This window comes from Streptomyces sp. NPDC102441 (assembly GCF_044765585.1).
Lineage (GTDB): Bacteria > Actinomycetota > Actinomycetes > Streptomycetales > Streptomycetaceae > Streptomyces.
Genome location: NZ_JBIWKH010000002.1, coordinates 401,976 through 459,100, shown reverse-complemented (window position 1 = coordinate 459,100; position 57,125 = coordinate 401,976). Strand labels below are relative to the sequence as shown.

Genomic DNA, 57,125 nt, shown 5'->3' with positions numbered 1-57,125 from the left:
GCGGCCCGCGCTCGACAAGTACCTGGAGCTCGGTTACGTACCGGCGGACGGCTGCCACTGCTGGGGCGGCGCCGCCGAGACGCTGGAGGACGCGGCGGCCGACTACGGTCTGTCCGAGCTGTCCCGGCAGACCGGGAAGACCGCCGACGCGAAGAAGTTCCTGGAGCGCTCGGGCAACTGGTCGAACGTCTTCGACGCCAACGCCACCGCCGACGGCGGGTACATCCGCGACCGCAAGGCCGACGGCACCTGGGCCGGGACCTTCACGCCGGGCACCGGTACCGGTTTCGTCGAGGGCTCCAGCGCGCGCTACACCTGGATGGTCTACTCGGACGTCGCCGGGCTCGCCGGCGCGATGGGCGGGAAGGAGCCGGCGGTGAAGCGGCTGGACGCCTTCTTCCGCACCCCGGACGGGAAGTTCGACTTCACGGCGAAGGACGCCACCCGCTACGACCCGACCAACGAACCCGACATCAACGCTCCTTACCTGTACAGCTACCTCGGCGCCCCGTACAGGACGCAGGAGACGGTCCGCGCCGAGGTGGACCAGCTGTGGACCGACACCCCGGGCGGCATTCCCGGCAACGACGACGCCGGCACCATGTCGTCCTGGTACGTCTTCTCCGCGCTGGGCATGTACCCGCAGAACCCCAGCCGCGCCGACCTGGTCCTCACCGCTCCGCTGTTCCCGCACGCGGTGGTGCACACCGGCCACGGGAAGACCATCACGATCGAGGCGCCGGCCGCCTCGTCGGCCAACAGCTACATCCACGGCCTGAAGGTCGACGGCCGCAAGTCCGACAAGCCGTGGGTCCCGGCCTCGTTCGTCACCCGTGGCGGCACGCTGGACTACACGCTCGGCGCGACGGCCGATACCTCCTGGGGCAGCGCGGCGGGCGACGCCCCGCCGTCCTTCCCCGGCGGCGGCGTGAAGTACTTCACCGGCGCCGCCCCCGAGCAGGTGAAGACCGAGCCCGGCTCGGGCAGCGCGGAGACCACCGTCAAGGTGCAGAGCCTTCAGACCGAGTCCACCTCGGTGCACTGGACGGCGACGGCTCCGGCCGGTGTCACCGTCACGCCGGCGGAGGGCGATTTCACCGTCCCGGCCGGTGGCTCGGTGAGTGCGAAGCTCGCCGTGTCGGCCGCGGCGGACACCGCCGAGGGCCACTACACGGTCCCGGTGGCACTGAAGTCCTCCGACGGGACCGAACTCCCGAAGACGTCGTTCGCGGTGACCGTCGCCGAGAAGAACGGTCTGCTGTGGAACCGCAACAGCACCGGCATCTCCACCGACGACACGGAACCGCAGGCCAACTTCGACGGTGAGGGCTGGAGTTACTCGGCTGCCGCGCTCGCCGCGGTGGGCACGACGCCGGGCGGCACGGTCTCGTCCGACGGATTCGACTTCACCTGGCCCGAGGCGGGCGCCGGCGACCCCGACAACATCGAGGTGACCGGCACCACCCCGCAGGTGCTGAACGTCCGCCCCGCCGAGGGCGACACGAAGCTGAGCCTGCTGGGCAGCGCCGCCGAGGGTGCGGCCAGCGGCAAGCTGACGCTGACGTACACCGACGGCACCACACAACAGGCCGACATCGGCTTCAGCGACTGGACGCTGGACGGTGGCTCCCAGCAGCCGTCGTACGGCAACACGGTGGCGGTCCACACCACGTACCGCGACGTCCAGGGCGGCGGCAAGGACCCGGTGGGCACCGAGGTCTTCTCCTCCGCGCCGATCACCCTCCAGGCGGGCAAGCAGCTGGCGGACGTGACGCTTCCCTCCACGACGAGTGGCGGAATCATCCACGTCTTCGCGGTGGCCACCGCCTGATCAGCGGCTCCGTCCGTCGTGAACGGGCCGTCGTTCCCGGGAGACCCCCCGGCTCGACGGCCCTTTCGCCACGCCTCCAGCGTAGTGAGCGCGCTGGCGACGACAGCGATGTCCAGGCGCGGAGCCGCCTTCACCAAGGCCGTCATCCGACGGTCACCTGGACCGTCTTCGACAGCGCTTGGGAGTCGAGGACGAAGGCGCGCCGACGCGCAGAGGGAACACCGGCGCGCTTCGAACGGCTCACGCTGCGGCGCCGGGTGAGCGGTGCTCGTCATGCCAGTCGTCGATGGCCGCGATGCGCTGCAGTGCCGCTCGCTCCTCCTCGGCCGATACAGGACCGGCAGCGGCGTGGCCAAGCGGACTCTTTACCGGTGGTGGCCGACGAAGTCCGCTCTGGTCGCCGACGCGATACTCGGTGGATTCCTTGACGTTCCGCACAATCCGGTGCAGCACACGGCCGACATCTGGGCCGACCTGCGTGCCTGGCTCGGCGAGGTATCCACAGCCATGCATGGCCCCTACGGGGAGGTGCTGCGCGCGTCCACGGCGATCAGCGCAACAGAACCCGCCCTCGCCGCCGGACTCGCGCAGGCTTTCCGCCGCCCCGCCGTCACCGAGATGCGCGCCCGCTTCGCCGAAGCCGTCCGCGACGGACAGATCTCGCCGGACGCGGACATCGACGCGACCATCGACCTGCTGATGGGGATCATCGTGTTCGTGGGCGCTGGCCACGAAGACGTTGCCCGTATTCCTGCAGTCCTCGGGGTATTAAAGCTTGGCATCTCAGGCGAAGCGGCGAGGCACTCTCATTGCCCGCCAAGGGAAAACCCCACCGTGCCGCGGTGACGGCGGCTGCCATAAATGCCTGCCGAGTTCCCGGGTGACTGCGGTGACCGTCTTGCCCGAGGAGTCGACGAGGGCAATGCCGTCCCGCCTGAACTCCTTGGTATACCGCTTCGTGTATTTGCTTCTCACCTGGTGCTTCTTCCTGGAACCTCTAGATTCCAGGAAGCCAGGTGTCCACGATCAAGGGGAAGGTTCAGGTTTCGCTCCACCCGAGCCAATGGATGCCACCGAGGTTGAGGGCCTCTTCTACTGCTCTGGATGTCAGGCCGGTCAGTCTGAAGAGTTTTCGACGTGTTCTGAACCCGATCGGCCACAGGGACGGTGCTCATCTTTTTCGGCCTGGACCTCGCTCTGTCCGGACGATCAGGGACCGAGACCGGAGGAGCATCAACCTCAACGCGGCAATCTCCCGTGGTGTGGTTATCCCCACCGCCGAGGGGTGGCTCACCGGATGGCGATGACGCCGGTGCTCGGCGATCGTGTTTCCCGGAATACGACTTGAGTCAAAGGGGTCACAGTGGATCGTCCCGTAGAGCACGCTCTCCTTCGCCGCACGTTACTGGCCAGCACAGCGGCAGCCGGTGCGGGAATGGTGTGGGGAGGCATGGGAAAGGCCGTCGCGGGTGGGTGGACAGGGCCGGTGAAACAGACGGCGGTGGCCGCCGAGGCGGCGCTTTTGGACCGCGTACTGATTCAGCTGCGGCGGGACATCCACCGGCACCCTGAAGCCCCGGGGCAGGAACAGCGCACGGCCGCTCTGGTGGCCCGGGAGCTGCGGGCGGCGGGGCTGGACGTCACGACCGGAGTGGGCGGCCATGGTGTCGTCGGGGTCCTGCGGGGCTCGCGTCCAGGCCGGACCGTTGCCTACCGGGCGGACATGGACGCCGTTCCGCCCAAAGACATCGTCGGAGGAGGCCCCGCGCCGGCCCATGTCTGCGGACACGACATCCACACCACGGTGAGTATCGGCGTCGCGCGGGTTCTGGCGCGGCTGCGGCGGCAATTGAGTGGAACGGTGGTCTTCCTTTTCCAGCCTGCCGAGGAGACGCTGTCCGGCGCCCGCGCACTGATCGACTCGGGTGTGCTGGAGCGCGAGTACGTCGAGGAGATCCATGCGCTGCACTGCGGGCCGTTTGCGGTCGGCCAGTTCGCCGTGACTCCGGGCTATGGGATGCCGGGCCAGGACAAGGCGGAAATTACCCTCTCCGGGCCGGACGCACTCGATGCCGCGCGGCGCTTGGCAGTCGATATCGGCGCGCTCGCAACCGTGGCTCTGCCACAGACGTCAGCGGACCTGGAGCAGATCATCGCTGACGCCCAGACGCCCGACGGGCCGCTGGCCCGGTTCGTAGCCGTCCGGGCGGCAGCGCAGGACGCCAAGGTGAGTGTGTCCTATCGCTGCTGGCCGCAGGAGCGCTACGTGGAGGTGCGCGAAAACATCCGTCGAGCGGCCATGCCATATGCGGGGGCCGGGGTGCGCTTCCCCGCCGAGCCATTCCCGGCCATGGTTTGTTCCGAACGCGACGCCCGTCCGCTCGCCCGCCACCTGCGCCGCAGCGTCGGCCAGGACATGGTCACGGAGCTCTGTGCCGCCTTCCCGCCCTTCAGCGGTGAGGACTTCGCCCTCTACCTGGACCGGATCCCCGGCACGTACACCTTCCTCGGTGTTCATACCCCTGGCACCCCCATCACAACGAGCTATCCGCATTACCCCGACTTCTCCCCGGATGAGCGCGCCATCGGCGTCGGCGTGCGGGCGATGGCGGGCTGGATCGCGGAGCGCACACACAGAAGCGCAGGACCTACCAGGCGGGCCCGGCCGGCGCAGACTGGCTGACCTACTGCCGTTGCCGCACTCCCGTCCTGCGCGTGCTGGAGGCTCAGCCGGTGCAGGCGCCAGCTACCTCACACATGCGGTTGTGGCTGGTCGTCTCCGACAGCATCGGGCAGGAGCACGCGGGTCTGCTGCAGCTCCGTGCGTGCCTGGTCATAGGACTCGCCGGTGTACGTGCCACGTCGGACGGCGAGACAGCTGAGGCGGTCGGTGCGCACTTCGGGATCCCGTCACGTGCTGCTCGGCCCGGGCGGCACGGTGGGGTAGGACGCGAACCGTGGCGTGTGACGTACTGCGACGATTCGATGGAGCTGAGCTCCTTCGCTTCTGCCCTCGGCTGCCGAATGGGCCGAGACATCCAGAAGAAGCACAACCCCGTCGTGGCCGCACTGCAGACGGTAGGGCACCCAGCGGACTCATCCCACACCTCGTCGGCCATGGCATGTCAGCCACGACCACGGCTGGTGCGCGCCGACCGGCGTGCCGCGCAGTGGGTGCCGGCCTTCGAGCAGGAGTGGGCGGCCGCCCTGGAGGAATCCCGCCGGACGTTCTCCCTCGGCGAGCTGTACGAGGTCCTCCAGGGTGGCAGGGCCGACTCGCCCACGCCCCGGCCGTCGACGCGTTCGTCGTCTCCGGCTACGACGACAGCGAGGCCACCGACATGGCGGAGCTGCGGGGAAGACGAAAGCGCCGGTGAGCGGACAGCCGTACGCGGTCCGCTTTTCCGCACCGGCCGCGAAGGTCCTCGACACGCTGCCCGAGCAGGTCGAAGACACCGTGTGGGACGTCCTGGGCGCAGCCGACGCCGACCCGTGGGGTTTCCGGCAGTGGAACGCGGAGGACCTCGATGGCGAGGACGTGCGCTACGCGTCCGTCGGCTGGCTCTCCCTCACCTACTGGGTGAACCGGCCGCTGCGCCGGACCGTACCGCCGCCGAGTACCCCGCCTGTGTCCAGCACGAGGCGCTGATCAACGCCGTCTTCCGCAGCCGTGATGTCACCATTGTCTGCCCCTACGACGCCGCCCGGCTCGACGCCGCCCGGCTCGATGCCGCGGTACTCGCCGAGGCGTACGCCACGTATCCCCTGGTGGTCGACGAGGGCGTGAGAGCTGTAGCAGCGGCTACGACCCCGATCTGGTCGTCGCCCCCTACAACCAGCCCCTGGCCTGTCGGCACGCGCAGCGGCCCTCGTGTTCGATGCCGAGCGGCTGCCCGCCGCGCGCGAATTCGCGGTCGCACGGGCCGGGCGTCTGGGGCTCGCGGGTGAGCGCCTGGACGACTTCACGCTGGCCGTCGCCGAGCTGACCAGCAACAGCGTGGTCCACGGTGGCGGTCGGGCACCGTTCGGGTCTGGTCGCAGAACCGTCAGGTGTTGTGCGAGGTGACGGACTCGGGGCAGCTCAGCGACCCTCTGGCCGGCCGGCGTCCGGCCATGCGGGACCAGCCCGGCGGCCGTGGTCTGCTCATGGTTCACCACCTCACCGACCTGGTCCGCGTCCACACCGGCACCGAAAGAACCGCAATCCGCTTCCATCTCGCCAGCTGACCGACGACGACAGTTAGCCGTGGCAAACAGTTGACATGAGACAACTGACGCGCATCTACTGATCATCCGCGACGACCACCGATGAGTGGTCTTCCTCCCTGTATCCGTACGGGGTGGGTCCCCGGAGCGCGTGTCCGCCTAGTGATCTAGGGTGGGCGGGCCTTCGAACTCCCGCTCCCCCCACCGACGCTCGCGGCTTCGCTCGCCTCACGCGGGCGGTGCACGCGTGTGAAACCATCCGATTGTGATCTGCCCTTGATAAGACACAACGGCCTCCGGCCAGGCCGATGAAGATTCCCCGGCCGACGTTCCGCACGCCGCCCTCCCCCAGACGCCCGGAATACGGGCACACCGACGGTGGCGCCCCGGCCCCGGAACATGAGCCCGTTGCACCACCCGGACCGGACGGCCCCGCCTACATGGCAGCCCCTCCGGAGATCCTGACCTCCGACGAGATCAAGCTGGTCCGCGCCAGTATCGAGGTCGTCGAGCCGGTGGCAGGCGAGGTGACGGTGTACTTCTACGCCATCCTGTTCGCCCGCTATCCGCAGGTCAGAGACCTGTTCCCGGCCAACATGGACATGCAGAGGGACCGGTTGCTGCGCGGCCTCTTGCGCATCGTGGATCTGGTCGACGATCCGGGGAACCTGGTGAGCTTCTGTACGCGGCTCGGCCGTGACCACCGCAAATTCGGGGCGCTGCGTGACCACTACCCAGCGGTCGGCGCCTGCCTGCTCGATGCCTTGGCCCGCTACGCCGGCCCCGCGTGGAGCCCGGAGACGGCGGACGCCTGGAGCCGTGCCTACACCGCGGCCGCGGATGTGATGGCCCAGGCCGCCGAGAACGACGCGCAGCTGCGACCGGCGGTCTGGCCTGCCGAGATCATCCACCACGTGCCACTGGGTCACGGCATCGCCGAGATCACCGTTCGCCCGCAGGGCCCGTACCCCTACACCGCCGGGCAGTACGTGAGCATGGAGACGCCCTGGCAGCCCAGGGCGTGGCGCTACTACTCGCCCAGCCACGCCCCGCGCCCCGACTCCACCCTCAGCTTCCACGTCCGGGCCGTGAACGGCGGACAGGTCAGTACCGCTCTGGTCCACCGGGCCCGAACCGGCGACTTCGTACGCCTGGGGCCCCCTCAGGGTGACATGGTCCTGGATCCCCGGGGGACCCACGACCTGGTATGCGTGGCCGGCGGAACCGGCCTCGCACCCATCCGCGCCCTGGTGGAACAGGCAGCCCGCAACGGTTTCCAGCGCAACGTGAACGTGTTCATCGGAGCCCGTACGGGCGAGGAACTCTACGGCCTCGACGACATGCTCAGAAGCGCCCAGCGCCACCACTGGCTCACGGTACGGGCGGCCGTGTCCCACCAGCGCATCCCCGGACGCGAGGGCATGCTCCCCGACGTGCTGCGCGAGTTCGGCCCCTGGTACCAGCACGAAGCCTTCCTGTCCGGCCCCGTCCCCATGGTGACGGCCGCCACCCAGATCCTGCTGGACCACGGAGTGACCCGGGCCCGCATCCACCACGACCCGCTGGAGGGTGTTCCGGCACTGGAACCATCCTCGACACCCGTACGACCCGACGAGAGGCGCCAGGCACTGTGAACACCCCCCACCAGGACGGCACACCCTCACTCGGGGAACGGCTTCTGCAGCAGCAGCTGGGCACCACCGAACGCGCCGACGACTTCTACGCCCGCCAGGTCCACAGGGGACTCACGCCGAGCATGCGCGAGTTCATCTCGCGCCAGCCCATGGTGTTCCTGTCCACAGCCGACGCCCGCGGCAACTGCGACACCAGCTTCCGTGCCGGCCCGCCGGGTTTCGTGCAGGTGCTGGACGAACACACTCTGACCTACCCCGAGTACCGCGGGAACGGTGTCCTGGCCAGCGCGGGGAACATCACCGAGAATCCCCACATCGGCCTGCTGTTCATGGACTTCAGCGAGCACCACATCGGACTCCACGTCAATGGCGCCGCCCATCTGCGCGCTGCCACCGAACAGCAGGCCCACGACCGGATACCCACCCCCACCGGGGCGGGACGGACACCGCAGATGTGGATCCACATCACCGTCCACGAGGCGTACATCCACTGCTCCAAGCACATACCTCACCTTCAGGCTGCCCCCCGCGAACGCGACGCCGCCCGCAACCGCCCCAAGGACGCGGTCTACTTCACCGCCCCGCAACCCGACCAGGCCCCGGCGAGCGAGGCACCCTACCCGGGGACCCACAGGGCGCCGTCCCGCTGGTAGTGCGCACGGCCGAGCGAGGGTCCGAGGGGTGAGCGCGGGCCTGTACTCGTCATTGATCACCACGTGGCGGTAGCAGCGGGAGAAGGGTGTCCAGGCGGCGCTCACCGCGCCGTCCGGACGGCCGAAGGCGGACCAGCGGGGCAGGGAGATCGCAATGCTGAAGGCGGAGAAGGCCTGCCTGGAGGCCGACCTCGCCAAGGCCCGCACGGTCATCGAGGTCGACACCGCGGCCGTGTTCGACGCTGCCCGCGATCAGGCCCTCGACGAGCTCGCCGGGCTGGTCGAACGCGTCCAGGCGTGCACCGCGCTCGGCGTGAGCCGGGCCACCTACTACCGCCACCACCGCCAGAGCCTCGCCCCGGCCGGCCCGCGGCACGGCGCCGGCACCCCCGCGCGCTCACTCCGGAGGCCCGCGCGCTCACCCCGGAGGCCCGCGCGCTCACCCCGGAGGAGGGGATACGGGCCCTTGACGGGAGATCAGGTCGACTCGCGCACGACGAGTTCGTTCGGCATGATCACCGGCCCTGTGGGGCCGCCGTCGATCAGGCCGAGGAGCAGGTGGACGGCGGCGGTCGCCTGGTCGGCCATCGGGCTGCGCACCGAGGTGAGCGCGGGACTGGTGTAGGACGCGGCTTCTATGTCGTCGAAGCCGATGACCGCCACGTCTTCGGGGACGCGTCGGCCCGCTTGATGGAGGGTGCGCAGGGCTCCGATCGCCATCAGGTCGTTGGCTGCGAACACCGCATCGAGGTCGGGATCGTCCTCCAGGAGCTGCCGCATGGCTTCGGCGCCGGAGGCTCTGGTGAAGTCGCCCAGTGCCACGATGGAGCGACGGCCGGTGTCACGCAGCGTCTGACGGTAGCCATCGAGGCGCTCACGCGCCTCGTACAGTTCGAGCGGCCCGGTGATGGTGGCGATCCGGCGCCGACCGCGTTCCAGGAGATGACGCACGGCCAGCGCCGCTCCGCCGGCGTTGTCCAGCGCGACGTACGGGACGTCCTGTGCGGAGGTGCGGTTGAAGGACACGACAGGCAGGCCCTGCCGGGCCAGTGCGGCCGGCAGCGGATCCGTACCGTGTAAGGCGACCAGGAGCACGCCGTCCACATGCCCGCCGGCGATGTACTGCACGACTCTGGTCCGGCTCCGGTCCGATTCCGCGAGCATGAGCACGAGCCGTTTGCCCGCCGTCTCAAGCTCTCTGCTGACGGCGCGGACCACGGCGGAGAAGAGGGGGTCGTCGGAGACGACTCCTTGGGGCGGGTCGGATACCACCACGGCGAGGGTGTCTGTGCGGCGGGTGACGAGATTGCGTGCCGCGCCGTTGGGCACGTAGCCCAGTTCGTTCACGGCGCGCATGACGACGTCTCGGATCTGCGGGGCGACCGTCGTCTCGCCGTTGATGACCCGGGAGACGCTCGATTTGGACACGCCCGCTCGGGCGGCTACCACATCGAGGGTGGGGCGTTTCATACCTGTCCGTCCCCTGTGCCGCCGCCCGGGCTCGTGCGCGGGGCGGGTTTTCTCATCAGGTCAACCTCCGGCTCTGCGTCATGGCGATGCGAGCAGCGTATCCGCAGGCCGGGGCCACACGAGCATGCCCGGAAAGGCGTCTTCCCCAGCGCCACCCCCCGTGTCTGTCGGCGCGCCGCATCGGCCATGAGAGACCGCTCCCTCAATGCGTCATGGGTGTTACGTCGCTGTTTTTTCGAGGTGAAAGAGGCCTTGACAGTCTTTACCAGTCCCTCCATCCTGCCTTTCAGGGAGCGCTCCCTGAACTCCCCCACTTGAGGAGTCGCCCATGCAAGCACCGCTGCGTCGCTTCAGCTTATTTTTGGCCCTCGCGGCCGCCCTGCTCGCTTTCATCGCTCTCCCTACCCCTTCCGCGCGAGCGGCGGAGGTGCTGCTCTCTCAGGGAAAGCCCGCCACCTCATCGAGTACCGAGGGACCCTTCAGTGCTCGTAGCGCCGTCGACGGCGACCCCGGGACGCGCTGGTCCAGCGCCTTCGCCGACCCGCAGTGGATTCAGATCGACCTCGGGGCGAGCGCAGGGATCAGCCGGGTCGTCCTCAACTGGGAAGCCGCGTACGGCACGGCGTTCAGGATCGAGGTATCGAGCGACGCGGAGAGCTGGACCGTCGTCCACCAGACAGCCGCGGGCACGGGCGGCACCCAGAACCTGACCGTTTCCGGCACCGGCCGCTATGTGCGCATGTACGGGACGCAGCGCGCCACCCCTTATGGCTACTCGCTGTATGAGTTCCAGGTGTACGGCACCGCCGGCGGTCCCGGCGGTGACGCCGCCAGGCTGCTCTCGTACGGCAGGCCGGGGGCCGCTTCCTCTTCCCAGAGTGACCAGAACTGCTGGGAATGCACGCCGGCCAGGGCTTTCGACCGGGATCCGGCCTCCCGCTGGTCCACAAGCTCCACCACGGGATGGACCGATCCAGGCTGGATCTCCGTCGATCTCGGTGCGACGGCGCAGATCGACAAGGTCGTACTGCAGTGGGATCCCGCCTACGCCAAGTCCTTCCAGATCCAGGTCTCTTCGAATGGGACCGACTGGACACCGATCTATTCGACGACGTCCGGCACGGGCTTCAAGCAGACGCTGACCGTCTCCGGCACCGGCCGCTATGTGCGCATGTACGGGACGCAGCGCGCCACCCCTTACGGCTACTCGCTGTGGGAGTTCCAGGTGTACGGCACCGGCGGCGCTCCGATCCAGGCTCCGCCCCTGCCGAGTGACCCCGCGAACCCCCCGCGACTGGTGTGGAGCGACGAGTTCGACGGCGCCGCAGGCGGCACACCCGACTCCTCGAAGTGGAGGGCCGACCCGGGCACCGGTCCGAACAACGAGCTGGAGAACTACACCGACCACCGCAACGCCGCACTGGACGGGTCGGGACACCTGGTGATGGAAGCGCGCAAGGAGGTCACCGCCGGATCGTCGTGCCCGCCTGACCCGCTGAGCGGCAGCACCACGTGTCAGTACACCTCGGCGCGGATGAACACCGGCGCGACGTTCCAGTTCACCTACGGGCGCGTCGAAGCACGCATCAAGGTGCCCAAGGGCAACGGTCTGTGGCCCGCGTTCTGGATGATGGGCGGCGACTTCCTGACGGGCCGGCCGTGGCCGTACAACGGCGAGATCGACATCATGGAAATCCTCGGCAAGGACGTGAAGACCGCTTACTCGACCGTCCACGCGCCCGCCTACAACGGCGGGGGCGGAATCGGCGCACCGTACACACTGCCCGGGAACGCCGACTTCTCCGACGACTTCCACACCTGGGTCGCCGACTGGAACAGCAAGGGCATCACCTACAGCCTGGACGGCCGGACCGTTCTGACTCTCGACAAAGAGCAGGTGGAGCAGACTCGCGGACCGTGGATCTTCGACCACCCTCACTACCTGATCCTCAACCTGGCGGTCGGAGGTGACTGGCCGGGCCCGACAGATGCCGGCACCCCCTTCCCCGCCAAGATGCTCGTCGACCACGTGCGGGTCTATCAGTGACCCCTGGCCGCCCGGTGACCGCGAAGGTCCCGGGCGGCTCCGCCCGCGCCCTGTGGGCGGCGGTCCGAGACACCCGACTCCCTTGCGGGCGAACGCCACTGCCCGCCTCCCGCTCTCCCGTCGCTGTACTCCGGCGAGCAGACCCGTCACCCCTGATGCCCGTAAGGAAGTGAAATGCGCAGATATCCCGTCCATCTGTACACACTGCTGGTGAGCGCTCTGGCGCTCGTGCTGGCCGCCGCCCTGAGCTTGACCGTGTCGACCCAGCAGGCCCAGGCCGCGACGGTCACCGTCCAGGCCGAGTCCTACGCAGCCCAGTCGGGTGTCGCGTCGGAGGCGACCGGGGACATCGGGGGCGGGCAGAACGCCGCGTTCCTCGCCAACGGTGACTGGATGCGCTTCGACAACGTCGACCTCGGCGCGGCCGGCCGGCTGACGGTGTCGGCCCGGATCGCGTCGGCCGTCGGCTCGGGCACGGTGGAATTCCGGACCGGCAGCCTGACCGGACCGCTGCTCGCCGTCATACCGGTCTCCCCGACCGGTGGTTGGCAGACCTGGGCGACCCAGGCCACCGACGTCAACACCCATCCCACCGGTTCACAGACGGTGTTCGCCGTGCTGCGCAGCACGGCGGCCGGTGACTTCGCCAACATCAACTGGTTCTCCTTCGTCGGCGCGGGCGACAGCCCGGCGGCCGGATGGGTCCCCATCGACCAGGCCAAGTGGGACGCCCAGTTGGCGCAGTTCCGTGCGATGACGCCCGCCGCCGTGCCCGCCGGCATCGTCCGGGTCCCGGAGTTCAACGCCACCTGCTCCTACAGCCACTCCAAGCCGGACGACCCCATCGTCCTGCCGGGCCTGCCCGGTGCGTCCCACATGCACAGCTTCTTCGGCAACAAGAGCACCGACGCGTTCTCCACGACCGATTCGCTGCTGACCAGCACACCCACCAGTTGCACCCCTGCCAACGACCTCTCGGCGTACTGGATCCCGACCCTGTACGAGGGCGACAAGGCCGTCGAAGCCGAGGGCATGATCGTGTACTACGGTTCCCGGCTCGTCGACCCCTCGGCGACCGTGCCCTTCCCGCAGGGGTTCCGCATGATCGTGGGCAACGCCAAGACCCAGACGCCCACCCCGGCGGGCTCGCCGGGCCAGTACTGGTGCGCCGGCGAGGGTGGTGAGATCGGCCGCAGCGCCGACGGCAACTGGCCGCGCTGCGCCCCGAAGGCCCATCTCACCCACCAACTCGTCTTCCCCGACTGCTGGGACGGCAAGAACCTCGACAGTCCCGACCACAAGTCGCACGTGGCGACCACCTACGACGGCAAGTGCAGCGGCGCCTACCCTGTCGCCATCCCCAACCTCTCCTTCGTCGTCAGCTATCCGACCAGCGGCAGCACCGCGGGCTTCCGGCTGGCATCGGGTATGGCATCGTCCATCCACGGCGACTTCTTCAACGCCTGGGACAACGCCGGTCTGGGGCACCGTGTGAAGGACTGCATCAACCAGAAGGCCAAGTGCAACTCCGCCGGCACATTCTGACCCTGTGGTCGGCATGCGCCATGGTGGTGGCGCTGCTGGCCGTCGGCTGCACCTCGCAGCCGACGGCCGGCGCGTCGCCCGGACCGGCCTTCAACGCTACCGACACCGCTTGGATCCTGTTGATGATCCCCACGACCGAGCGCGCACGACTCCTGACCGAACTGGCTCCCTCCCGCACGGCGGACCCGAGCCTGGCCGAGCTGGCGGCGCAGACCGGATCGAGACTGGGCGGAGACCTCCGCCGACTGCGTGCGGTGCTGCGTCTCTCAGGCGTCCCCGATACCCACCCCCACGAGGGGCACAACATGCCGGGCATGGTGAGCCTCGGCACCCTCGAAAAGGCGGCAGCCACGAACGGCCAGGCCTTCGACCGGATTCTCACCGACGCGCTGCACGCCGCCTTCACACAAGTCCGGTTGCTCTGCGCCGGCGAGCAGACCCATGGCCAGGCCGACGAGGCGACGGAACTGGCCGCAGCCATCGTGAGGAACACGGCCGAGCAGGCCACCCGGCTGGACAAGCTGCGAGCAGCACAGCCTGCGACGTCCGACGACGAGACCACGGTGGCGCCGGGGCCGGGCGCGAGCGTGGCCAGGACGTCTATCGCCTCGCGGACCCCCGGGGTGCGTTTGCCGGTTTGACGTTCGGGTGCCGGTTTCGGCGGTCTGTGTCATGAAGCTTCGGTGACGTGCTGGTTCCCCATACATTCAGGTCATGTCTGGTCACTCGAAGTCTTCTTCACGTCCTGTCACTTCCTCCGGCCAATCTGAGCCGTCCGGCCTCTCCCGCCGTGGTGTTCTGCGCGCCGCGGCGGCTGCCGGAGCGTTAGGCCTCCCGCTCGGCGCCGCCACAGCCGGGGCCTCCCCGGCCGCGTCGGCGGCCGCCGTCGTTCCGAGCGCCGCACCCGAACTTCCCGCCAGGCTCGTGCCCTACCGCTCTCCGTACATCAACTGGGCCGGCGAGATCACCCACAGCGGACTGTGGGCCTGCGCGCCCCGCACCGGCCAGGATCTCGCCGACCTCGCCAACTGGGCCCATGCCAACGGCTGGCGGCTGCGTCCCCGGGGTAAGTCGCACAACTGGTCGCCCTTGACGATCGTCCCGGCCACCGAGCCCGACGCACAGGTCCTCCTTCTGGACACCACCGAGCATCTGACTCATATGGAACTCACGACCCCGCCCGCCGGCACCCCCGGCGCGGTGCGTGCGCAGGCCGGAGTGACCCTCGAAACGCTGATGGCCTTCCTCGCCGAGCACGGACTGGGCGTCACCAACACTCCCGCACCCGGGGAGTTGACCCTGGGCGGCACACTGGCCATCGACGCCCACGGCACCAGCGTCCCCGCGGACGGCGAGTCTGCCCGCCCTGGCCACACCTACGGCAGCCTCAGCAACCTCGTCCTGTCCCTCACCGCCGTCGTCTGGGACTCCGCTCAGGACGCCTACGTCGTGAAGACCTTCCACCGAGGAACCGACGAGGAGTGCGAAGCCCTGGCCACCCACCTCGGGCGGGGCCTCATCGTGGAGGCCGAGATCCAGGCGGGCGAGGACATACCGCTGCGCTGCCAGAGTCGCGTCGACATCACCGCTGACGAACTGTTCGCCACACCGGGCAGCGCCCTCGCCGCCCGGGGAAACACCTTCGCGGACTTCATGGCCGAGTCGGGGCGGGTGGAGACGATCTGGTTCGCCTTCACCGACCGGCCCTGGCTCAAGGTATGGAGCCTCAGCCCTGAGCGTCCGGTCACCTCCAGGCCGGTGCACGCCCCGTACAACTACCCGTTCAGCGACGTCGTCCCGACCCCGGTCGCCCGGCTGGCCGGACTTCTCGTCGCAGGCTCCTGGTACCTCGCGCCGACGCTCGGCGCCCTGCAGTACACGGTGGCGGCGACCGGACTGACCGCCACCGTCGCGAAGGACCTGTGGGGCCCCTCGCACACCCTCCAGTTCTACTTGCGCCCCACAACACTTCGTGAGACCGCCAACGGGTACGGGATCCTCACCCGCCGCGCCGATGTCCAGCGCGTCGTCTCCGAGTTCGCCGGTTACTACCGGCAACGGCTGGCGGCCTGGGCCGCGGCGGGCAGATTCCCGATCAACGGGCAGGTTGAAATCCGAGTCAGCGGCCTCGACCAGCCCGAAGACTCCGCTGCGCCGGGTGCACGCCCGCCGCTGCTCTCCGTCATCCGCCCGCACCCCGACCACCCGGAGTACGACTGTGTGGTGTGGGTGGACGTGCTGACCCAGCCGACCTCACCCGGAGCCCACCAGTTCTACCGGGAACTGGAACGCTTCCTGATGAGTACCTTCGACGGCGGTTACGCGCTCGCGCGCGTCGAATGGTCCAAGGGCTGGGGCTATACAGATGCGGCAGCCTGGGCCGACGAGCAGATCGTCGAGTCCACGGTGCCCGCTTCGTACGGCGCCGGGCAGTGGTCCGAAGCCGTCTCCATCCTGGACCGGCTCGATCCTCACCGGGTCTTCGGCAACGACTTCACGGATCAGCTGGTGCGCTAGGTGTACTGACCCGGCCGCCGAGCCAGCAGCAGGACGGGGCAGAGGGTCGATGTCGCGTCGATGCGGTGGGTGGGAGTGCGGAGTCTTCCTCAACGGCCGTGGGACCGCTCCACGACGCTCCCACGGAGGCGTCGCTACAAAACCCCAGGTCAAGGGCGATCGCGTCCCGTCCTGGATGCGCGAAGGCTCCCATTCGCTGCACCCCCGCAAGGCATCCGCTGCACGCGGGCCGAACCGACGTCTTCCGCTGCCTGCCCGAAGACCCCTCCAGCCCGCGCGAAGGGGCCGAGCAACCCAGTCCGATTCGAGCGTCGCACGGCACCGATACGTTCGCCGGCGAACACTCCCTGCTCCAGCCTCGTCGAAGCGGCACTCATTCGGGCCGCCCGGCACCGCAGGAAACTGGGCGAGCACGGCGGAAACCAACAGTAACCGTCGTCACACTCCGCGATGAGCGGCGCCCACCCGCGCCGAGCCCGTGGGGGATGTCAGGTCCGACCGGGACCTGCCGCGAGTCGCGTGTACATCGGGTCAGCCGAGGACGTAGGTCTCATCACCGAAGTCGGCGACGATCTTCAGCTTGCCACCGAGCGCCTTGACATAGGCAGCCAGGGTGTCGACCTCACTGCGCTCCAGCTGGCCCTTCTCGATGCGCGAGACGCGGGCCTGAGTGACACCCATGACTTCGGCGACCTGAACCTGCGTGGTGTGCTGCCGCTTCCGCAACTCGGCGAGGCGGTGGACACGGGAGGCCAGAACCAACGCCTGCGCTCCCTTCTGGATCCGGTCCTTCTCCGCATCGGTGAAGGAGAACTCCTCGGCCAGGCCCTCCCAGGAGACGGCCCGCGGGTCCTTCAGGTGATCAGTCATCGTGCCCCATCCTCTCCGTCGATTCGCTTGAGATGTTCCGCGTACGCCTGCTCCACCTGAGGCACCGCAAGGCGGTACCAGCCGGGCCAGTGCCGGCCTTGTCGCCACCGACCAGGATCACACCCTGGCGATCCGGATCGAACACGAACAACAACCGCACTTCCGTAGCTCCTGCGGAGCCAGGGCGGAGCTCCTTGAGGTTAGGCAGCACGGAGCCCTTGATCGTGTCCACCAGAGGCCGGCCCAGCGCGGGGCCTTCCTCCTGAAGGGCGATTGCCTGGCTGACCTGAATCAGGGTGTCGCGGTCAGTCCTGCGCAGATCATGAAGCCACGAAAGAGCCGGTTCGGCCACGACGATCTTCCAAGCCATGCCCGCCCCCCAGCTCTACATTATTACCCTGGCAGCATACACCACTGATGTAATAACGAGAGGGGTTATGGCCCTCATAGAGGACGCGCTCCTTTGCGCCGAGCTGGCGCCTGTCCGGTGATGAACGGTGTGACTTCCTAGCTGGAAGCGACAGTTGATTCCTGACGTGATGAGCGATCGCGAGGCCGTCGAGGCACACCGACTGCTGGAGGCGGGCGGCCTGCGCGGCCGGATCGTTCTCATCTTCTGAACCGCCGCCCTTCGCGGGGCCCACGCGACCGCCCGCAGCACGGCTCGACTGCGGGCACCCGGGCGGTCGAGCGCGGCGGGCATGGGAGATGATTCAGCAACGGCAGGCACGGTCTTTTAGCAGGATCATGGGACGTAGACACTCACATGATCGCTGGCGACCGTGACTGCCACATGTCGTCACCTACCCCGCCAGCAACGGCAGTTGGGGGGGAATCCGCTCATTTCGCTTTCACGCCGCGACCCTGCCGATCATGGAGCTGCCACTCTTCGGTCGGCCACCTGCTGATCTGTGCAGCTTCCCCTTCAGCCACGCCACGGAGCGGGCGGCGAAGCCGTTCACGATCGGCCTCGGTGGCCAGGAATGAACCGCATCAGGACTTGGAGCTGGGCCGACCGGGAATGTGGCTGAGAATGGACTTGGAGAAGCCCCCATCGACGCAGACATCTTGACCGGTGACATATCCCGCGAGCGGGCTGACAAGAAACTCGATCACGTTCGCAATATCCATCGGTTCGCCAATTTTCGACAACGGAATGATTTGTTCCCTTGCCTTCTTGACTTCGGGATCGAGGTACATTTGTTCAGTCATCTGCGTGCGAGTCATGCCCGGGGACACCACGTTCACGCGGATTCCGTCGGGTGCCCATTCCAGTGCGAGTGTCTGAGCCAACATCGTCAGCGCAGCCTTGGTCGGACTGTAAGCACCTGATCCGGCATGTGGGAGCTGGCCGGACATTGAAGAGGTGAAACAGGCGGCCCCGCGGCTATCCTTCAGGTGCGGGTAACTTGCTTTGGCAAGTAGCCACGCTCCGCGAAGGTTGACGGAGAACATGCCGTCCCAGTCCTCGAGAGAGAGATCCTTGAGGGCGCCAGGGCTGGCGATTCCGGCATTTGCCACCAGCGCATCCAAGCCGCCGAACTCGTCGACCACAGCGGTTACCAGCTGACCGGGCACCTCGGGATCACCCAGGTCTCCTGTCAATGCAATGGCCTTGCCGCCCATCGACTGGATCGATCGGACGACCTCCTCTTGTCGCGCGTTCGCAGTAAGGCCGGATACCGCGATCATCGGCTGTTCGCCACGGGCAAGCGCTGCCTCTGCGAGCCTCAGGCTTGTAGCCGCGCCGATGCCGCTGCTTCCGCCACTGACCAGAACCCTCATTGCACACTCTCCTTGTATATTTCCAGCGGGTATACTCAGCAGGCCACACAGGCTGTGACAGCTGCATCTGATGCGTTTCGAAGCACTTCGACTCACACCGGTGATCGAGAACTGTCACCCTGCTGTTCGCTGACCCTCGGAGTCATCCTGAACCCCGAGGCGCTGAAATCACCCTCCGAGATTCCAACCCTTGTCGCTGAGGTCACGCATCGCCTTCGCGAATTCTTCAAGGGTGTTCTCTTCACGGATGATTTCGAGCACGACGTTGTCTACGCCAATTGTTTCCTGGACTGCTTTACCCAGCCCGTTCCAATCGATCACCCCAGTGCCGATGGGGTCGTGGCCCCACGTTTCCGTACCCGTGTCGGAGATATGCATGAGTGCAACCGACCCGTGGTGTGAGCGCAGACCCGATACGGGTTCCTCCCCGATGTAAGCAGCGTTCGCGACGTCGTACACGATTTTGAGTGCATCATCGTTGACCGTGCCCACGATATCTGCCAGCTCCCCGATCGTGGGAGCAAAGCAGTAGGGGGTGTTCTCGAAGAGGAGTCGTTTCCCCGCCCGCTTGGCCAGCGGGATCAGCTCTTCCAGGCTTTCATACATCCACCCGTAGACACTCTCGAGTGAGGGGGAGATCATAGGACGCCGCGTGCCGGGCGAGATGACAACTTCCGGGACATCCCAAGCCACCGCAAGATCGATCACCGAGGCGATGTGCTCGATACTCTTCCGGCGCATGCTGGCACCAGGACTGGCCAGATTGATGTCGTATCCGCCGGCATTCAGGGATCGGATCTTGGCGCCGTTCTCGTTGAGCGTCGCCAGGATTGCCGAACGCTCGGAGCTGGAGATCTCTTCCGGCCAGCAATGCGGAGAGCTGATGGGAACCTCGAAGGTTTTGTACCCATTCTGGGTCAGCTCGGATATCGCATCGATCGCCGTTGTCGACCAAAGATACGAAAAAGTGTTGATGATCATAGATTTTCCGTTCAATCCTTGAGGAGTACCCATTGCGCGCTCGGGAACAGGGGCGGCTACGGCCGGAGCTCCTTGTGCTGTTCAGGGGCTGAACTCGCGGCAGTGGACGAGTCCTCGCTCGTGACGACGGCGATGGGGTCGGTCGCGGAAACGATCTCCCGCGGGGCTCGGCTGCCGGTCTCCGGGAGCGTGAAGTAGACGGCGAGGCACAGGGCGACGATGACGATCATGTAGATCGCCACGTACATGGGCCGTCCGGCGCCGACGAACGCGGACGCGATGAGGGGTGCGGTGCCACCGAAGAGGGCGATGACGATCTGATGGGCGAATCCGATCCCGGAGACGCGGACCGAGGCCGGGAACAGCTCAGCCTGGATGGTGGGGTAAACGGCTTGCCAGATTCCGAGGAAAACCCATCCGGAGGCGGCGACGATGACGTAGACGCCGAAGCCGGGCGCCTGCAGGAGGAGTAGGAGCGGATAGAACAGGACGATCATTCCGATGGCGCCGATGATGGGGAAGATCTTCCGGCGACCGAGACGGTCGGAGAGGTAGCCGCCGGCGGGGACGATGACCACCAGCAGGGCCAGGCCGATCGCGCTGCCGGCAAGGGTGGAGGACATGTCTCGGCCCGAGGTGAGGTTGGCGTATGTGGGCAGGAACGTCGCCCAGGTGTAGTACGCCACGGCGGGAGCGGACAGGGCAGCAGTCTGCAGAATCGCCTTGGGGTGCTCGCGGAGCAGCTGGAGGAGCTTCGCGGGTGCGGACTGCTGCTCGCCGAGCGTGCTGGCTTCGAACTCCGGAGACTCGTCCGAGCGGGCGCGGAGTATGAGTCCGACGACGCCGATCACACCACCGATGATGAAGGGAATCCTCCACCCGTAGGACGCCAGCGCGTCGTCGGCGAAAACAGAGGTGACGGCGGCTGCGGCGCCCGTTGCGGCGAGGGTTGCCAGCCCACTGGCCATGTTGGTGAAGGAGCCGAAAAGCCCGCGCCGGTTGGCTGGAGCGTGTTCCACCATGTACGCGATGGCACTCTGCCCCTCGGTGCCGGCGGAGATGCCCTGGATGATGCGGGCGACGACGAACAGGATCGGCGCGAAGTAGCCGATGGTCGCGTACGAGGGCGTGAACCCGATGATCAACGCGCCGAGAGCCATCCCCGAGACCGCGAGAGACAGGACTCGTCGGCGCCCGTACCGGTCGGCAAGCGGCGAGAGAATGATGCCACTCAGAGGCCGCACGATGAACCCGATGGCGTAAGTGAGGAACGCGGCGATGAGGGACGCGAACTGGGAGCCCGAGGGGAAGATCTCCGCGGAGAAGACAGAGGCGAGAAGACCGTATACGTACCAGTCGTACCACTCGACAAAGTGCCCGACGGTCCCGGCAAGCAGATTGCGGGCCTGTCCCTTACGCGGGACGGGATCTGCGCTGTCGGGGGCGGCGCTGGGCGCGCAACGTGGGGGCGTCATTGCATTCTCCATTGCTTTTGGTCGCGGGTGAGCATCCCAACGCCCCGAGCCGAGGGTCGCTGAACCTGTTGAAGGGATGCCTGCCTGACTAGGTGTCTGCCTGACTAGGCGGAGAGTTCCTCGTCTGCGACGAGGTAGGTGTAGCTCGGCCAGCTCCGGGAGATGTCAGCCGCAGCCGCGAGCAGGGGCGGCGACAGCTCGGCCATGCGCGCTCGGGTCATTCGCACGGAGGGGCCCGCGATGCTGATCGTCCCGGTGGCCTCCCGGCCCGGTCCGGCTCCGTGGATGGCGGCCGCCACGGCACTGATACCGAGGTCCATCTCCTCGATCGTCGTGGCGTACCCGCGGTGACGAACCTCGTCGAGCTCGACCTGGAGAGCGGACCGGTCGAGGGTGGATCGGGGAGTGACGTCGAGATGGCTCTCGTGCGCCAGCACCGTCGCGACTCGGTCCGGAGAAAGAGTGGCGAGCCACGCCTTCCCGGATGCAGTGGCGTGGGGGACCGCGTCCTGGCCCATGACGGGGTCGATGCGCAGGGACGAGTTCGCCCCCTGGGCTTTGGCGATCCACTTCAAGGAGTCGTTCGTGGCTACCGCCAGGCGAACGAGTTCCTCACACTCCGCCGCGAGCGAGTCCAGGCTTCGCTGAGCCCACGTTTCCACTGCTGACGAGGACAGCTGGCGGAGCCCCAGGGCGCCGAGGCTGTGAGTGGCGAAGTAGCTGGAGGTGCGGGGATCCTGATTCACATAGCCCGCATCGACCAGGGCGGCGAGGAGGCGATGAGCGATAGCCTTGTTGACGCTCAGGCGCTCGGCGATCTCCGTGACGCGTCGGCCTTCGGGATGCGGCGCCAGCAGTTCGAGCACACGCATCGCATTTGTGACGTCATCGGCTAGTGCCATGTCTTCGTCTCCTCGCCATCGTGGATCCACGTCCACGCAACCTGTAACGCCGTTACGAACATTCACATGCGTCCGCCGTCGCGGTCAAGACCCAGCGGTCATCCCGGCCGTCAGACCCCGGGAACGCAGCGGTCAGATCTGCTGCACCAGCTCACGCAGACGCGTGAACGCCGACTCGTCATCGTTCACGACGACGTCGTGCTCGCCGGTGTTCCATCGGCACTCGAGTGCACCGAATCGCTCCCAGTAGACGTCCCATCCGGCGAGCTTGACCCGGTCCCGCTCACTGCCGCGCTCGATCAACCGCTGCCGCACGACCTCGGGCGAGGTGCGCACGTGGATCACCCGGATGCGAGCGGCGGGCCAGCCTGCACTCTCGGTCGAGCGACGCAGGAAGTCGGGGTCTTGGAGATACGCCACGAACGGTGCATCGAGGACGACGGAGTGGCCGAGTTCCAGATTCCGGCCGGCGGTCGCGAAGAGCGTCTCGTACTCGGCCGGCATGACCCTCCGCAGGTACAGCTCGTTCGATTCCCGATCGGAGGGATCCTGCCCGAACGCCTCGAGAGCAACTCGCACGAGGGGCCCGGCGAGCGTGTCCTTGTCGAGATACGCCGCGCCCGTGAGGGAGCTGAGGTGTCTCGACAGGGTCGACTTACCCGACCCCGCCCCACCGAGCGTGATGTAGGCGACGGGCAGGGCTTGGACGTCGGATGTCACCGCTTCACTCGCGCGATCGCGGCCACGAACTCCTCTGCCGCCGCCGTGACCTTGCCCATGTCGCCGTCGGGGCGGCCGGCCTTGGTGATGGCGCTTCCCACTCCGACCGCCGCGACGCCTGCGGCGAACCAGTCGCCGACGTTGGCGGTGGTGACGCCACCCGCCGGAAGGATCGGGACGTGCGCGAGCGGCGCCAGGACCGCCTTGGCGTAAGGGATGCCGCCGGCTTCGGTCGGGAAGAGCTTGACGATGTCCGAGCCGGCCTCGGCCGTATCGAGGATCTCGGTCGGCGTGTAGGCACCACTGATGGTGGCGACCTGGTAGCGGTTGGCGACGCGGATCATCTCAGGGTTGAGGTTCGGGCTGACGAGGAACTGCGCGCCGGCCTGAATGCTCGACCAGGCGGCGTGCCCGTCGAGGACGGTGCCAGCGCCGAAGGCCACGTCTTCACCGGCGAAGCGCTCGGTCAGGCGCTCGATCACAGTGAGGGCGCCGGGGATCGACAGGGTGATCTCGAGGGCGCGGATGCCGCCGGCGACGGCTGCCGAGGCGACTTCGAACGCCTCCTCGGCGGTGTCGAGGCGGACGATGAGGACGTTGCCGGAATCGCGGATGGTCTCTATGACGTGGAGTTTTTGGAACATGGCCCTGATGGTTACACCACTTTGGTGCGCTTCGTCGAGCCGCGACCCGGACACATTGACGAATCGCGGCAAGGTGTACATCCTGGGTTGCAATCGATCTCAGCAATCGTTCTCATTCGCGGGCGACTGAACGCCGGGATCCTCATCGAAGCGAAGGAGTCGACGGCGGTGGATCATTCCTCTTCGGCCCCTCGGCCCTCGGCGGTGGTGCTGGGTGCGTCCCACTGGCACGCGCCGCTGTACCGTGCCGGGCTGGCTCGACGATTCCGCGTGACGGCGGTGCAGGACCCCGACCCCGCGGTCTCCCGGGCATTCGCCGAGCCCTTGGGCGCACCGGTCGCGGCGAGCGTCGACGAGGCTCTGGACCAGGACGGCATCGAGGTGGCGTTCGTGTTCTGCCCGCACCACGAGATGCTCGCGGTCGGCCGGAAGCTCATCGACCGCGGCATCCCGTTCGCGATCGAGAAGCCCGCCGGTGCGAACCTCGACGAACTTCGGACGCTCGAGGAGGAGGCGCGTCTGGCCGCCGTGCCGGCGACCGTGCCACTCGTCCAGCGCGGCGCCCCGATCGACACGTGGCTGCGGCAGGCCGGCGACATCGTCTACGAGCGGATGGCGTTCGTCGCCGGTCCGCCCTCGCGGTACCGGGGCAACGGCAACCCGTGGATGCTCGAACCCGCCCTCTCCGGCGGCGGCAGCCTGATGAACCTCGGCCCGCACTTCGTCGACCTGGCAATCCGCCACCTCGGACACCCCGTCGACGTCGTCCGGAAGCTCTCCACCACGCTGCACGGCGAGGCGGTCGACGACCACTCCACGATGGTCCTGACCACCGTCACGGGCCGCGAGGCAATCGTCGAAGTCGGCTACGCGTTCCCCAACTCGCCGCTGAAGCGGTACTGCAGCTTCACCGCGGCCGGGACCAACGGGTTCGCCACCGTCGACACCACCGGCGACGCGACGTTCACCGACCAATCCGGCGTCACCAGGAGCGCCGTCCTCGAGGTCGACAGCGACCCGCTGTACGACGTGTTCGTCACCGGCGTCGCCGACACGCTCACCACCGGGTTCGCGGGCCTGCCGACGCTCGCCGAGCTTGTGACCACTATGGAGCTCATCTGGTCGCCGCACCTGGAGAGGACGGTGCGTCGTGGCTGAAGTGAGCATCGACGACGTCGCCAAGGCGGCCGGCGTGCACCGCTCGACCGTGTCACGCGCATTCTCGAAGCCGGATGCCGTACGCGCGGCGACCCGGGAACACGTGCTGCGTGTCGCCGCCGAGCTCGGGTACTCGATGAACCCCCTCGCGCAGGCTCTCCGCCGCGGCTCGAGCAACCTCGTCCCGCTGATCGTTCCGGACATGACCAACCCGTTCTTCGCCGAGCTGGCGCGCACGACCGCCGCCGCCGCCAAAGCACGCGGCTACCAGCTGATGCTCTGCATCACCGACGGCGACACCGGGCAGACCGCCGACTACGTGAGCGCGATGCACTCCATGTACTCCCCCTTCGGCATCGTCGCCCCCTCAACCCGGGTCAACCTCGAGGCGCTCCGCCGGTACGCGTTCCAGAACCGGGTCGTCGTCATCGACCGGGTCGAAGACGACCCCGCCGTGCCCACCGTCACTGTCGACAGCGCCCGGGGCGTCGACCTCGCCTTCGACCACCTCCTTGGTCTCGGCCACACGAACATCGCCTACGCCCCGGGGATCGTCGGCACGTACACCGCCCAGGACCGCTGGGACGCCTACCAACACGCCGCCGAGCGTCACGCAGTCCCGCCCGTCGTCCTGGAAACGGCGCCCGGCACCGAACCGGGGCCGGGGATCGTGGACCGCTGGATGCGGGAACCGATCCGCCCGACAGCGGTGATCGCCTCCAACGATCTCATCGCGTTCGCCATGATCTCCGAGCTCGGCTCGCGCGGACTGTCCGTGCCCGCCGACCTGTCGGTGATCGGCTTCGACGGCCTCGACCTCGGCGCCCAGTTCAACCCCCGGTTGACCAGTGTCCGACAACCAATCACCGACCTCGGACGGATCGCCATCGAACTCGGCGAGGGCCTCATCGCCGGCGGCCCGCCCGACCACGTCGTGCTCGAGCCATCGCTTCTCATCCGCTCCTCCACCCAGGAACACCGCTCATGAATCCGAACCCCGGTCGCCTTCCCGGTCTCCAATACGTGGACCACGTGGCCTTCACCGTCCCCGACCTCGACGACGCCACCCGCCTGTTCACCGTCCTCCTCGGCGCCGAGGAGCTCTATCGCTCCACCCGCGGACCCGATGCCGCGGTCATGCCGGAACACTTCGGCGTGCCCGCGGACGCGCACCTGGAGCTGCGCATGCTCCGGCTGCCGCCGAACCTGAACGTGGAGCTGTTCCAGTGGTGGAGCGAGGACCGCTCCCCCGTGTTCCCGCGCGCCAGCGATGCGGGCGGGCACCACCTCTGCTTCGTCGTCGACGACGTCGACGACGTCGTCGCCGCGATCGCCGACCTCCGGGGCATCGAGATCCTCGGTGCGCGCAAGGAGGTCGCCGGCGACAGCCCCGCTGTCGCCGGGAACCGGTGGGTGTACGCCCGAACCTCTTGGGGACTCATCCTCGAGTTCGTCGACCGCTCGCGGGTCGCCGATCCCCCGTGTCTCGTCGGCCCCCACGACTGGCACACCCACTCGACCTCGACGACCTCGGAGACACCCTCATGAAGATCGCCGGCCACACTCTCGGCACCCCCGGCCACACCGTTCCCGAAGCGCTCAAGCTCTTCGCCCGAGCCGGCCTGGATGCCGCCGAGGTGATCTACCAGGACGACTACACGAGCGGTCTGCCCATCGGCGATGCCGCGGCAGCGGCGGAAGCGGCACGCGTCGCCGACGGCGAAGGCATCCCGGTCATCGGGCTCACCCCGTACACGACCGCCATCAACGCGACCGACGAGCGCATACGCGCAGCGGCCGTCGACGAACTGCGGTCGGCCATCGACATCGCCCACGCGATCGGCGCGAACCGCATCCGCGTCTATTCCGGCGCGTGGCAGCCGGGCCGGCAGGACCACGCCGCGCACTGGACGCAGCTCGTCCGCTCGCTCCAGGAGCTCTCCGGCCCGGCGGCGGAGGCAGGCGTCGTGCTCTGCGCCGAGAACCACTTCGGCACCATGACGCAGACCGCCCGCGACACCGCCAAGCTCATACGCGCGGTCGACTCGCCCGCAGTCCGCGTCCTCTACGACCAGGCGAACCTGACCTTCACCCACGACGAGGACGTCGACGACGCCTTCGCCGTCCAGGGCGATCTCATCGGCCACGTGCACGTCAAGGACCTCGTCTTCAAGGACTCGAACGCCCCGTTCGTCGCCTCCGAGACGGCGCGCGTGCGCGCCGAGGAACGCGCCGTCATCTCGCGCGTCGTCGGCAACGGCGCCCTCGCCTGGTCGACCATCCTCCGGCGCCTCCGCGAGGTCGGCTACGACGACGTGCTCTCGCTCGAATACGAGTACCGGTGGCATCCGCAGGATCTCGAAGCCCCCGAGACCGGGTTCCGTCGCGGCGCCGAACACCTCCGTACGCTGCTGCGGCAGCTCGATCTCGAGGCGAACGGCCAGAACGCCGAGGTCCGCTCGTGACCGCACTGCGCGTCGGCGTGGTCGGCGCCGGCAACATCGCCAGCATCGCGCAGCTGCCCACCCTCGTTCAGCGCGACGACGTCGAGCTGCGCGCCCTGGTGTCGCGGCGCGAGGATCCGAGCCTGCTGCAGCGTCGGTGGGGGTTCGCGAACGTATACCGCACGGTCGACGCGATGCTCGACGCCGAAGAACTCGACGCCGTCTTCGTGCTCACCCCCCGCTCCGAGCACGTCGCGGCCGTCGAGAGCGCCCTCCGCGCCGGCATCGACGTGTTCTGCGAGAAGCCCCTCGCCACCTCGACCTCCGACGCGGTCCGCCTCGCGGAGCTCGCCGACGAGCACGGCCGCATCCTGATGGTCGGCCTGAACCGGCGGTTCGCGCCCGTGTACGTCGCTGCGCGGGAAGCCTTCGGTGCGGCAGGAGCGTCGTTCTGCGTCGCGCAGAAGAACCGCGCCGGCTCCGAGTACCGGGCCACGTTCGAGAACGCGATCCACATGGTGGACCTCCTCCGCTGGTTCTGCGGCGGAGACGTCGTCGAGGTCAGCAGCGCGGCCGCCGGAACCGACCCCTGGGAGGAGGACGGCACAGCCGCCCTCATCCGGTTCTCGACCGGGAACACGGGCCTGCTGGTCGCGGCCCGAGCCGCCGGCGCGTGGGGTGAGAAGCTCGACGCGTACGGGCAGTTGCGCTCGGCGGAGGTCATCGCCCCCGACACCGTCGCGGTGACGGCAAACGGCGTCCGCACCGTCCGGTCGATGAGCCCGGAGGCGTTCGGCTGGGCGACCGCGACCGAGAGCTTCGGCTTCGCCGACGCGGTCCGCCACTTCCTCGACCGCGTTCAGGACCGGCAGCAGCCGCTGACCTCCGGATGGGAAGCGGTCAAGACCCAGCAACTACTCGACAAGATCCTCGCGGCGGCAGGCCTGCCCACCGAGGAGCAGGAAGGACGCACATGGTCCAGCAAAGCAGTGCAGTAGCGCCGCTGCCCCAGGTCGCCCTGGTCACCGGCTCCAGCGGCGGCATCGGCGCGGCCGCCGTCGACGCGCTGCAGGCGCGCGGAGACATCGTCGTCGGGGCGGACCTCGCACCGCTCGACGGGCAGGACATCGCCGGCTTCTCCGAGCTCGACGTCACCGACGAGCAGCAGACCGCCGAAGTGGTGCGCCGAATCGTCGCCGAGCACGGCCGCATCGACGTCCTCGTCCACGCCGCGGGGGTGCTCGGCGGCACACCCGATCCGCTGGCGACCACGACCGAGGAGTTCGAGCGCACCATGCGCATCAACGCCACGGGCACGTTCACCATCACGCGCGAGGTCGCGAACCTCATGCGGGGCAGCGGCACGCAGGGCACCATTCTGCTGCTGTCGTCGGTCGCGGCCAAGGAAGCGCGGATCGACTACCTGCCGTACAACGCCAGCAAGATCGCTGTGCTGCACATCATGTGGTCGATGGCGAAGATCCTCGGACCGGACGGGATCTCGGTCAACTCCGTCAACCCCGGACCGGTAAACACCCCGATGTGGACATTGCTCGCCGACCAGTCCGGCTCCGCGCAGGCAGCACGCGACGCTCGCGCCGCGCAGCTCCCCATGCGACGCTTCGCCGAACCGGCCGAGGTCGCCAGCGCGATCGGCTTCCTCACGGACCGGGCCAACCGGTACATCACCGGCGTCTCTCTCGACGTCGCCGGTGGAGCGCATCTCGGTATGGGGTCCTAGTAGGGCCTGATCATGTGTGGTCTGTGATGGCGTGTCTTCTTGATCGGTCGTGTCGTTGACCGGGTGTGCTGAGTGAGGAGTCGGCTGGGGTCCGGTGTGATCTGGAGGACTTCGCGGCGGAGATGTTCGAGCCGTTCGCGCGGGCGGATCAGCGACGGTGGGGCGAGGTCTATCGAACTCCGGCCACCCGCTGGCGCCGAGGGTATCTGCGCCGCAGTGGGGCGCGTGAGGGTCCGGGCGTCGACCGGTTAGCGTTGTCTGCGATCGCGCAGGGCGGCCCAGTGGCGTAGCCGTTCGGTGATCTGGGCTTCGTAGCCGTTGCGGGTGGGCTGATAGTACGTCTCGTGGTCCATGTCGTCGGGGAAGTAGGGCTCGCTTACGGTGCTCATCGAGTACGGGGGCGGTCGCGTTGTGGCAGCCGCTCGACGGTCAGGTCGTAGGAATCCTCGACCGCGTCGGTAGCCAGCCGCTCGGTGATGCCGGGGCCCGGCCCCAGCGAGATCCAGTGCCGCTTGTCGAGATAGCGGCCCGGTGTGATCGAGGCGTAGCCACGTACTTGTGTGCGGGCGTGTTCGGGCTCGCACTTGACCGTGATGATCTGGTCGTCCGGGTCGTCGGTGACGATCAGGAACACCTTGCCCGCGACCTTGTACACGTCCAGGTGCTTGGTGAACGGGTAACCGTGGTCCGTCCCCGGCAGCGCGAGGGCCGCCTGGCGGGCGGTGTCCTGGAGGCGGTCGCCTGCCGCGCTCACTGGGCCGCCCGCGTGCTGGTGCCGTAAGTGTGCGGGGCGACGGGCTGCTCGGCCTTGGGCAGGTGAGCGACGACAAGTCGGTATGAGTCGGTGACGAGCTCATCGACGAGTTCCTTGTCGACGCCGTCCCCGCCTTCCAGCGTGATCCAGTGTTTCTTGTTCATGTGGTAGCCGGGGGTGATGTGGCTGTACTGCTCCCGCAGGGCGTGGGCCTCACCGGGGTCCGCCTTGAGGATCACGACGGGGCGCCCCGGGACCTCGGTCATCAGCATGAACACCTTGCCGCGCACCTTGAAGACCTCCCAGTCGTCGCCGAAGGGATGCTCCAGCTGAGCTCCGGGAAGCTCCTCGGCGCAGTCGGCGGCGGTCTTGTGCAGGGTCGTTCCGTTCATGGGTCGTTGCCTTCCTCAGGGGTCGCGGCGGCACATCCCATTCTTCCCCCGAAGCCGACAAAAGGGGCGGTAGGCTGCGGACACGTGATGGTCGACAAGCGACACCCCAGCCCGAGCGGACAGGCCGGACCGGCCGCGGTCCCCTTGTACCGTTTCCAGCCCCCGGTCGGCACCCCGTACGGCCTTGAGGTGAATACCGTCGAGGACTTCTTCGCCCAGCACGACGACTGGCCGTGGAACCCGCCCCGTCCGGGCCGCGCCACCTTCCACTACCTCATTGCCGTCACCGAGGGCGAGTTGCGGCACGAGGTCGACCACATCACCCGAATCGTCGCCCCTGGCCAGTGGCTGTGGGTGCGTCCCGGACACACGCAGTTGTGGCACCCGCCCGGCGCCGCCCGCGGCCCGTTCGTCCTGATCGAACCGGACGTGCTGCGGCCCGACATCGCCCGCCTGCTGGCCCCGGTCACCGCGCACGAGGCTCCTGCCGTGCTGAGCCCGCACCCCGACGACGCCGCCTGGCTCCGGCAGACGGCACTCCAGCTTCTGGACGAACACCGCGCACTCGGGCGCCGGCCTCTCGATGTTCACCACGCTCTGCGGCGCAGCCTGCTCGAATCACTGCTGCTACGTCTCGCCAACGCGCCCGGGACCACCCCCGCCGACAGGAGTGCCGGCAGAAGCCGTGGTGACACCTACGGACGGTTCGCGGACGCCCTGGAGCTGCACTTCCGCGAACTGCACCGGGCCGCGGGTTACGCAGAATTGCTCGGCTGCTCGGTCCGCACCCTCAGCCGAGCCGCCCGGGAAGCCGCGGGCAAGGGAGTGCGTGAGCTCATCGACGAGCGGCGCCTGCTCGAAGCCCGCCGCCTGCTGGGAAGCGCCCGATGGGACGCCCGGTCCGTGGCCGGCCACCTCGGCTTCACCGACCCCGCGAACTTCGGCCGCTTCTTCCGCGACCGTACCGGTCTTACCCCGGCCGCCTTCGCGGCCCGCGACGCCACGCCCGGCCCGTGAGAGCGGCCGGGCTCCGGATGTTCATGCGGCGGGACCGGTGGTCGATTCGTAGGCCCGCTCGGGTGAGGGTCAGACCCAGCTGGGGGCATGCTCTTCAGCGTAGCGGGCGCCGAATCCGCCGTTCGGGAGAATCTCGCGGATCGCGGCGAGATCACCCTCGGTGAGGGCGACGTCGGCGGCGCGGGCGTTCTCTTCCATACGGGCGGCGCTGCGGGTGCCCGGGATCGGCACGATTGGTCCCCCCTGGGCGAGCAGCCAGGCCAGGGCGATCGCGCAGCGCAGGCCGTACGTCAGCACGCCGGAGTACACGGCGCTGCAAGTGCACTGACACGCTGCGATAGCGGGTCTGTACCGCACGGCGCGCGGTTAGTACCGCACGGAAAACCGCCGCGTAATCCACGCTTCCGCAGGTCAGAACGTTTCCGCGGGGTGAAACTGGTGGGGCGGGTGGGACTCGAACCCAAAAGCGTGACGCCTCTCACCTGCGGAAACGCCACAGAGGCGGACATTCACATCCTGCTGGATCCCGTCGCGTCCGGCTCGATCCCTGGCAACCGCGCTGCGGTGCGGTACGTACCGCACGGCTACAGGCGGCTCCGGTGCTGCACGTTGAGGGAGTAGATCTGCCCGGCACATCCGCGGGCAGGCAGCCAATCGCGCGGCTCAGCCGCAGTGCATGCCGCCGACTCCGTCCCGCCCCTCCCCTTGCCCGGTGGAGTCACACTCCGTATCGAGGGTACGGGAGTGTCTTTTCCTTTTCCTTTGTGTAAGCCCTGGTGCTGACGTCTCTTGCGTACGGTGGTGGTTACTGGTTCTCGGTGACGCGCTCGCCGTAGAAGCCGGCGAGAGTGTTGATGGCGTCCTTCCAGTTGCGGGTCCGACCGGTCACGTTGGGCCGTTAGGCTGGCGGTCACGGATGACGAGGTAGAGCACCCTGAGCGCGGCGTCTTCGTCAGGGAAGTGGCCTCGGCGCCGGGTGGCCTGGCGGAAGCGGGCGTTCAGCGATTCGATCATGTTCGTCGTATAGACGATCTTGCGGATCTCGGGCGGGAAGCGGAGAACCCGACCTTGAACGGGGTGTCTCAGGCCCTCATCACCTCACGCGAGCTCCTGCGGGGAACAGGGAGAAGTGTTGGACGCCACGTCATCAGGAACAGGGCTTAACACCCGCTTGCATTCCAGGCTCACCCAGGGGCACCAGCCGTGGCTGCCACCCTGGCGACCCATTTGAGGCCATCTATCCACGACTCGACCTTTTCCGTCGATGCATGGCCGGGCAGGCCCGTCATACGGAGAGCCATCTGCGGGAGGCCCTCCGCCGTGGGGACGAGCACGACGATCGAGGCAAGGTCGTAGTGCCGGCCCGGTACGAGGTCGGGGCAGAAGAGGTCGGTCAGCTCGGCGGTCACCTGCTGGACGGCGCGTTCCTGGCGGGGCAGCCGGTCGGACTGCTCGAATGCCGACAGCGCTTCCCGATGGCGTTCGAGAAGTTCCGGCTCGGCCGCGAGCAGGGAGTAGCCGCGTTCGCGGACCTTCTCCAGAAGTGTGCTGTGCAGAGCGCGGGTCTCGGGGCTGTCGTCCGGTGCGCGGTGCAACCACGCGTCGACCTCCGCCGGGACCGCGTCCACCATGAACACGGCTCCCATCGGGGGGATGACGGGCTGCCGGTGACCGAGCGGGGGCGAGTCGACGACGGCCGCCCGGTTGGTGGCGAGCACCTGGACCGCGTCGTCGCGAATCCTGGCCAGGACACTGCAGTTGACCTCGAATTCGATGCTGAGTTCCTCGACCTGCGCCCTGATCGTCTCGGCGAGGTGCGCCGCCTGGATCAGCTCGGGGTCGGGAGCGGCGACGAAGGATCCGGGGGAGAACCGCCCGTACCCGCCCTGGAAGAACAGCAGTGGCAACGTCGAGCGTTCGACAGCCAGTTCATGAACCCGGCCCAGGACGACGAAGTGGTCCCCCGCCTCGTGCACGTCTTCAAACGTGCACTCGATCCACGCCACGGCCCCCTCGATGACGGGTGACCCGAGCGGCCCCGGCCGCCAGTCCACCCCGTCGAACTTGCCCTCCCAGCTGGTCGCGATCTGCCGGCAGAGCGGCTCCTGGTCGGCGGCCAGGACGTTGACGCAGAACGCCGGGGCCGTCCTGAGCCGGGCGAAACTCCGCGAGTTGACCGCGGGAAAGAAGGCGATCAGCGGAGGATCCAAGGAGACCGACGAGAAGGTCCCAACGACCATGCCGTCCGGTGTCCCGTCGTCCGCCGTCGTCGTGACGACGGCCACACCGGTCGGGTAGTGCCCCAGGGTCTCGCGGAACAGGGTGGCGTCAATGGGACGGGGCTCTGTAGGTCGAGACCCTGCGGTGCGGGACTCTGCGGGCCGGGACATGGTTACTCCATCTGGTCTTGCACGGCACGGAACTCCCGCCGTACGAACTGGTCGAAAGTCGTCGGCCGCCGGCCGAGCAACCACGTGAGTACGTTGGAATTCCCGATGAAATCGTGGCTGCTGTATCGGGCACTGAGCGCGCGCAGCACCTCGGCCTGGTACGGAACCTCGTCGAGGCTCCCCACGCCAAGGGCCGCCTTGAGGAAGACGGCGGAGTCGATCTGCTCGGCGGCGACCTCGCGGCCCGCCACCTCGGAGACGACGCGCGCCAGGTCGTACCCCGTGTAGCGGCCGGGCGCGACGAGTTCGTACGTGGCACCCGCGTGCCAGGGGCCGTCGGCCAGGACGGCCGCTGCCACCTCTGCCACGTCCCCAACGTCCACCATCGACTGGTGGCGGTCGAGCGCCCATGACAGGCGGAAGACTCCGTCCTGGAAGGCGGGGAGGAGACGGTGGCGCAGCATGTAGTTCGTGGGCTGGAGAATGGTGAACTCCAGGCCCGAGGAGATCAGGTGGTCCTCAAGGTCGCGCTTGATCTCGTGCTGGATCAGGTCGGTGACGATCGCGTGCAGCACCGAGCTGAACACGAAGTGCGTGACGCCCGCATCCTTCGCGGCGTCGATGGCCGCGAACCCCATGGCCCGTTCGTCGGGATGGAGCGCGGGTCCCACGTAATAGACGCTCTCCACGCCCCGTACGGCACGGGCCATCACCGTCGGTTCGGCGAGGTCCCCGACCAGGACCTCGGCCACCCCGGCGGCGCGGAGCGCCTGCGCCGACTCCTCGGAGCGGACGCAGGCACGCACCGCGGTACCGGCCGCGACCAGCCTCGGAACCAGGCACTTGCCCTGGTTTCCGTTCGCGGCGGTCACCAGAATCACTGGCGGGCCCTCTTCGCCTCGATCGCCTTCAGGAAGGCGATGTCGCCCTTCTCGGCGAACCTGTGCAGTGCGTTCGCGTTCATGTCGGGCTGGTGCTCGCGCTGCGGCTCGGGCACCGAGGGGTTGCCGCTCCACGACAGGAGCCGGCATACGCGTCGCTTGATGCGCCAGCCGTTGTCGGTGCGGACGAGCTCGTCGTCGTAGTAGCCGGTTCCTGTCCAGGTCGCTCCGCCTTCGGCCGACTCCCGTACGAGTATCCAGGTGCCGTAGCTGAAGGCGTGCGCCGTGTCCCCGTCGACGTCGACCAACTGGCCCATCATCGTGTGGACGTGGCTGTCCAGGGAGTTGTGGAACCCGGCGAAGGAGGTCTTGAACTCGTCAAGGCCGATCCAGGCGGCTCCGGCCGGGCCGAAGACGGCTTCCACGTCGTTGGTGAAGACCAGGTCGAACAGGTCCCACTGGCGCGCGTCGAGCGCGAAAGCGTACATGTTCAGGGCCTCGATGATGGCGGCCTTGTCGTCGTTGATCATGTGTGTGCTCTTCCTTCTTCTCGGGCGGGACGGTCGCCTGAGGGGTAACAGGTGTCATAGGTGGGGTGCTTCGCGACGGAACAGCAGCGCCGCGCGATGCCGGCTGTTCTGCTTCCGCACTGCCTCTCTTCAGCCCCGGGCTTCTTCAGCTCCGGGCTTCTTCAGCTCTGGGCAGGGCCGGCCACCTCAATCCAGTTCCTGAACTCCACGGCGAAGTGCCGGAGGTGGTGCTCCAGGACGTCCTCCGGGCACGAGGCCGGCAGGTAGACCGTCAGGTTTGAGGTGAAGCCGTCCGCGGTGTCACCGAACTGGATCAGCACCCGCCCCACGATCGTGCCGTCCGCGAGGAAGAGGTTCGAAGCCCTCTTGTACGGAAATTCGGCCTCTGGCAGCAGTTCTGCCGCGTCCTCGGCCCAGTCCATGGCTTCGGCGGACCAACTTCCCATGGAGAAGTCGGAGATGTGCGGGCCGACGTTCTCCACGATGTGCACCGTGCCGTCGGTGCGGTTGCCCATCACATAGTGCTCCGGGTGCGCTTCGAGGAGCACGCTCTGGTCGTCGAACGCCTCGCCCATCCAAGCCATGAACTCACCGGCCTTGAGGCCCTTCGTCGCGAGTACCGTCGTGCCTCCCGTGAAGCGGCCGCCCGAGGCGAGGGCGCTCTCCCGAAGGGCGGCGTTGCCTTCCTCGATGTCCTTCGCCAAGAGGTCGAGCAGCTTCTCGCGTCCCAGCCGCGCCTTGAAGAGGCGCAGGGCGCGGCGAGCGTAGAAGAGTTCGAAATCGTCGATGCTTCCGGCGCCGGACGGTCCCGACACGAGCGTCACGTCCACGGGCGTGGAGGTCTGATCTGCAGTCATTCTTGCGGCTCCAATGAGGCGGGCATGCGATTCTCCGGCCACGCAGGTGCGGCGGGCGAAGACACTTGACGTACCGGCCGATCCGGAGAGAGGCCGAGAGCATGGGTGAGCGGCTGACCGATGCTCGGCCGTCCGGTGTTCGGCCGACCGATGCCTGGCAGACCGGTGTTCGGTCGACCGGGATCGCCGTGAAGGGGGCGGCCGTCCCGGCCGCACGAGTGCCCCTTCACCTGTCGGCCTGTTCGCGGACGGGCGGCATGCATTCCTTCCGATCCGGCAGCGGATCGGCTCCCCCTCCCCGTCGGCTGTTCGAAGCGGACCAAGGGGAGGTAGGTGCGGGCACCATCATCTGAAGCTACCGATGGCCTGTCAACACTTTGAACTTCAGGAGTCGACGAGCTCCGCGCTGTAAGCGACGAAGGACGCCGAGGATCGACACTCCGAATCCACACTCCCGGCCCTTCTTCCGGTAAAACCACAGAGCAGGGGCCCGAAAAGGCTGCCAATGTCCATACGCGGCCTGCGGCCGACGGGCTGTCCACCGCCAGTGCGTGATGCGCGAACCAGACGGAATTGCAGTAAAGTGTTGACATTTATTCGGTGACCGCTCCGATGAACGCGGTGCAGATCCGCGGGGCCAGCCCGACGCTGGTCAGCCCCAGCAGGTGCGACACCGAAGCCCCGGCCACCTCCAGCTGCACCACGATCAGCGGGAGGCAGAAGCGCAGAGAGTCGCAACAGTGCCGGCCACACGGACGGCACCGCTGGGGAAGCGCGCGTACAACGTGTCGCCGAGGGCGTAGCGCCCCACGTTGCGCAGTGGCTGGGCATGAAACAGGAGGACCGCCAGGGCTCCGACGGCACACACCGTGAGGCCCGTCCCGTCGCATCCGTCGAGTGCCACGAGACCAGTGACGGAAGCGGTACGCACAGCAAGGGGGGCGGCGCGGCGGGCACAGAAGGGCCGTCGGCCGTGGAAGGGCACACCTGATGACGGTGGTGCCGGTGGTCAGCATGACGGCTGAGGGAGTCGGTGCATACCTGTGCGGTGGTCACATGCAGGCTCTCTGCGTTGTCACCACGGCCATGGCAAGCGCCTCCCGTCGACACCGCCCCATGAGACATGCATCACCTGGACTGGAACTCGATTACACAGTACATTTACTCGAATTCCATCCGCTGAATGTGTCCGTGGCCGCATCGCAGGAAGGCCGCGGAGGCCGCCCGCACGGAGACCGGCAGCGGGGTCGTCGTCCTCCGTCCTCCCGCCGCACTGCCCTGTGGCGCTACGGCAGGGACTTGAAGAAGTGAGAGCAACTATGTCTGCACGGGGTGGTGGCGCATCGGGTGCCGGTGCGACGACTCTCGACCCGACGAAGAACGGGCCGCGTTTCGCTGCTCCCGCCGAGCTGGCCGCGAACGCCAACGTCACGGCGGAGGCGTACGAGCAGGCCAAGACCGACCGGCTCGGTTTCTGGGCCGAGCAGGCGCGCCGCCTCACCTGGGCCACCGAGCCCACCGAGACGCTCGACTGGTCGAATGCGCCCTTCGCGAAGTGGTTCGCGGACGGCGAGCTCAACGTCGCGTACAACTGCGTAGACCGTCACGTGGAGGCCGGCAACGGCGACCGCGTCGCCATCCACTTCGAGGGAGAGCCCGGCGACAGCCGCGCCCTTACGTACGCGGAGCTCAAGGACGAGGTGTCGCGTGCCGCGAACGCCCTCACCGAGCTGGGCATTCGCAAGGGCGACCGCGTCGCGGTCTACCTCCCGATGATCCCCGAGGCCGCTATCGCGATGCTGGCCTGCGCCCGCGTCGGCGCCGCGCACTCGGTGGTCTTCGGCGGCTTCTCCGCCGTCGCCGTCGCCTCCCGCATCCAGGACGCCGACGCCAAGCTCGTCATCACCTCCGACGGCGGCTACCGGCGCGGCAAGCCGTCCGCGCTGAAGCCCGCGATCGACGAGGCCGTCGCCAAGTGCCCCACGGTCGAGCACGTTCTGGTCGTGCAGCGCACGCAGCAGGAGACGGCGTGGGACGAGACCCGCGACGTGTGGTGGCACGAGATCGTCGGCCGCCAGTCGGCCGAGCACACGCCCCAGGGCTTCGAGGCGGAGCACCCGCTCTTCATCCTGTACACGTCGGGCACGACGGGTAAGCCCAAGGGCATCCTGCACACATCGGGCGGCTACCTCACCCAGGCGGCGTACACCCACCACGCGGTCTTCGACCTGAAGCCGGAGACCGACGTCTACTGGTGCACGGCCGACATCGGCTGGGTGACCGGCCATTCGTACATCGTCTACGGGCCGCTGGCGAACGGCGCGACGCAGGTCATGTACGAAGGCACCCCCGACACTCCCCACCAGGGGCGCTTCTGGGAGATCGTGCAGAAGTACGGCGTGAGCATCCTCTACACCGCGCCGACCGCGATCCGCACGTTCATGAAGTGGGGCGACGACATCCCCGCGAAGTTCGACCTGTCGTCGCTGCGCATCCTCGGCTCGGTCGGCGAGCCGATCAACCCCGAGGCCTGGATCTGGTACCGCAAGCACATCGGTGCGGACACGTGCCCGATCGTGGACACCTGGTGGCAGACCGAGACCGGCGCGATGATGATCTCGCCGCTGCCCGGCGTCACCGAGACCAAGCCCGGTTCGGCCCAGCGTGCCCTGCCCGGCATCGCGGCCACCGTCGTCGACGACGAGGCGGGCGAGGTCCCGAACGGCGGTGGCGGCTACCTCGTCCTCACCGAGCCGTGGCCGTCGATGCTCCGCACCATCTGGGGCGACGACCAGCGCTTCCTCGACACCTACTGGACGCGCTTCGAGGGCAAGTACTTCGCGGGCGACGGCGCGAAGAAGGACGACGACGGCGACATCTGGCTGCTCGGCCGGGTCGACGACGTCATGCTCGTGTCCGGTCACAACATCTCCACCACCGAGGTCGAGTCCGCGCTCGTCTCGCACCCGTCGGTCGCCGAGGCGGCCGTCGTCGGCGCGGCGGACGAGACGACCGGTCAGGCGATCGTGGCGTTCGTGATCCTGCGCGGCACGGCCTCCGAGACGGACTCGCTCGTGGCCGACCTGCGCAACCACGTCGGCGCCACCCTCGGCCCGATCGCCAAGCCCAAGCGCATCCTGCCCGTCGCGGAGCTGCCGAAGACCCGCTCCGGCAAGATCATGCGCCGTCTGCTGCGCGACATCGCCGAGGACCGCGAACTGGGCGACGTCTCGACGCTCACCGACACCTCCGTGATGGGCCTGATCAAGGCGAAGCTGCCGAACTCGGCGGGCTAAAGGCACGAGGCGACACGACGCCGAGATGCGCCGAACCCACGGCGCACCTCGGTCGGCCGATCTCTCAGCCGGTAGCGATCTCGCGGCACGTTCCTTGGCCGTACGGCGGGAAGGTGGCCGACGAGGAGGGCGTACAGCGAAGACGGCAGCCGGAAAGGGCTACGGCCGGGACGAAGCCTCTGGAGGCTTCAGCGGTTGCAGACCGTGGACAGGGCCCTCCGCACACGCACGGGCTCGAAGGTGGGTGAGGCGATGGAGAGCACCACCAGCGCGGTCCGGCCGAGATGTGCCGCCAGCGTCTGTGCAGCGGCGTCCGGATCACGCGCCTTGACCGCGTCGGCGATCTTGCGATGCTGTTCGCTCGTACCGGCCTGCCACTCAAACGGATTCCAGGTGACGAAGGCCAAGCGGTAACGCGTCGCGTGGTCCGAGAGCAACGCCAGTTCCCGCTCCATGCGCGGACCGGAGGGGTGGACCAGCGCACGGTGGAACTTCGCGTGCGGGCACTCCCACTGCTCGACGTCGCCAGTACGCGCCGTCTCCTCCATCTCGACCAGCAACCGGTCGATCCGTTCGAGGTGTTCCTCGCTCATGCGCGGCACGGCGATCCCGATGGCGAGCGCTTCAAGACCGATGCGCATGGCGTACAGCTCGTCGAGGTCCTCGTCGCTGAACGTCGTCACCCGTGCGCGGTGTTGTGACTCCTGCTGGACGAAGCCCTCGCGCTGGAGAATTCTGAGCGCCTCGCGCAGCGGGCCCCGGCTCACCCCGAGCTTCCGTGCGAGGGCGACCTGCGACAGCGGGTCGCCGGCGCGCAGCTCGCCGTGCATGATCGCGCGGCGCAGCTCATGGTGAGCCCTGCTCACCTCGTCCGGGTGGGCGATCTCGTCCACCACCGCGGCTGGCTGTGCTGTCATGCCTGTCTGCCTTTCGCGCGTTCTCGATACGGCGCCTACCCGTGCTCGAACGTGTGAGCGTGAATGGGAGCTACCACCGTAGCCGACGGCGATCGCATTTCTGCCGACACTTTTGGGCGAGACATGACTCTGCCCTCTGCGTTTCTCCACCCGAGAGGCGACTTCACGGGGTCCGACGACCGTCAGTTCACCCGCTAGCCGCACCCATCGAACATGAGCTGTCAACACTTTGGTACGACTCGGCACTCACCCTCACCCCGCCCCCTGCGGAACGTCTCGAAAGGTCGGCACACCCGCCGTCCGACTGCCCAAGAATCCGTCGCCTCATGAACAGTGCAGACATGTCCGGGCAACACGTCAGCACGCGACAGCACCCGACGACCAAGGACGCCTTACACAGCAAGCGTTTCGCGACTCCCCCACATCCACCCTCACCTCAAAGTGTTGACATTTCGAGGTGTAGTGAGTGATGCTCCTCTACAGAGTCCCGCGGGAAGAAACCTCCCCGTGCCGGACCCTGGCGGGGCGGCTGCGTGACGGTGGCGCCCCACCCGCCAACGCCGTCCGGTCCCATCCGGTCCGGCATGCATCCGTCGGTCCGGTGCCCCGGACAGCCATCGGGCCGACGGAGCAGTCCTCGCCCTGTTGCCGGCCTCGTGCGCGAGGCCGCACCCCACAAGGACCCCGCCCCGGCCGTGACCTGTCCGAGGTTGCCCTGCCTCGCGGCCGGGGCGGTCCCAGGGCGGTCCCCTCGCGCGGGATCGCCCGTCGCGCACCCAGCGACGTGCACGTGTCCGACGCGGCGGCCAGTGCTCCGCCCCCAACGAAACTGCTGAGGCCCCTCTATGACACCCCTCCAGGACGACGGGTTCTCACTCGCTGCCGGGTTTCCGGAAGCCACCTGTGAGCAGTGGCAGCGACTTGTCCAAGGGGTGCTGCACAAACCGGGCAGGGGTGCCACCGGAGCAGCGGCGGAGAACGCGCTGTCCACCCCGCCGGAGGACACCCTGTCCACCCGGCTTGAGGACGGACTCCGCACCCCGCCCCTCTACACGGCGGGGGCCGACGACATTGATCCTGGTTTCCCAGGCTTCGCACCCTTCCTGCGCGGGGGCAGGGCGCAGGTGAACGCCCTCGACGGCTGGGACGTACGTCAGCGCCACGAGGCGCCGGACAACGAGGCCGTCCTGACCGATCTTGAGAACGGTGTGACCTCCCTGTGGCTGGCCGTGGGGGCCGACGGCCTCGCGGTGTCCTCGCTCGACCGGGTCCTGGAAGGCGTCCTGCTCGACCTCGCACCGGTCGTCCTCGACGCCGGAGCCGACACACTGCCTGCCGCCGAGCGGCTGCTGCGGCTCTACGAGGAAAGAGGCGTCGACAAGACAGCCGCTCGCGGCAATCTCGGCGCCGACCCCCTGGGGCACGAGGCCCGCACAGGTGAGGAGCTGGCCTTCGCTCCCCTGGCCGGCCTGGCCCGGCAGTGCGCCGAGGAATACCCGGGGCTGCGGGCCTTCACGGTGGACGCGCTGCCGTACCACGAGGCAGGGGGTTCGGCCGTACAGGAGCTGGGCTGCTCCCTGGCCACGGGAGTCGCCACCCTGCGCGCGCTGGCCGGGGCCGGGCTCGACGTCGAACAGGCTTGTGCGCAGCTGGAATTCCGGTACGCGGCGTCTGCGGACCAGTTCCTGACGATCGCCAAGTTGCGGGCGGCGCGCCGGCTGTGGGCGAAGGTGGCCGAGGCGTGCGGGACGCCACAGGCGGGCGGTCAGGTGCAGCACGCCGTGACCTCGTCGGTGATGATGACGCGGCGCGACCCGTGGGTGAACATGCTGCGTACCACCATCGCCGCGCTGGCCGCAGGTACGGGCGGGGCCGACTCCGTCACCGTCCTGCCCTTCGACGACGCACTCGGCCTGCCGAACGCGTTCGCACGGCGCATCGCCCGCAACACCTCTTCGGTCCTCATCAAGGAATCGCACCTGTCCCGGGTGATCGACCCGGCGGGCGGCTCCTGGTACGTGGAGCGGCTGACCGAGGAACTGGCCCACCGGGGCTGGGAGTTCTTCCAGGAGATCGAAGGGGCGGGGGGCCAGGCGGCGGCCCTGCGTTCCGGCCTGATCGGCAAGCGCATCGACGCCACGTGGTCCGCGCGGAGCGACGCGCTCGCCCGACGCGACGAACCGATCACCGGGGTCAGCGAGTTCCCGCACCTCGCCGAGGAGAAGGTCAGCCGCAGGCCCGCGCCCGACCGGCCGGGGGGAGGGCTGCCCCGGGTACGGCGCGACGATGCCTTCGAGACCCTGCGGGCCCGCTCCGACGCCCACTTGGCCGCGGCAGGTCACCGGCCCCGGATCTTCCTGGCGGCCCTCGGCCCCGTCTCCGCGCATACCGCCCGGGCCACCTTCGCCGCCCGCCTCTTCGGGGCCGGCGGCATCGAAGCCGTCACCACCGGAACGTTCGAGGAGAGCGGAGCCACGGAGGCGTGCCTGTGCTCCAGCGACGACCTGTACGCGGAGCAGGCCGAATCCGCCGTGGCGGAACTGCGGGCCGCCGGCGCCTCCCACGTGTTCCTCGCAGGGCGTGCCGCACCGCACCTGACCGCCGATTCCTACGTCTTCGCAGGCTGCGACGCCGTGGCCGTACTGTCCGCGACCTTCGACCGCATGGGAGCGTCCTGATGTCCATCCCCGACTTCACCGGAATCGCGCTGGGAACCCCCGTCGTCGACGGCAGCATCGACGCCTGGCGCAGCGCCCTGTCCGAGGCGGCGGCGGGCGGTGATCCTCTCTGGGAGACGCCCGAGGGGATCGCGGTCATGCCGCTCTACACGGCCCAGGACCTGAAGGGGCTCGACTTCCTGGACACGTACCCCGGCATCGCCCCGTACCTGCGCGGTCCGTACCCGACGATGTACGTCAATCAGCCGTGGACGATCCGCCAGTACGCGGGCTTCTCCACCGCCGAGGAGTCCAACGCCTTCTACCGGCGCAACCTGGCCGCCGGCCAGAAGGGCCTGTCGGTGGCCTTCGACCTGCCCACGCACCGCGGATACGACAGCGACCACCCGCGTGTCACCGGCGACGTCGGTATGGCGGGTGTGGCGATCGACTCGATCTACGACATGCGGCAGCTCTTCGACGGCATCCCGCTGGACAGGATGTCGGTGTCGATGACGATGAACGGCGGGGTGCTTCCCGTACTGGCGCTGTACATCGTGGCGGCCGAGGAACAGGGGGTGCCGCCTTCGATGCTGGCGGGGACCATCCAGAACGACATCCTCAAGGAGTTCATGGTCCGCAACACCTATATCTATCCGCCGAAGCCCTCGATGCGGATCATCTCCGACATCTTCGCGTTCACCTCGCAGAAGATGCCGCGCTACAACTCGATCTCGATCTCCGGCTATCACATACAGGAGGCAGGTGCGACTGCCGATCTGGAGCTGGCGTACACCCTCGCGGACGGTGTGGAGTACCTGCGGGCGGGGCTGGCCGCGGGGATGGACGTCGACGCGTTCGCGCCCCGCTTGTCCTTCTTCTGGGCGATCGGCATGAACTTCTTCATGGAGATCGCCAAGATGCGGGCGGCGCGCCTGCTGTGGGCGAAGCTGGTCAAGCAGTTCGACCCGAAGAACCCCAAGTCCCTCTCCCTGCGCACCCATTCACAGACTTCGGGCTGGTCGCTGACCGCACAGGACGTCTTCAACAACGTGCCGCGCACCTGCATCGAGGCGATGGCCGCCACCCAGGGCCACACCCAGTCGCTGCACACCAACGCCCTCGATGAAGCCCTGGCCCTGCCGACCGACTTCTCGGCGCGCATCGCCCGCAACACGCAGCTCCTGCTCCAGCAGGAGTCGGGCACCACCCGCGTCATCGATCCGTGGGGCGGCAGCGCCTATGTCGAGAAACTCACCCACGACCTCGCTCGGCGCGCCTGGCAGCACATCGAGGAGGTGGAGGCGGCCGGCGGCATGGCGAAGGCCATCGAGGCCGGCATCCCCAAGCTCCGCATCGAGGAGGCCGCAGCCCGCACCCAGGCCCGCATCGACTCCGGGCGCCAGCCCGTCATCGGCGTCAACAAGTACCGCGTCGAGACCGACGAGAAGATCGACGTCCGGTCGGTCGACAACTCCTCCGTACGCACCCAGCAGATCGACAAGCTCCGGCGGCTGCGGGCCGAACGCGACGAGCAGTCCTGCCGGAGCGCACTGGACGCGCTGACCCGTGCGGCCGAAGGCACCGGCAATCTCCTGGAACTCGCCGTGCGGGCGGCCCGCGCCAAGGCTACCGTCGGCGAGATCTCGGACGCGCTGGAGAAGGTGTACGGACGGCACGCGGGCCAGATCCGTACGATTTCCGGGGTCTACCGCAACGAAGCGGGCCGGTCCCCCGCCGTGGACAGGACGCTCGCCCTGGTGGCGTCCTTCGAGGAGGCGGAGGGCCGCCGTCCGCGCATGCTGGTCGCCAAGATGGGGCAGGACGGCCACGACCGCGGCCAGAAGGTGATCTCCACCGCCTTCGCCGACCTGGGCTTCGACGTGGACGTCGGCCCGCTGTTCCAGACCCCGGCGGAGGTCGCACGCCAGGCCGTCGAGGCGGACGTGCACGTGGTCGGCGTCTCCTCGCTGGCTGCCGGGCACCTCACTCTCGTACCGGCACTTCGCGAGGAACTCGCGGCGGAGGGCCGCGAAGACATCATGATCACTGTCGGCGGCGTCATCCCGCCGCAGGACGTGACCACTCTGCTGGGCATGGGAGCAGCCGCCGTGTTCCCGCCCGGGACCGTCATTCCCGACGCCGCATACGATCTGGTGCGGCGGTTGGCCGACAGCCTCGGGCACCCCCTCTGAGCGCCGGGGAGGGGAACGGCAGTGGCGGCCACCTGGCGTGCGCCCCGTCTGCTCGCCCTGCTCGATGGTCTCCTCCGCGAGACGGCGGCTCTCCTCTCCCTGGGCGAGGCTCGCGCTCGACATGTGTCGCAGGGCCTCGTTCTGATCCATCGTCACCGGTGTCGAGTGGACGGTCAGCGCGTTCTCCAGCGGGGATCTGGCCCCGTCGATGCGTTCCGTCACCCGAATCGTGTGGTCGAGCACATTGCGCAGGCGGTTCTGCACCTTGTCGCCGGTGCCGTACCTGTCGGCGCCGCGCAGCAGGCCCCGCGAGCAGGCCGATCCAGGCGACTCCTCCCGGCCGTTCCAGGGTGTCGGCAGCGTCCTACAGGTCGGGCGCAGGGGGCGCGGTGCCCGTCGATGTGGATGCGGCCGTCGATCGCGGTCATGGGCGGGACTCCTGGTCCTCGGCGGTCCGAGGGGCCGGGACCAGCACACTCTGCACGGCGGGCCCGACGAGCTCGATCAGCCTCTCCCGTTCCGCCTCGGTGAGCGCGGGGACGCCGACGACGCCGCGCCCCACCACGAGCCCGACCAGCATCGACGACACGATCCCCGCTCGGAGCATCGCATCGTCGACGTCGCGCTGGGTGATGGCGTCGACGAGCAGCCGCTCCTGGAGGAACCCACTCAGTTGCTCGCCCGCCTGGTCGTTGACGATGGCGCCCCGCAGCATCGCCATGAGCGGCTCCGCTGAGTCGGCGTCCACCTCCCACACCTCGAAGAAGGCCCGGACCACGCGTTCGCCTATGCGGTCGTCCGTTCCGTCGAACGCAGCGCTGAAGCGCGTCAACGCGCCTGGGGGAACGGCCATGACCGCGGCGAACAGTTCGTTCTTCGACCGGAAGAACTGCATGACCAGGGAGGCGTCCACTCCCGCGTCGGTGGCGATCCGCCGGATCGTGGTCGCGGTGAAACCGTCGGCCGCGAAACGGGCGCGGGCCGCTGCAAGGATCGCCTGCCGGGTCGTGTTCGCCCCCGGGCGCCGCCCGAGGCGGGCGGAGGCGGGATTCGTATGTGTGGTCATGTCCCAAAACTACCGCCCTGAACAACATCTCAACACATGTTGAGTTTTGGAGCGCTCGGACGTACGCTCCATTTGTCGGCAGCGCCCGACTTTGGATGAGAAACGAGGAGCTCGCGATGAGTGACGACCAGAAGATCTTCATGCCCTCCCAGCCTCTGGAGCCGGGCGGCAGGTACGGCATCCTGAGCGGTTTCGAGCCCGGCACCCGGACGCTGGAGGCGGGATCGAAGATCGCGCCGCCGTTCATGCCGTTGCCTGTCGACATCGTGCTCGACAAGGACGTTCCGGTGACGTTGCGTGACGGAGTCACGATTCACATCGACGTGTTCCGCCCGGCGGGCTCGGAGCGCGTGCCGGTCATCGTGGCGTGGAGCCCGTACGGCAAGGGCCAGGGCACGTCCGCCAGCGTGATGGGCATCTTCGGCATGGTCGGCCTGGACAATGCGGGCGTTTCCGGTCTGGAGAAGTTCGAGGGTCCGGACCCCGCGTACTGGTGCGCCCGCGGTTACGCGATCTGCAACCCGGACATCCGGGGCGTGGCCCACTCCGAGGGCGACAGCGTCGTGTGGGACCGCCAGGAGGGCCGGGACTGCTACGACCTGGTCGAGTGGCTGGGCATCCAGGACTGGTGCACCGGCAAGGTCGCCATGAGCGGTACGTCCTACCTCGCGGTCTCCCAGTGGTTCACCGCGGCCGAGCAGCCGCCGCACCTGGCAGCGATCAACCCGTGGGAGGGCGTGAGCGACGTCTACCGCGACCTGGTGCTGCGCGGCGGCATGCCCGACACCGGCTTCGCCCGGCAGCTCCAGGACAACAGCTACTACGGACTCGGCCAGAAGGAGGACATCCTCGCCGAGGCCGAACAGCGTCCGCTGATGGACGGACTGTGGGAGAACAAGATCCCGGCGTTCGACAAGATCAACGTGCCGGCGTACGTCGTCGCCAGCTACTCGAACACCCTGCACACCGCCGGCACCTTCCGCGCCTGGCGTCGGATGGCGTCCGAGGACAAGTGGCTGCGCATCCACAACAGCCAGGAATGGCCCGACTACTACGAGGAGGCCAACGTCGAGGACCTGCGCCGCTTCTTCGACCACACCCTCAAGGGCGAGGACAACGGCTGGGAGCAGACGCCGCGCGTGCGCTACTCCGTCCTGGACCTCCAGGGCGGCGACCAGGTGAACGTCCCGGCGGACCAGTTCCCGCCGGCCGACGTCACGCTCACGAAGTACTACCTCGACGGCCGCACCCGGACCCTGGCAACGGAAGCACCCACCGCCGAGGCGGAGGCGGGGTACGCCGTCGCGGCCAACCCCGACGTGGTGTCGTTCGTGGCGCGCTTCGCCGGGGACACCACGCTGGTCGGATACCCCAAGGCCCACCTGTGGGTCGAGGCGGAGGGCGCGGACGACATGGACCTCTTCGTCCTCGTCCAGAAGCTCGACGCGCAGGGCACCCCGCTCCAGGCGTTCACCGCGCTGAACCGGGGCGCGTTGGCCCAGGACGTCACCGAGCGGGGCGCCTCGATCCTGCGGTACAAGGGTTCCGACGGCCGGCTGCGCGTCTCGATGCGCCACCTGGACAAGGCTCTGGCCACCGATGAAGTCCCCGCTCACAGCTTCGACCGGGTCGAGAAGCTCTCCCCCGGCGAGGTCGTTGACGTCGAGATCGACCTGCTTCCGGTCGGACTCACCTTCCAGGCGGGCGAACAGCTGCGGTTCGTCGTCAGCAGCCGCTCGCTCCTGGGCACGATGATGCCCGGCATTCGCGAGTACACAACCCCGCACGGCGGACGGCACATCATCCACACCGGCGGCGACCGGGCGTCGTACCTCCAGCTCCCCGTCAAGCCCGCCTGACCCCACCACCGGGTTCCGTACTGCCTCCTACGAAGGCAGGGCCACGGCGCGCAGGAAGGTCTGCGTGTAGGTCTCGACGACCTCGTCCTTGGTGGGCAGGCCTTCCTCGACGATTTGGCTGGTGGCCGGGCGCATCAGGAAGTGCAGCAGGATCGGGCTGGTCATCTGCTGTGTGAGCAGCAGGGGCGGCAGGTCCCGGATACGGCCGGCCCGGACCTCCCCGGCGAGCCACTGCCCGAGTCCGGCGAGAAGCCGGGGAATGAGGTTCTGGAAGAGGGCCTGGACGTGGACGTCGCCGGGTCTCGCGAAGACTTCCGCCAGGAGAGCCGGGAGGACACGCGGTTCGCGTTCGAGGACGTCGGCCAGGAGGCGGTAGAGGCCGCGAACGGTCGCTTCGAGGTCCTCGTGCCGCTCAGCCAGGTAGTTCTCGACGTCGAGCAGGGGGCTGTAGCGCTCGAACACCGCGCGCAGGAGCTCGTCGCGTCCGCCGAAGCTCGCGTAGAGGCTGGGCACTGAGCACTCGGCCACCGCCGCCACCTTCTCGAACGTCACCATCCCCAGTCCGTACTCGCTGATCAGTCGGCCCGTCTCCTCGACCGCGCGTTCCTTGACGGGTTTCCGTCCCCCCGGTTCGACACCCGCCGCCCGCAGCGCGTCGTCCAGGGCCCGCCGGTTCCCGTCCAGCCGCCGCAGCAGGGTGCTCCGCGAGATCCCGGCCTCCTGGGCAATGTCCCGCAGGGTCACCTCAGCGGCGGGAACGCCCCGCGCCTGCGCCACCCGTACGACGGCCTCGACGATCTCCGGGGGAACCCGAACCTGCGACTGCTTCCTGATGCCTGACATGGGCCTTAATGTACTACGCATCCACGTTCCACTCCTGAGCCAACGCGTGCGCTGAGGGACCGGCCGACCGGTGCCGATCCAACCGTGTCCTTCGGCAAATCTGTCAACAGTTTTCGCGGAACGGGATGGCCGGGGATTCGCCTTTGCGTGACTAAAGACCCCGATCAGCGATACATCCCAATCAAATGTCGATGACGTCGGCATTAAATGTTGACACTTTCGTTTGGCCTCTCCTACCGTGGCACTGCCACCTCTTCACCCCGACTTCTCGCCCCGGGACCTCGCGGTAGGCCGGCGTCGACGCGCACGGATGCGTCCGCCCCGAGTGCCACACCACTGCCCAGCAAGAAACGAGTGCCTCCACCGTGTCGATAGAGATCACCCGCCTCACTCAGGCCCCACGCTTCCAGCCCGCCGGGCACCAGGGCGTCGGCCCCGTCCACCTCTTCGGCGGCGAGCACTACGACGGCGCCGTCACGGTGGCCCTCTCGCACTACCTCCCCGGCGGCCGGGCCGACCTGGGGCCGGTCCCGGTGGAGACCCTCTACCTCGTGCTCAGCGGTGAGCTGACGCTCTGCGACGCCGAGGGCACTACCCACGTCCTGGCGGCCCTGGATGCGGCACGGCTCACGGACGGCACGGTACGCAGCGTCGAGAACCGTACGAACCTGCCCGCGAGCATGCTGGTGATCCGGCCGAACGCGGCCGCGGCCGCCAAGGACGCGCCGGAGAGCCGCTCATGAGCGGGCCGCTCGACGGTCTGCTCGTCGTCGACCTCAGCCGGGCCCTCGCCGGGCCGCAGGCCGGGATGATGCTCGGTGACCTGGGCGCCCGGGTGATCAAGGTCGAGAGCCCCTCGGGGGACGACACCCGGTCCTGGGGGCCGCCGTTCGTGAGCGCCCAGGACGGCACCACGGAGTCGACGTACTTCCTGTCCTGCAACCGGAACAAGGAGTCGATCGCGCTCAACCTGAAGCGCGAGGAGGACGCCCGGGTGCTGGCCCGGCTCATCGAGCGGGCCGACGTCCTGCTGGAGAACTTCAAGCCGGGCACCCTGGAGCGGCTGGGATTCGGAACCGAGCGGCTGATGCGGCTCAACCCGCGTCTGGTGCTGCTGTCGATCAGCGGCTTCGGCCACGACGGTCCAGAGGCCCACCGCGCCGGGTACGACCAGATCGCCCAGGGCGAGGCCGGACTCATGTCGCTCACCGGCGCCGACCCGGACCACCCCCAGCGAGTGGGGGTACCGATCGCCGACCTGCTCTCCGGCATGAACGGCGCGTTCGGTGTGCTCGCAGCATTGCGCGAACGCGACCGCACCGGCCGGGGACAGATTGTCCGTACGTCGCTGCTCGCTTCCGTCGTCGGGGCCCACGCGTTCCAGGGCACCCGCTGGACGGTGGGCGGTGACCTCGGAGCCGCACAGGGCAACCAGCACCCGACCATCGCCCCGTACGGGCTGTTCCGGTGCGCGGGCGGAAGCGTGCAGATCGCCTGCGGGAACGACGCCATGTGGAGCCGACTGTGCGCCGCCTTCGGCCTCCCCGCCGACGATCCCGCGTACGCGACCAACGCCGACCGGCTGGCGAACCGGGACGGCCTCACCAAACTGCTCGAAGGCGTCTTCGGCTCCTACGACGCGGCCGACCTCCTCCAGCGCCTCGCCGACGCCGACATTCCGGCGGGCCGGGTCCGCGGCCTCGACGAGGTCTACGCCTGGGAGCAGACCCGCTCGCAGCGCCTCCTCGTCGATGTCGAGCACCCGAGCCTGGGCACGGTGAGCCTGCCGGGTTCGGCCCTGCGGACCTTCGCCCTCGACGCCACAGGGGTGGAGACCGAGACGACCCGCCTCGACCACCGCGCGCCGCCCGTCCTCGACGCCGACGCAGCCTCCGTACGGGCCTGGCTGGACGCCGGGGCGACCTCGTCGTGAACGGCTCGGGGCAGGAGAGTCCAGTGTCGGAGCAGGAGAGTCCGGCGAGGGGCATCGAGCCGGTGACGGCCCCGGAGCAACTGCGGCGGGCCTTCGGTTACTTCCCCTCCGGCGCCGCCGCCCTGTGCGCCCAGCTCGACGGCGAGCCGATGGGACTGGCGGCGAGTTCGTTCGCGTCCGTGTCGACGCAGCCGCCCCTGGTGGCGGCGTACCTTCCGCTCACCTCCACGAGCTGGCCCGCACTGCGGCGCCGGCCCCGTCTCGGGGTGAGCGTGCTGGCCGAGGACCAGGAAGAGATCCGCGCACGGCTGGCGAGTGAGAAGGGTGACCGTTTCGCAGGAACGGACTGGTTCACCGGCCGTGGCGGTGGCGTCTTCCTGAAGGGCGCCACCGTGTGGCTCGACTGCTCGATCTATGAGGAGGTCACCTACGGGGACCACGTCATGGTGCTGCTGTACGTCAACGGCCTGAGCGTCGCTCCGGACACCTCTCCCCTCGTCGTCCACACCGACAACCCCCGCCGCCCGGCTGGGACATGACCTGGCCCCATGCCGCTCGTACGGACTCGTACGGAGCGGCCTCAGAGGGAGCCGATCCGGCCGCCGGGGCAGATCCCAGCCCCTCCTCGGGCCCCCACCCGCTTTCGACCCGTTGAACGAACAGGAGAAGACGATGACAGGTGCGACGCACGACACGTCCGACAGGCTGGCCACGATCCTCGACAACGTGCGGGCCCTCGGACCGACGCTGCGCAAGCGCGCACTGGAAGCGGAACGCGCCGGCCGGCACTCGGAGGAGACCATCGCCGACCTGGACGCCACCGGCGCGTTCGGCATCGGCAGCCCCGCCGAGTTCGGAGGCGACGAGCTGACCGTGTCCCAGCAGCTCGACGTCGTCTCCGAGGTCGCCTCCTGGGACGGCTCCTGCGGCTGGATCGTGTGGGTGGGCGCCTCGACGAACTGGATTCCCGCCGGTTCGGGCGCCAGGGTCGTCGAAGAGGTCTACGGCTGTGACTGGGTCGGGCCGCGGGTCGCAGGCTCCAGTCACTTCCCGGCCTCCCGGGGGCGCGCGAAGCGGGTCGAGGGCGGCTGGGTCGTCTCCGGCGGCCCCTGGACCTTCGGCAGCGACTCGCTCTGGGCGCCGTACACCAACCTCGGGTGCATCGCCGACGAAGGCGAGGGCCGCTTCCTGGTGGGTCTTCAGGTCCCGCGCGAGGAACTCCGCTTCCTGGACGACTGGCAGGTCGCCGGAATGCGGGCCACCGGCAGCGTGTCCAGCACGCTGGTGAAGGACGAGCTCTTCGTCCCGGACCACCGCGGCGTCGACTTCCGCGATGTCGTCGGCGGCAAGCTGGACAACGGGCTCAAGGGAACGATCTGGAAGGCTCCTTCGCTCGGCTGGTCGTTCAGCCTGATGGCGGGAATGTCGATCGGCATCGCACAGGGCGCGCTGAGCCGCTTCATGGAACGGGCCGCGGGCCGGCCGCTGCGCGGCACCTCGTACAAGAACCAACTGGAAGCGCCCCTTACGCACTTGATGCTCGCCGAGGTCCATTCCAAGATCCAGTCGGCCACCTTGATGGCCCGCGCCAATGCCGAGGAGACCGACCGGCTCGGCGAGCTCTCCGCCGCCGGCACCCCGGCCGACGGGGACTACCTGCAGAAGTTCAGCTCGCGGGTCCTCGTGGAGACCGCCTACGCGGCCAAGTGGTGTTCGGAGGCGATCGAGCTGCTCCAGCGGAACTCGGGATCGACCGCGATCATGGAGAGCGATCCCATCCAGCGTGCCTGGCGCGACGCCCGGGTCATCACCCTGCACGGCGCTCTCAATCTTGAGGCCCTGTCCGAGAACTACGGACGGCTGATGGCCGGAACCCAGCCGCACCAGTTCGAGGGCATCACCACCCTGGACCGCTTCGCGCCCGCGCCGAACACCTCGGCGTCCCGGTGACGCTCGAAGAACCGGTGGACCGCGCCGCCGGGGCCTTGGCAGCGGCGGTGGACTCCGCCGGGGCCGAGGTCCTGGCGGCGGTCGTGGACTCCCCCGGAGCCGAACCCCATCTCGGCCGGGTCGCCCTGCCGGCGCGTACGCCCGGCAACACCCTCGTGGACGTGGTGGCGGCGCCGCTCAACCCGTTGGACCTGGTCATCGCCTCGGGGACGTTCCACTCGGCCCGTCATGACGCGCCGTACGTACCGGGCACCGAGTGCGTGGGCGTCGTGGTCGAGTCCGACCGCCACCCGGTCGGCTCCTGGGTGTACGCCCAGTGCCATGCCGCGCCGGAGACTCCCGGCGCGTTCGCCACGCGAGTCCTCGTCGCCGACGAGGAACTGCTGCCGCTACCCGACGGGCTGGACCCGGTGCAGGCCGCAGCAGTCGGCAACTCCGGTACGGCGGCGTACCTGCCCCTCATCGAGGAGGCGAACCTGCGCCCCGGCGAAACGGTGCTCGTCCTGGGGGCGACCGGTGCGGTCGGACAGCTCGCGGTGCAGGTGGCGCGACAGCACGGGGCGGGGCGAGTGGTCGGCGTGGCCCGTGACCGTACCGCGTTGGACCGCCTGCTGGGCCTGGGCGCCCACGCCGTCGTCGAACTGCGTGCTCAGGACAGCGCGGAATCACTGGCGGCCCGGCTGCTGGCGCAGAGCGGGCCGGTCGACGTCGTCCTGGACGGGGTGTACGGGACACCGCTGGAGGCGGCGCTGCGGGTGTGTGCACCACGGGCCCGGGTGGTGAACATCGGCAATCCGGCCGGTGCGACCGCCCTTGTTCCCGCTGGGCTGTTGCGCGGCAAGCAGCTCACCCTGTCCGGTTTCGCCGGGCTGCACACGCCACTGCGGGACAAGACGGCGGCGTTGACCTGGCTCTGGTCCGCCCTCTCCGGTGGCGAACTGCGGGTCGAGACCCGCGCCTTCCCGCTCGAAGAGCTGGTGTCCGCGTGGCGGACCCAGGCCCTGTCGCCGCACGCCAAGTGCGTCGTCCTGCCCCCGGGCGTCCACCGCCCCCACCTCACCCCGCATCCGTCGGAGCGCACGACCGTGACCCACCCACCCGCAGGGCCCGCCGCCGCGGACCGTCTTCGTACGGAAGGACCCCGCACATGACGGACAGGGCGGACGTGGTGGCGGCGTGCCCCGAACCGCAGGGCGTCACGGCGCCGAGACCGGACGTCGACTGCCTGGTCGTCGGCGGCGGGCCCGTGGGGCTGCTGACCGCGATCCTCCTCGGCCGGTCCGGACTTCAGGTGTCCGTCGTCGAACGCTGGCCACAACGCTACCCCTTGCCTCGTGCGTGCACCATCGACCACGAGGCGCTGCGTATTCTCCAGTCCGCCGGGCTGATGGCCGACCACGCCGGCCTCTTCGAGCCCTCGCAGGGCGAGCGGGGCGGGTACGAGTTCCGCAACGGCGCGGGCGACCTCCTCCAGGCCATCGACTGGAACAGGGCTTCCGAGTCCGGCTGGGCGAACACCAACGGCTTCTACCAGCCCGACCTCGAAGCCGTGTTGGAGGACGTGGCGATCACGACTCCGGGCGTGACGGTCCACCGCAGCTGGACCTTCCAGTCCCTGACCCAGGACGCGCAGGGGGTCTTCGCCCTGCTGGCGCCGACCGAGCAGCCCGCCGCCTCCCCGGTGGGGGTGCGCTCGCGCTGGCTGGTCGGGGCGGACGGGGCCAACAGTCCCGTGCGGTCCCAACTCGGCCTCGGAGTAGGCGACTCGGGGTTCCAGGCCGACTGGCTGGTCGTCGACTACGAGCCCCTGGCTGAGGAGAACTGGAGCGCCTTCGTCACCCAGTACTGCGACCCCGCGCAGCCCGCGACGGTGGTCAACAGCGGTCCGGGGCGGCGGCGGTTCGAGTTCATGCGCCGCGCGGACGTGACCCCGGAGGAACTGGCTCTGGAGAGCACGGCGTGGCGGCTCATGAAGCCCTGGGGCGTGACCCCGGAGACCGCCAGGCTCGAACGGCACGCCGTGTACACCTTCCGGGGGCGGTGGGCCCACACCTGGAACAAGGGGAACGTCTTCCTCGCGGGTGACGCGGCGCACCTCATGCCACCGTTCCTCGGACAGGGACTCTGCTCCGGGCTGCGCGACGCGCTTGCCCTCGCCTGGCGACTGGACCTGGTGCACCGCGGGCTGGCCTCGCCATCCGTGTGCGCCTCGTACGGACCTGAACGCACGGGCCACGTACGGGAGATCATCGACGAGGCCGTGAGCGCGGGCCGGGTCATCTGCGAACTCGACGTCGACCGCGCGGCCGTCCGGGACGCCGAGCTGCGCCGGCGCAGCCGTGATGCCGACGCACTGACCCGGGAGCCTCCGCATCCTCGGCTGGGCGAACCGTCGCTCACCGTCGCGAGCGCGGGCGTCCAGGGGCGGCTGGCACCGCAGGGGCGGGTGCGGGTCGCCGACCGGGAGGGTCTGTTCGACGACGTCGTCGGTGGCGGCTGGCAGCTGATCAGCCGGACCGGGGACCCGGCCGGGCTGCTCAGCGAGGAGGACGCGGCCTGGTTCGCGCGGATCGGCGGAGTGACGGCCGACCTGTCGGGCGACGGCCCGGTCCAGGACCTGGACGACGCCTATGCGCACTGGTTCGCCAAGCACGCGTGCACGGCGGTGCTCGCGCGGCCGGACTTCTACGTGTTCGTCGCCGGTGAGCACGGCGACGTCCCCGGTTTCCTCGCGCAGCTGCGTCAGGCGCTCAGGACCGGATTCGTGCGAGCCGGATTCGTACCGGAATAAGCACCGGCGGACGCGTGACGGGCGGGGCGCCCGTCCCTCACCCGCTGCCCGGCAGAGCACATTCCCGGCACACGCAGAATCAAGGAGGATTCCACGTGACAACGGACCAATCCACAGCAACCGCCGTAAGAGCCGACGAGGCACCCGAGGAAGCGGCGGGCTGGCGCACCGCGATCGCCTCCGCCCTCGGCCTCGCCTGCGGTCCCAGCGTGCTGGCGGTCATGGGGTTCGGGGCGTTCATCGTCCCGCTCGACCGGGAGTTCGGCTGGGGGGTGCCGGCCATCGCGCTGGCCTCGTCCATCCTCAGCGTCGTCGTCATGCTCATCTCGCCGTTGCAAGGTCTCCTGGTCGACCGCTTCGGCGGCCGCCGTCTGGTGCTGTACAGCTCGCCGCTCTTCGGCCTCTCGCTGATGGCGATGTACTTCCTGCCCGACAACCTGGCCGTCTTCTACGTGGCCTGGGCCGTCATCCCGATCTGCGGGCTGGGGCTGTGGCCGGTGTCCTACCTGCGTCTCACCGCGGGCTGGTTCGATCGCAGGCTGGGGCTCGCGCTGGGCATAGCGAACTCCGGAATCGGCGTCGGTACCGTGCTGGTCCCGGTGCTCTCGGCCGTCCTGATCACCTCGTTCGGCTGGCGGGCGGGCTACCTGGGCCTCGGGGTGTTCGCGCTGATCGCCTGGCCGATCGCGTACTTCCTGCTCGCCGAACCGAGCCCGCGCAAGGCGGGCGTCCAGGACGGCGGCGACACCTTGAAGACCGCGGCGAAGAGCCGGCCGTTCTGGCTCGTACTGGGCGCGTTCGTGCTCCTGGGGATGATCGGTTCGTCGGTGGTCGTCCACCAGATCCCCCTGCTGCTGGACGCCGGAGTGCCCGCGAACGTGGCGAGCCTGGTTCCCGTCGCGCTGGGGCTGGCGCTCATCATGGCCAGGATCGTCACCGGCTGGCTGCTCGACCGCATCCCGGTCTCCCGGGTCATGTCGATCTACCTCGTCGGCGGCGTCGTGTCGGTGCTGCTGTTCGCCTCAGGGCCGAACATGGTGACGGCACTGATCGCGGCGGCGCTGACGGGGCTTCTGATCGGCGCCGAGTTCGACGTCCTCAGCTATCTGGTCCCCCGGTACTTCGGGCGGCTGGCCTTCGGCAAGATCTACGGCCTCGCGTTCGCGGTGTTCCAGCTCGGCGGGGCCGTGGCGACGGTCTTGGTGGGGGTGAGCCGACAGAGCTTCGGCTCCTACACCCCGGCGATGCTCACTCTCGCCGTCGCCTGCGTGGTGTGCGCAGGCCTCTTCCTGGGGCTCGGCCCCTACCGGTACGACGTATCCCCCACGAATCTGAAAGGCACGGCAGGCCATGACGGCGACACCTCCCCCGCACCCGCACCCACAGCACCCGCATCCAAGCGATGAGCTGCCGCCCGCGCACCGACCCCGGACCGCCGGTTCCTTCGACGCGACGGCCATCACCTTCGCCGCGATGGGGCTGTTCGACGGGCTGAACGCCGATCAGCGCGAACGGCTGCTGCTGCCCCACACGGATCCCGGCCGGACGCACTGGAACTTCCTGCCCGAGTCCGGGCGGCACGGCCTGGCCCTCGGGGAGCTCGACCGGCGTCAGGAAGGTCTGGCGCACCGGCTGATCGCCGAGTCGATGTCGATCCCCGCGTACGCCCGTGTGGTCCAGGTGATGAGCAACGAGCACGTGCTCCGGGAGCTCAACCTCCCGCTGTTCGGCCACATCGCGCCCATCTTCCGCGACGCACGCGGCTACTTCCTCACCTTCTTCGGCCAGCCCCAGCCGGACACCACCTGGGGCTGGCGGCTGGTCGGCCACCACCTGTCGCTGAACATCACGGTCGTCGACGGCGACCTCGTCAGCGCCACCCCGTTCCTGCTCGGGGCGGAGCCCGCCCGCTTCGGCCCGTTCCGGATTCTGGGCGAGGAGGAGGACACGGCCTTCGAACTGCTGGACAGCCTCACCGGCGCCCAGCAGAAGGAGACGGTCATTCATGCAAAGCCGCCGGCGGACTTCGTCACCCGTACCGTCAGGTGCGTCGGCGAGGTCGAGTACCCGGCGTACCACGGTGTCGGCCGACGCGACGCGATGATCACCGACGAGGACCGCAAGGCCCTGGCCTACTTCCGGGCCCATCCCCGGGGCATCCGGGCCGGAGACCT

The 57,125-nt window shown here is 68.7% G+C and carries 51 protein-coding genes and 3 pseudogenes (2 of these 54 cut by a window edge); 31 read left to right on the top strand and 23 right to left on the bottom strand.

Annotated elements, in window-relative coordinates; genetic code table 11:
• The 3 genes from ACIREO_RS05625 to ACIREO_RS05615 all read left to right on the top strand — a co-directional run.
• On the top strand, positions 1-1,831 hold the 3' portion of the coding sequence (locus tag ACIREO_RS05625) for a GH92 family glycosyl hydrolase (protein ID WP_404105750.1). 1,451 nt of this gene lie to the left of the window's left edge; 1,831 of the gene's 3,282 nt are visible here — the last part of the coding sequence; its start codon lies beyond the left edge, outside the window; it ends in the stop codon at positions 1,829-1,831.
• Positions 1,832-2,104: 273 nt separating this feature from the next.
• Positions 2,105-2,677 carry a TetR-like C-terminal domain-containing protein gene (locus tag ACIREO_RS05620; RefSeq protein ID WP_404105423.1) on the top strand — a complete coding sequence of 191 codons (573 nt, stop codon included), beginning with the start codon at positions 2,105-2,107 and terminating at the stop codon, positions 2,675-2,677.
• A 589-nt stretch (positions 2,678-3,266) separates the two neighbouring features.
• Positions 3,267-4,514 carry a M20 family metallopeptidase gene (locus ACIREO_RS05615; RefSeq protein WP_404105420.1) on the top strand — a complete coding sequence of 416 codons (1,248 nt, stop codon included), beginning with the start codon at positions 3,267-3,269 and terminating at the stop codon, positions 4,512-4,514.
• Between the two features lie 68 nt (positions 4,515-4,582).
• On the opposite strand, the gene ACIREO_RS05610 is transcribed toward ACIREO_RS05615, so the two are convergent.
• Positions 4,583-4,729, bottom strand: coding sequence for a hypothetical protein (locus ACIREO_RS05610; RefSeq protein WP_404105417.1), 147 nt, complete (start codon positions 4,727-4,729; stop codon positions 4,583-4,585).
• Positions 4,730-5,204: 475 nt separating this feature from the next.
• Here ACIREO_RS05610 and ACIREO_RS05605 point away from each other — a divergent pair, with 475 nt between their 5' ends.
• The 5 genes and pseudogenes from ACIREO_RS05605 to ACIREO_RS05585 all read left to right on the top strand — a co-directional run bounded on the left by ACIREO_RS05605 (position 5,205) and on the right by ACIREO_RS05585 (position 8,324).
• Positions 5,205-5,480, top strand: coding sequence for a hypothetical protein (locus ACIREO_RS05605; protein ID WP_404105414.1), 276 nt, complete (start codon positions 5,205-5,207; stop codon positions 5,478-5,480).
• Complete coding sequence (locus ACIREO_RS05600; RefSeq protein WP_404105747.1) at positions 5,390-5,779, top strand: MEDS domain-containing protein; 390 nt, start codon at positions 5,390-5,392, stop codon at positions 5,777-5,779. Before ACIREO_RS05605 ends, ACIREO_RS05600 begins: the two co-directional genes overlap by 91 nt.
• A pseudogene (locus tag ACIREO_RS05595) lies at positions 5,703-6,058 on the top strand (ATP-binding protein). The gene ACIREO_RS05600 and the pseudogene ACIREO_RS05595 overlap by 77 nt, the downstream one beginning before the upstream one ends.
• Positions 6,059-6,477: 419 nt before the next feature.
• On the top strand, positions 6,478-7,671 hold the full coding sequence (locus ACIREO_RS05590) for a globin domain-containing protein (protein ID WP_404105412.1): 1,194 nt from the start codon (positions 6,478-6,480) through the stop codon (positions 7,669-7,671).
• A complete protein-coding gene (locus tag ACIREO_RS05585; RefSeq protein WP_404105410.1) occupies positions 7,668-8,324 on the top strand; it encodes a pyridoxamine 5'-phosphate oxidase family protein in 657 nt (218 codons plus the stop codon). Before ACIREO_RS05590 ends, ACIREO_RS05585 begins: the two co-directional genes overlap by 4 nt.
• Positions 8,325-8,373: 49 nt before the next feature.
• Here the strand turns inward: ACIREO_RS05585 and ACIREO_RS05580 are convergent, their stop codons facing one another.
• Both ACIREO_RS05580 and ACIREO_RS05575 read right to left on the bottom strand, forming a co-directional pair.
• Positions 8,374-8,667 carry a hypothetical protein gene (locus tag ACIREO_RS05580; protein WP_404105407.1) on the bottom strand — a complete coding sequence of 98 codons (294 nt, stop codon included), beginning with the start codon at positions 8,665-8,667 and terminating at the stop codon, positions 8,374-8,376.
• A gap of 134 nt (positions 8,668-8,801) precedes the next feature.
• Positions 8,802-9,794 carry a LacI family DNA-binding transcriptional regulator gene (locus ACIREO_RS05575; protein WP_403922102.1) on the bottom strand — a complete coding sequence of 331 codons (993 nt, stop codon included), beginning with the start codon at positions 9,792-9,794 and terminating at the stop codon, positions 8,802-8,804.
• 328 nt (positions 9,795-10,122) lie between these two features.
• Between ACIREO_RS05575 and ACIREO_RS05570 the strand changes: the two genes are divergently transcribed.
• From ACIREO_RS05570 to ACIREO_RS05555, 4 genes are all read left to right on the top strand, one after another.
• Entirely contained in the window at positions 10,123-11,841 is a 1,719-nt protein-coding gene (locus ACIREO_RS05570; RefSeq protein WP_404105404.1) for a discoidin domain-containing protein, read from the top strand.
• Positions 11,842-12,015: 174 nt separating this feature from the next.
• Complete coding sequence (locus ACIREO_RS05565) at positions 12,016-13,386, top strand: DUF1996 domain-containing protein (RefSeq protein ID WP_404105402.1); 1,371 nt, start codon at positions 12,016-12,018, stop codon at positions 13,384-13,386.
• Complete coding sequence (locus tag ACIREO_RS05560; protein WP_404105399.1) at positions 13,362-14,027, top strand: DUF305 domain-containing protein; 666 nt, start codon at positions 13,362-13,364, stop codon at positions 14,025-14,027. Before ACIREO_RS05565 ends, ACIREO_RS05560 begins: the two co-directional genes overlap by 25 nt.
• Before the next feature lie 73 nt (positions 14,028-14,100).
• On the top strand, positions 14,101-15,903 hold the full coding sequence (locus ACIREO_RS05555) for a cholesterol oxidase substrate-binding domain-containing protein (RefSeq protein WP_404105396.1): 1,803 nt from the start codon (positions 14,101-14,103) through the stop codon (positions 15,901-15,903).
• Positions 15,904-16,434: 531 nt separating this feature from the next.
• Here ACIREO_RS05555 and ACIREO_RS05550 read toward each other — a convergent pair.
• The 8 genes from ACIREO_RS05550 to ACIREO_RS05515 all read right to left on the bottom strand — a co-directional run bounded on the left by ACIREO_RS05550 (position 16,435) and on the right by ACIREO_RS05515 (position 23,352).
• Complete coding sequence (locus ACIREO_RS05550) at positions 16,435-16,773, bottom strand: XRE family transcriptional regulator (RefSeq protein ID WP_404105394.1); 339 nt, start codon at positions 16,771-16,773, stop codon at positions 16,435-16,437.
• Complete coding sequence (locus ACIREO_RS05545) at positions 16,766-17,143, bottom strand: type II toxin-antitoxin system RelE/ParE family toxin (protein WP_404105391.1); 378 nt, start codon at positions 17,141-17,143, stop codon at positions 16,766-16,768. Before ACIREO_RS05545 ends, ACIREO_RS05550 begins: the two co-directional genes overlap by 8 nt.
• Before the next feature lie 623 nt (positions 17,144-17,766).
• Positions 17,767-18,558: an SDR family NAD(P)-dependent oxidoreductase gene (locus ACIREO_RS05540; protein ID WP_404105389.1), complete on the bottom strand. Its 792-nt coding sequence runs from the start codon at positions 18,556-18,558 to the stop codon at positions 17,767-17,769.
• Positions 18,559-18,726: 168 nt separating this feature from the next.
• Positions 18,727-19,539 (bottom strand): sugar phosphate isomerase/epimerase family protein, encoded by an 813-nt coding sequence (locus ACIREO_RS05535; RefSeq protein WP_404105387.1) that lies wholly within the window; start codon positions 19,537-19,539, stop codon positions 18,727-18,729.
• A gap of 56 nt (positions 19,540-19,595) precedes the next feature.
• Positions 19,596-21,014 carry an MFS transporter gene (locus tag ACIREO_RS05530; protein ID WP_404105384.1) on the bottom strand — a complete coding sequence of 473 codons (1,419 nt, stop codon included), beginning with the start codon at positions 21,012-21,014 and terminating at the stop codon, positions 19,596-19,598.
• Between the two features lie 104 nt (positions 21,015-21,118).
• A complete protein-coding gene (locus ACIREO_RS05525; RefSeq protein WP_404105382.1) occupies positions 21,119-21,916 on the bottom strand; it encodes an IclR family transcriptional regulator in 798 nt (265 codons plus the stop codon).
• A gap of 132 nt (positions 21,917-22,048) precedes the next feature.
• Positions 22,049-22,636: an AAA family ATPase gene (locus ACIREO_RS05520; RefSeq protein ID WP_404105379.1), complete on the bottom strand. Its 588-nt coding sequence runs from the start codon at positions 22,634-22,636 to the stop codon at positions 22,049-22,051.
• Entirely contained in the window at positions 22,633-23,352 is a 720-nt protein-coding gene (locus ACIREO_RS05515) for a bifunctional 4-hydroxy-2-oxoglutarate aldolase/2-dehydro-3-deoxy-phosphogluconate aldolase (RefSeq protein WP_404105377.1), read from the bottom strand. Before ACIREO_RS05515 ends, ACIREO_RS05520 begins: the two co-directional genes overlap by 4 nt.
• A gap of 96 nt (positions 23,353-23,448) precedes the next feature.
• On the opposite strand from ACIREO_RS05515, the gene ACIREO_RS05510 reads away from it, so the two are divergent.
• The 6 genes from ACIREO_RS05510 to ACIREO_RS05485 are packed head-to-tail and all read left to right on the top strand — an operon-like array spanning position 23,449 to position 28,623.
• Positions 23,449-24,438, top strand: coding sequence for a Gfo/Idh/MocA family protein (locus ACIREO_RS05510; protein ID WP_404105374.1), 990 nt, complete (start codon positions 23,449-23,451; stop codon positions 24,436-24,438).
• Positions 24,431-25,426 (top strand): LacI family DNA-binding transcriptional regulator, encoded by a 996-nt coding sequence (locus ACIREO_RS05505; RefSeq protein ID WP_404105372.1) that lies wholly within the window; start codon positions 24,431-24,433, stop codon positions 25,424-25,426. The genes ACIREO_RS05510 and ACIREO_RS05505 overlap by 8 nt, the downstream gene beginning before the upstream one ends.
• Entirely contained in the window at positions 25,423-25,986 is a 564-nt protein-coding gene (locus tag ACIREO_RS05500) for a VOC family protein (RefSeq protein WP_404105370.1), read from the top strand. The genes ACIREO_RS05505 and ACIREO_RS05500 overlap by 4 nt, the downstream gene beginning before the upstream one ends.
• Complete coding sequence (locus tag ACIREO_RS05495) at positions 25,983-26,903, top strand: sugar phosphate isomerase/epimerase family protein (RefSeq protein WP_404105368.1); 921 nt, start codon at positions 25,983-25,985, stop codon at positions 26,901-26,903. The genes ACIREO_RS05500 and ACIREO_RS05495 overlap by 4 nt, the downstream gene beginning before the upstream one ends.
• Positions 26,900-27,880 carry a Gfo/Idh/MocA family protein gene (locus ACIREO_RS05490; RefSeq protein ID WP_404105366.1) on the top strand — a complete coding sequence of 327 codons (981 nt, stop codon included), beginning with the start codon at positions 26,900-26,902 and terminating at the stop codon, positions 27,878-27,880. Before ACIREO_RS05495 ends, ACIREO_RS05490 begins: the two co-directional genes overlap by 4 nt.
• Positions 27,856-28,623: an SDR family NAD(P)-dependent oxidoreductase gene (locus ACIREO_RS05485; RefSeq protein ID WP_404105364.1), complete on the top strand. Its 768-nt coding sequence runs from the start codon at positions 27,856-27,858 to the stop codon at positions 28,621-28,623. Before ACIREO_RS05490 ends, ACIREO_RS05485 begins: the two co-directional genes overlap by 25 nt.
• 248 nt (positions 28,624-28,871) lie before the next feature.
• On the opposite strand, the gene ACIREO_RS05480 is transcribed toward ACIREO_RS05485, so the two are convergent.
• From ACIREO_RS05480 to ACIREO_RS05470, 3 genes are read right to left on the bottom strand one after another with little or no spacing between them, the layout of a single operon-like run.
• Entirely contained in the window at positions 28,872-29,012 is a 141-nt protein-coding gene (locus ACIREO_RS05480; RefSeq protein WP_404105362.1) for a hypothetical protein, read from the bottom strand.
• Entirely contained in the window at positions 29,009-29,377 is a 369-nt protein-coding gene (locus ACIREO_RS05475; RefSeq protein WP_404105359.1) for an MmcQ/YjbR family DNA-binding protein, read from the bottom strand. Before ACIREO_RS05475 ends, ACIREO_RS05480 begins: the two co-directional genes overlap by 4 nt.
• The gene (locus tag ACIREO_RS05470) at positions 29,374-29,769 is read right to left on the bottom strand and encodes an MmcQ/YjbR family DNA-binding protein (protein ID WP_404105356.1); all 396 of its coding nucleotides are present in this window, start codon (positions 29,767-29,769) and stop codon (positions 29,374-29,376) included. Before ACIREO_RS05470 ends, ACIREO_RS05475 begins: the two co-directional genes overlap by 4 nt.
• Before the next feature lie 84 nt (positions 29,770-29,853).
• Between ACIREO_RS05470 and ACIREO_RS05465 the strand changes: the two genes are divergently transcribed.
• Positions 29,854-30,786: a helix-turn-helix domain-containing protein gene (locus tag ACIREO_RS05465; protein ID WP_404105353.1), complete on the top strand. Its 933-nt coding sequence runs from the start codon at positions 29,854-29,856 to the stop codon at positions 30,784-30,786.
• Between the two features lie 69 nt (positions 30,787-30,855).
• On the opposite strand, the pseudogene ACIREO_RS05460 reads toward ACIREO_RS05465, so the two are convergent.
• From ACIREO_RS05460 to ACIREO_RS05435, 6 genes and pseudogenes are all read right to left on the bottom strand, one after another.
• Positions 30,856-31,056: pseudogene (locus ACIREO_RS05460) on the bottom strand (aldo/keto reductase); the annotation flags it as partial.
• A gap of 639 nt (positions 31,057-31,695) precedes the next feature.
• Positions 31,696-31,845: pseudogene (locus ACIREO_RS05455) on the bottom strand (transposase); the annotation flags it as partial.
• Between the two features lie 125 nt (positions 31,846-31,970).
• Positions 31,971-33,176 (bottom strand): flavin reductase family protein, encoded by a 1,206-nt coding sequence (locus tag ACIREO_RS05450; protein ID WP_404105351.1) that lies wholly within the window; start codon positions 33,174-33,176, stop codon positions 31,971-31,973.
• 2 nt (positions 33,177-33,178) lie between these two features.
• Positions 33,179-34,048: an SDR family oxidoreductase gene (locus tag ACIREO_RS05445; RefSeq protein WP_404105348.1), complete on the bottom strand. Its 870-nt coding sequence runs from the start codon at positions 34,046-34,048 to the stop codon at positions 33,179-33,181.
• Positions 34,049-34,053: 5 nt separating this feature from the next.
• Positions 34,054-34,587, bottom strand: coding sequence for a nuclear transport factor 2 family protein (locus tag ACIREO_RS05440; RefSeq protein ID WP_404105345.1), 534 nt, complete (start codon positions 34,585-34,587; stop codon positions 34,054-34,056).
• Positions 34,588-34,748: 161 nt separating this feature from the next.
• A complete protein-coding gene (locus ACIREO_RS05435) occupies positions 34,749-35,444 on the bottom strand; it encodes a hypothetical protein (protein ID WP_404105343.1) in 696 nt (231 codons plus the stop codon).
• 1,319 nt (positions 35,445-36,763) lie between these two features.
• On the opposite strand from ACIREO_RS05435, the gene acs reads away from it, so the two are divergent.
• Positions 36,764-38,740 (top strand): acetate--CoA ligase, encoded by a 1,977-nt coding sequence (gene acs, locus ACIREO_RS05430; protein WP_404105340.1) that lies wholly within the window; start codon positions 36,764-36,766, stop codon positions 38,738-38,740.
• A 188-nt stretch (positions 38,741-38,928) separates the two neighbouring features.
• On the opposite strand, the gene ACIREO_RS05425 is transcribed toward acs, so the two are convergent.
• On the bottom strand, positions 38,929-39,657 hold the full coding sequence (locus tag ACIREO_RS05425; RefSeq protein ID WP_404105337.1) for a GntR family transcriptional regulator: 729 nt from the start codon (positions 39,655-39,657) through the stop codon (positions 38,929-38,931).
• A gap of 845 nt (positions 39,658-40,502) precedes the next feature.
• On the opposite strand from ACIREO_RS05425, the gene ACIREO_RS05420 reads away from it, so the two are divergent.
• Both ACIREO_RS05420 and scpA read left to right on the top strand, forming a co-directional pair.
• Positions 40,503-42,335 carry a methylmalonyl-CoA mutase family protein gene (locus ACIREO_RS05420; protein ID WP_404105334.1) on the top strand — a complete coding sequence of 611 codons (1,833 nt, stop codon included), beginning with the start codon at positions 40,503-40,505 and terminating at the stop codon, positions 42,333-42,335.
• Positions 42,335-44,509, top strand: coding sequence for a methylmalonyl-CoA mutase (gene scpA / locus ACIREO_RS05415; protein ID WP_404105332.1), 2,175 nt, complete (start codon positions 42,335-42,337; stop codon positions 44,507-44,509). The genes ACIREO_RS05420 and scpA overlap by 1 nt, the downstream gene beginning before the upstream one ends.
• A gap of 424 nt (positions 44,510-44,933) precedes the next feature.
• On the opposite strand, the gene ACIREO_RS05410 is transcribed toward scpA, so the two are convergent.
• Positions 44,934-45,575, bottom strand: coding sequence for a TetR family transcriptional regulator (locus tag ACIREO_RS05410; protein WP_404105329.1), 642 nt, complete (start codon positions 45,573-45,575; stop codon positions 44,934-44,936).
• 116 nt (positions 45,576-45,691) lie between these two features.
• On the opposite strand from ACIREO_RS05410, the gene ACIREO_RS05405 reads away from it, so the two are divergent.
• Positions 45,692-47,434 (top strand): CocE/NonD family hydrolase, encoded by a 1,743-nt coding sequence (locus tag ACIREO_RS05405; RefSeq protein WP_404105327.1) that lies wholly within the window; start codon positions 45,692-45,694, stop codon positions 47,432-47,434.
• A gap of 27 nt (positions 47,435-47,461) precedes the next feature.
• On the opposite strand, the gene ACIREO_RS05400 is transcribed toward ACIREO_RS05405, so the two are convergent.
• The gene (locus tag ACIREO_RS05400; RefSeq protein ID WP_404105324.1) at positions 47,462-48,277 is read right to left on the bottom strand and encodes a TetR family transcriptional regulator; all 816 of its coding nucleotides are present in this window, start codon (positions 48,275-48,277) and stop codon (positions 47,462-47,464) included.
• Positions 48,278-48,642: 365 nt separating this feature from the next.
• Here ACIREO_RS05400 and ACIREO_RS05395 point away from each other — a divergent pair, with 365 nt between their 5' ends.
• The 8 genes from ACIREO_RS05395 to ACIREO_RS05360 form a co-directional block, all read left to right on the top strand.
• Complete coding sequence (locus ACIREO_RS05395; RefSeq protein ID WP_404105321.1) at positions 48,643-49,020, top strand: cupin domain-containing protein; 378 nt, start codon at positions 48,643-48,645, stop codon at positions 49,018-49,020.
• Positions 49,017-50,210, top strand: a complete 1,194-nt coding sequence (locus ACIREO_RS05390) for a CaiB/BaiF CoA transferase family protein (RefSeq protein ID WP_404105318.1) — start codon at positions 49,017-49,019, stop codon at positions 50,208-50,210. The genes ACIREO_RS05395 and ACIREO_RS05390 overlap by 4 nt, the downstream gene beginning before the upstream one ends.
• A 23-nt stretch (positions 50,211-50,233) precedes the next feature.
• A complete protein-coding gene (locus ACIREO_RS05385; RefSeq protein WP_404105315.1) occupies positions 50,234-50,749 on the top strand; it encodes a flavin reductase family protein in 516 nt (171 codons plus the stop codon).
• Positions 50,750-50,882: 133 nt separating this feature from the next.
• Positions 50,883-52,160 carry an acyl-CoA dehydrogenase family protein gene (locus ACIREO_RS05380; RefSeq protein ID WP_404105312.1) on the top strand — a complete coding sequence of 426 codons (1,278 nt, stop codon included), beginning with the start codon at positions 50,883-50,885 and terminating at the stop codon, positions 52,158-52,160.
• Complete coding sequence (locus tag ACIREO_RS05375; protein WP_404105309.1) at positions 52,157-53,311, top strand: zinc-binding alcohol dehydrogenase family protein; 1,155 nt, start codon at positions 52,157-52,159, stop codon at positions 53,309-53,311. Before ACIREO_RS05380 ends, ACIREO_RS05375 begins: the two co-directional genes overlap by 4 nt.
• A complete protein-coding gene (locus ACIREO_RS05370) occupies positions 53,308-54,951 on the top strand; it encodes a bifunctional 3-(3-hydroxy-phenyl)propionate/3-hydroxycinnamic acid hydroxylase (protein ID WP_404105306.1) in 1,644 nt (547 codons plus the stop codon). Before ACIREO_RS05375 ends, ACIREO_RS05370 begins: the two co-directional genes overlap by 4 nt.
• Before the next feature lie 95 nt (positions 54,952-55,046).
• On the top strand, positions 55,047-56,357 hold the full coding sequence (locus tag ACIREO_RS05365; RefSeq protein ID WP_404105304.1) for an MFS transporter: 1,311 nt from the start codon (positions 55,047-55,049) through the stop codon (positions 56,355-56,357).
• Positions 56,302-57,125, top strand: the 5' portion of a protein-coding gene (locus tag ACIREO_RS05360; protein WP_404105302.1) for a DUF3500 domain-containing protein. 337 nt of this gene lie beyond the right edge of the window; only the first 824 of its 1,161 coding nucleotides appear in the window; its start codon is at positions 56,302-56,304; the stop codon falls past the right edge of the window. Before ACIREO_RS05365 ends, ACIREO_RS05360 begins: the two co-directional genes overlap by 56 nt.

What these genes read in the sequence shown, in the direction of transcription:
- ACIREO_RS05620 (WP_404105423.1), top strand. Translation starts at nt 2,105, where the DNA reads ATGCCAGTCGTCGATGGCCGCGATGCGCTGCAGTGCCGCTCGCTCCTC.
- ACIREO_RS05615 (WP_404105420.1), top strand. Translation starts at nt 3,267, where the DNA reads ATGGTGTGGGGAGGCATGGGAAAGGCCGTCGCGGGTGGGTGGACAGGG.
- ACIREO_RS05590 (WP_404105412.1), top strand. Translation starts at nt 6,478, where the DNA reads ATGGCAGCCCCTCCGGAGATCCTGACCTCCGACGAGATCAAGCTGGTC.
- ACIREO_RS05575 (WP_403922102.1), bottom strand. Translation starts at nt 9,794, where the DNA reads ATGAAACGCCCCACCCTCGATGTGGTAGCCGCCCGAGCGGGCGTGTCC.
- ACIREO_RS05570 (WP_404105404.1), top strand. Translation starts at nt 10,123, where the DNA reads ATGCAAGCACCGCTGCGTCGCTTCAGCTTATTTTTGGCCCTCGCGGCC.
- ACIREO_RS05565 (WP_404105402.1), top strand. Translation starts at nt 12,016, where the DNA reads ATGCGCAGATATCCCGTCCATCTGTACACACTGCTGGTGAGCGCTCTG.
- ACIREO_RS05555 (WP_404105396.1), top strand. Translation starts at nt 14,101, where the DNA reads ATGTCTGGTCACTCGAAGTCTTCTTCACGTCCTGTCACTTCCTCCGGC.
- ACIREO_RS05550 (WP_404105394.1), bottom strand. Translation starts at nt 16,773, where the DNA reads ATGACTGATCACCTGAAGGACCCGCGGGCCGTCTCCTGGGAGGGCCTG.
- ACIREO_RS05545 (WP_404105391.1), bottom strand. Translation starts at nt 17,143, where the DNA reads ATGGCTTGGAAGATCGTCGTGGCCGAACCGGCTCTTTCGTGGCTTCAT.
- ACIREO_RS05540 (WP_404105389.1), bottom strand. Translation starts at nt 18,558, where the DNA reads ATGAGGGTTCTGGTCAGTGGCGGAAGCAGCGGCATCGGCGCGGCTACA.
- ACIREO_RS05535 (WP_404105387.1), bottom strand. Translation starts at nt 19,539, where the DNA reads ATGATCATCAACACTTTTTCGTATCTTTGGTCGACAACGGCGATCGAT.
- ACIREO_RS05530 (WP_404105384.1), bottom strand. Translation starts at nt 21,014, where the DNA reads ATGACGCCCCCACGTTGCGCGCCCAGCGCCGCCCCCGACAGCGCAGAT.
- ACIREO_RS05525 (WP_404105382.1), bottom strand. Translation starts at nt 21,916, where the DNA reads ATGGCACTAGCCGATGACGTCACAAATGCGATGCGTGTGCTCGAACTG.
- ACIREO_RS05500 (WP_404105370.1), top strand. Translation starts at nt 25,423, where the DNA reads ATGAATCCGAACCCCGGTCGCCTTCCCGGTCTCCAATACGTGGACCAC.
- ACIREO_RS05495 (WP_404105368.1), top strand. Translation starts at nt 25,983, where the DNA reads ATGAAGATCGCCGGCCACACTCTCGGCACCCCCGGCCACACCGTTCCC.
- ACIREO_RS05485 (WP_404105364.1), top strand. Translation starts at nt 27,856, where the DNA reads ATGGTCCAGCAAAGCAGTGCAGTAGCGCCGCTGCCCCAGGTCGCCCTG.
- ACIREO_RS05480 (WP_404105362.1), bottom strand. Translation starts at nt 29,012, where the DNA reads ATGAGCACCGTAAGCGAGCCCTACTTCCCCGACGACATGGACCACGAG.
- ACIREO_RS05470 (WP_404105356.1), bottom strand. Translation starts at nt 29,769, where the DNA reads ATGAACGGAACGACCCTGCACAAGACCGCCGCCGACTGCGCCGAGGAG.
- ACIREO_RS05450 (WP_404105351.1), bottom strand. Translation starts at nt 33,176, where the DNA reads ATGTCCCGGCCCGCAGAGTCCCGCACCGCAGGGTCTCGACCTACAGAG.
- ACIREO_RS05440 (WP_404105345.1), bottom strand. Translation starts at nt 34,587, where the DNA reads ATGATCAACGACGACAAGGCCGCCATCATCGAGGCCCTGAACATGTAC.
- ACIREO_RS05435 (WP_404105343.1), bottom strand. Translation starts at nt 35,444, where the DNA reads ATGACTGCAGATCAGACCTCCACGCCCGTGGACGTGACGCTCGTGTCG.
- acs (WP_404105340.1), top strand. Translation starts at nt 36,764, where the DNA reads ATGTCTGCACGGGGTGGTGGCGCATCGGGTGCCGGTGCGACGACTCTC.
- ACIREO_RS05425 (WP_404105337.1), bottom strand. Translation starts at nt 39,657, where the DNA reads ATGACAGCACAGCCAGCCGCGGTGGTGGACGAGATCGCCCACCCGGAC.
- ACIREO_RS05420 (WP_404105334.1), top strand. Translation starts at nt 40,503, where the DNA reads ATGACACCCCTCCAGGACGACGGGTTCTCACTCGCTGCCGGGTTTCCG.
- scpA (WP_404105332.1), top strand. Translation starts at nt 42,335, where the DNA reads ATGTCCATCCCCGACTTCACCGGAATCGCGCTGGGAACCCCCGTCGTC.
- ACIREO_RS05410 (WP_404105329.1), bottom strand. Translation starts at nt 45,575, where the DNA reads ATGACCACACATACGAATCCCGCCTCCGCCCGCCTCGGGCGGCGCCCG.
- ACIREO_RS05405 (WP_404105327.1), top strand. Translation starts at nt 45,692, where the DNA reads ATGAGTGACGACCAGAAGATCTTCATGCCCTCCCAGCCTCTGGAGCCG.
- ACIREO_RS05400 (WP_404105324.1), bottom strand. Translation starts at nt 48,277, where the DNA reads ATGTCAGGCATCAGGAAGCAGTCGCAGGTTCGGGTTCCCCCGGAGATC.
- ACIREO_RS05390 (WP_404105318.1), top strand. Translation starts at nt 49,017, where the DNA reads ATGAGCGGGCCGCTCGACGGTCTGCTCGTCGTCGACCTCAGCCGGGCC.
- ACIREO_RS05380 (WP_404105312.1), top strand. Translation starts at nt 50,883, where the DNA reads ATGACAGGTGCGACGCACGACACGTCCGACAGGCTGGCCACGATCCTC.
- ACIREO_RS05370 (WP_404105306.1), top strand. Translation starts at nt 53,308, where the DNA reads ATGACGGACAGGGCGGACGTGGTGGCGGCGTGCCCCGAACCGCAGGGC.